The following is a 56,545-nucleotide window of genomic DNA, read 5'->3' as shown; positions in this document are numbered from 1 at the left end:
CGGTCAGGATCGCGTTCGCCAGCGGCACCGTCAGCCACGCCAGCGCGGCGGCGTAGAGCAGTTCCACCGCGGCGCGCACCGGCGGGCGCAGCAGCGCCCAGGCACAGGCCAGGACAAACACCGTGAAATACGTGTAGCTCACCGCGCGTTCCGGCCACAGCAGCGCCGCCGGGAAGCACAGCGCCACGCCGATGCAGCAGCCGATGCACACGCCGACCGTGCCCTGCGCCAGCAGCCGGTGCACGCGCGGCTGCTCGGCCAGGCGCAGCTTGCGCCGTGACTCGATCCACAGCAGGTTGCCCGAATAGAACAGGAAGGCGCCGGCGAGCCCGGCCAGCAGGTAGACCAGCCGCACCGGCAGCTCGCCGAAAGTGCCGAAATGCAGTGCGTACAGCGCGCTGTAGAGCCCGTGGTTGCTGTCGCGCGTGCCGGCGGTCTGGTTGGCGGTCAGCTGGCCCGCGTTGGGCTCGCCGCTGGCGGCATGGATGCCGACCGAGCCCAGGTTGCCGAGTGCCTGCGTGCTGGTGCCGCGCACCTCCACCACGGCGTTGGCGTCGCCATAGCGCTGGAAGCGGAACGACTCGGGCGTGAATCGCTCGCCGCCGTGCTCGCGCGCGATCTGCATCAGCGTTGCCGTGGGCATGGTCGGCACCGCGCGGTTGGCCGCGGCCACTTCCGGCACGGCGGTGGTGGCGCGGGGCACCGCCTCGAACAGGCGGCCATCGAAGGTCAGTGTGTTGAACGCCATCATCAGCACCAGCGACAGGCAGAACAGCGCGCCGGTGATGGCAAAGACCAGGTGGAAAGGCAGGCTGAACAGGCCCAGCACATTGTGGGTGTCCATCCAGAAGCGCTTCAGGTTGCGCCCGGGGCGCACTGCAAACAGGTCCTTCTTCAGCCGTGGCAGGTGCAGCAGCACGCCCGATACCAGTGCCAGCCCGTACAGCACCGAGATCGCGCCCATGAAATAGATGCCGCCGACCGGGATCCCCAGCGAGTAGTGCAGGCTGTTCAGGAATGCCGACAGTTCGCCGATCACCTGGTCGCGCGAGGTGTCGCGCTGCATCGCGGCGCCGCCGGCCAGGCGGGCGTCGGTGGTCATCTGCCACTCGCCGGCCTGGTCCTGCCAGTAGGCCGCGATATTGGGCTCTCCCTCCGACGGCATGATCACGTATGAGCTGGCCGCGGCCTCGGGGTGGATCGCGACCAGCTTCTGCATGAAGCGGTCGACCGCGGCCGGGTCGGTACTGGCCTCGAACTGCGCATTGCCTTTCAGCCGCGACGGCGACTGCCAAACGTGCAGCTCATGGTGGAACACGGTGACCGCCCCGGCAAAGAAGGCGATAAACAGGGCCCAGCCGGCCATCAGGCCGACCCAGGTATGCAGCGTCTGGTACAGGCGCAGGGTTGCGGTTTTCATGATGGCGTTCTCAGGAGGCGGCCAGTGCCGTCGGCGCCAGCCTGGCCAGGCGCAGCAGCCAGAGCGCGCCGAAGCAGAGCAGGTTGGCGCCGCCCAGCCAGACCCAGGCAGTGCGGCTGGAACGGAACAGCAGGCTGGCGCTGATGATGGCCACCCACACCGGCAGGCAGGCCACCACGGCCGCGACGATGCCGGTTTCCCAGCCGCCCGGCAGCCACAGGATCAACAGCGTGCACAGCGCCACCGCCAGCGGCAGCCCGAGCAGCGCACCGGCAAGCCATTTGGTGCCCATTGCGGAGCGGTCTGCGCTCATGCCCGTTGCTCCCGTGCTGCCCGGCGCTTGCGCGCGGCATAGGTGGCGATAAAGGGCCATACCGACAGCGCGCAGGGCACGGTCACCAGGCTGGCGGCAATGGCTGCGGGCCAGCCATCGGTGATGCTCCACAGCCAGGTGCTGACGACGACCAGGACCAGGCCCAGCCAGCCCAGCGTACGCGGTTGCGTGACCCTGCCGGGCGGCAGCAGGACCTGGTTGGGCGCGGCCAGGTACAGGCACGCAGCCGCAGCCAGGCCAAGAAGGACGGCCAGAACTTGCATGGAGAAATGACAGATAAACGAAACATTAATGGTAATGATTCGCATTTGAAGAGGCAAGCGCTAAGTAGACGTTGCGTCTCAGTGGGGATTCATCTGCACTTGGGGGAGGGACTTGCGCTGGCTGTGGCGACGAGTCGCAGGCGGCCCGCGCGGGTGGGGCCGGCCGGGCGCTTGCCGCCCGGCGCGCATTGCCGCGTTGTCCGCGGCCCGGGATCAGTGCGGGAACAGCGCCAGCAGGCCGTCCAGGCCGACGTGGTTGAACGCGACGCTGGCTTGCGTGCGCACCACCGGCTTGGCCCGGAATGCCACCGACAGGCCGGCCACGGCCATCATCTTCAGGTCGTTGGAGCCATCGCCCATGACGATGGCCTGGTCCGGCGTGGCTCCGATCCGGGCGCAGACTTCCTGCACGGTGCGGGCCTTGACGTCGGCGTTGACGATCTCGCCGACGACATTGCCGGTCAGCTTGCCGTCGACGATCTCCAGCGTATTGGCGCGGGTCACGTCGAGCTGGAGCCGTGCCTTGAGCTTCTCGGTGAAATGCACGAAGCCGCCCGACACCAGCAGCGTGCGCAGGCCCAGCGCCTGCACGGTCTGCAGCATGCGCTCGGCGCCCGGCGACAGCCGCAGGCGCTCTTCATAGACGCGGTCCAGCACGCTGGCGTCCAGGCCCTTGAGCAGGGCCACGCGGCGGCGCAGGCTTTCGTTGAAATCGGTGATCTCGCCGCGCATGGCGGCTTCGGTGATGGCCGAGACCTCGGCCTTGAGGCCGCAGAAATCTGCGATCTCGTCGATGCACTCGATCGTGATCAGGGTCGAGTCCATGTCCATCGCCACCAGGTGGAAGTCGGACAGCTTGCGCCCCGCGGGCACCACTGCCCAGTCGATCGCGCGCGGGCCGCAGAAATCGTCCAGCGCATCGCGCAGCGCCGGCGTCAGCGGCGCGCATTCCTCGGCGGCGGCGACGGTCTCGCTGCGCAGCACCAGTTCAGAGGCGCGGGCCAGGGTGCGGGCGGTGTCGAGGTCGGCTGGGGAAAGCGGGGCGGTGCTCTGGAGGATCAGGGGCATGGCGGATGAAGGTCGGGCGCTTGCCGCGCGGGGCTTCAACGCGGCAAAAGCGCTATTGTAGCCCCGCCGCAGCGCCCCGGGCGAGCCGCTCAGCGCTGCGCCATCACCATGTAGTCCACGGTCAGGCTGGACAGGGCGCGCACGCCGTTGATCAGCGCCGGCTCGTCCACATAGAACTCAGGCGAGTGGTTGGAAGGCGCCTTGGTCACATCCTGGCCCTTGGGCGTCACCCCGAGGTTGAAGAACAGGCCCGGGACCTTCTCCTGGTAGAACGAGAAGTCCTCCGACGCGGTCGCCTTGGGCGTGATCATCCAGTTGCCTTCGCCGGCCACGCGCTGCAGCGTGGGCGCCATCTTCTCGGTCAGGGCCGGCTGGTTGATGGTGGCGTTGTACAACTCCACCACGCGGAAGCTGGCCTCGGCGCCGGCGCTGGTGGCGATGGCCTCGGTGGTGCGCTTCATGCGGGCATGGATGTCCTTCTTCATGCCTTCGTCATAGGTGCGCACGGTGCCCATCATCTCGACCTTCTCCGGCACGATGTTCATGCGGTTGCCGCCGTGGATGGTGCCCACGGTAATCACCGACGGCTCCAGCATGGCGTTGACCTGGCGGCTCTGGATGGTCTGCAGGCCCATCACGATCTGTGACGCCACCACGATCGGGTCGATCCCGCCCCACGGCCGCGCGCCGTGGGTCTGGCGGCCCTTGACGTCGATCCAGAACTGGTCGGCCGCCGCCATCGAGGGGCCGCTGCGCCAGCCCAGCTTGCCCGATTCGATGCCGCTGCTCACGTGCAGGCCGAAGATCGCATCGACCTTGGGATTGTCCAGCACGCCCTCGGACACCATCTGCTTGGCGCCCCAGGTGTTGGAGCCATTCGGTTCGAAGTCGGCCGGGCTTTCCTCGGCCGGCTGGAAGATGAACTTGACCGTGCCGGGCAGCTGGTCCTTCATGCCGGCCAGCACCTCGGCGGTGGCCATCAGAATCGCCACGTGCGTGTCATGGCCGCAGGCGTGCATCACGTCCACTTCCTTGCCCAGGTACTGGCCCTTGGCCTTCGACGCGAACGGCACGTCCACGCGTTCCTTGACCGGCAGCGCATCCATGTCGGCGCGCAGCGCCACTACCGGGCCGGGCTTGCCGCCCTTGAGCACGCCGACCACGCCGGTCTTGGCCACGCCCGTCTTCACTTCCATGCCGAGCTTGCGCAGGTGGTCGGCCACGAGCTTGGCGGTGCGCGTCTCGTAGTTGCCCAGTTCCGGATGCTGGTGGATATCGCGGCGCCACGCGATGAGTTGTTTCTCGACGGCCTTGGCGCGGGTTTCGATCTGGGCGTGCAGGGTTTCGGCGCCTTGCGCCTGGGCCTGCGCGGTGTTGCAGAGCAGGCCGGTGGCGAGCGCCACGGTGGCGAGCGCGAAGCGGGTGGTGGGACGGGATGCGGAATCACGGACAGCCATGCAAGGTCTCCTTCGTTGTTGTTGGTGTGATGCAGGCGGTGTGGCGGCGCGCGGCAAGTGCAAAGCGCCGGGAAAAGCGGATTGGTTGCTCCCCTCTCCCGCAAGCGGGAGAGGGGAGCAAAGCTCTGGCATGCCCGGCAGTCAGCTCACGCGCAAGCTGTCGACCACCTTGTGCAGGAACGCCTCGCAAGCAGCCAACTGCTCCAGCGCAACAAACTCATCCGGCTTGTGCGCCTGCTGGATATCACCAGGCCCGCACACCACGGCCGGAATGCCGGCGCGCTGGAACAGGCCGGCCTCGGTGCCGTAGGCCACCTTGTTGGTGTCGCGGTCGGCGGTCAGCGCGCGCACCAGCTGCGTGATGGCTTCCTGTTCGGCCACGTCCAGCGACGGCGCGGCGGCGATCTTGCTCAGCGTCAGGCCGGCGTCGGCATGCTCGGCGCGCATCTTCGGCAGCAGCACGTCGTTGGCGTAGGCCTGGATGCGGGCGTAGATGGCTTCGGGATCCACGCCGGGCAGGTTGCGGAACTCGAACACGAACTCGCACAGTGCCGGGATGGTGTTCAGCGCGATGCCGCCCTGGATGGTGCCGGTCTGCGCGGTGGTGTAGGGCACGTCGAAGGCCTGGTCGTAGGGGCCGTTGGCCTTGAACTCATCGGCGATGTCGCGGATGAAGCAGATCAGGCGCGCGGCGTATTCGATCGCATTGACGCCGCGCGGCGTCAGCGACGAGTGCGCGGCCTGGCCCCTGACGCAGCAACGGTAGGCGTTGATGCCCTTGTGCGCCACGATCACGCGCATGCTGGTGGGTTCGCCGACGATGCAGCCGCCGGGCGTCACGCCGCGGTCGCGCAGTTCGGCCAGCAGGTAGGGCGCGCCCATGCAGCCGATCTCCTCGTCGAAGGACAGCGCGTAGTGGACCGGCTCGCGCAGCCTGGCCTGCAGGATGGCCGGCAGCAGCGACAGGCTGGTGCCGATAAAGCCTTTCATGTCGCAGGTGCCGCGGCCGTAGAGCTTGCCGTCGCGCACCACCGGCTTGAACGGGTCGGTGGTCCAGTCCTGGCCGTCCACCGGCACCACGTCGGTATGGCCGGAGAGCACGATGCCGCCGTTGGTATTGCCGTCGGCGGCGGGCACGGTGACGAACAGGTTGGCCTTGTCCTGCTGCGGGTTGTAGCTCAGATGCGGCTTCAGCCCCTTGGCCAGGAAATGGTCGCGCACCGACTCGATCAGGCCCAGGTTGGAGTTGCGGCTGGTGGTGTCGTACGCGACCAGCCGCTGGGTCCATTCAAGCGCGCTGCCGCGCGCGGCGGTTTCGGTGACGGGCTGACGGGAAGAAGCGGCTTGGGCGGGCATGGGGGCGTTATCGCTAACTTGTTAAGGAATCGATGCTACACCCGGCCGCGCGCCGCGTCCATGCAGGATACGCATGACCCCTACGCCAGTTGCCGCAACGTATGCTTGATGGTCTGCGCGCGGATCGCCACGTCCGGCATTTTGGCCTCGATGCGCAGCTTGTCCTGCCCGGCCAGCTTGATATGGCGGTTCTTCTGCACCAGGTCGATGATGCGCATCGCGTCGATCGGCGGGTTGGGCACGAACTGCACGCTGATGGTGGCCTCGCCCGCGTCGATCTTGCGCACGCCCAGCGGTGCCGCGGCGATGCGCAGCCGGTGGGTCTCGACCAGCGCCTGCGCCTGCGCCGGCAGTCGGCCGAAGCGGTCGATCAGCTCTTCCTGGATATCGTCCACGCGCTCGGCGGTCTCGCAGTTGGCCAGTCGCTTGTACAGCGACAGCCGCTCGTGCACGTCGGCGCAGTAGTCGTTGGGCAGCAGCGCCGGCGTGCCCAGGTTGATCTCGGTGGTCGCGGCCAGCGGCGCCATCAGGTCGGGTTCCTTGCCGGCCTTGAGCGCCTTGACCGCGGCGTTGAGCATGTCAGTGTAGAGCTGGAAGCCGATCTCGTGGATCTCGCCCGACTGCTTGTCGCCCAGCACCTCGCCCGCGCCGCGGATTTCCAGGTCATGCATGGCCAGGTAGAAGCCCGAGCCCAGTTCCTCCATCTGCTGGATCGCTTCGAGCCGGCGCTGCGCCTGCTTGGTCAGGCCCTCGACATCATGCACCAGCAGGTAGGCATAGGCCTGGTGGTGCGAGCGCCCGACCCGGCCGCGCAGCTGGTGCAGCTGCGCCAGGCCGAACTTGTCCGAGCGGTGGATCAGGATGGTGTTGGCGGTCGGCACGTCGATGCCGGTCTCGATGATGGTGGTGCACAGCAGGATGTTGTCGCGGCGCGCGACGAAGTCGCGCATCACGCGCTCCAGCTCGCGCTCATGCATCTGGCCGTGCGCGACGGCAATGCGCGCTTCGGGCACCAGCTCGGCCAGCCGCGCGCGCTTGTTCTCGATGGTCTCGACCTCGTTGTGCAGGAAGTAGACCTGGCCGCCGCGCTTGAGCTCGCGCAGGATGGCCTCGCGGATCACGCCGTCTTCCTCGCGCCGCACGAAGGTCTTGATCGCCAGCCGCTTCTGCGGCGCGGTCGCGATCACCGAGAAGTCGCGCAGGCCTTCCAGCGCCATGCCCAGCGTGCGCGGGATCGGCGTGGCGGTCAGGGTCAGCACGTCGACCTCGGCGCGCAGGGTCTTCAGCGCCTCCTTCTGGCGCACGCCGAAGCGGTGTTCCTCGTCGATGATGACCAGCCCCAGGCGCTCGAACCTGACCTGGTCGGACAGGATCTTGTGGGTGCCGATGACGATGTCGACGGTGCCTTCGTTGATCTGCCTGATGGCCGCGTCGATTTCCTTCTTGGTCTTGAAGCGCGACAGCTCGACGATGCGCACCGGCCATTCGGCGAAGCGGTCGGACAGCGTCTGGAAGTGCTGCTCGGCCAGCAGCGTGGTCGGCGCCAGCATCGCCACCTGCTTGCCGCCCAGCACCGCGACAAAGGCCGCGCGCAGCGCCACCTCGGTCTTGCCGAAGCCCACGTCGCCGCACACCAGCCGGTCCATCGGCTTGCCCGAGGTCATGTCGGCGATCACCGCGGCAATCGCGGCGGCCTGGTCCGGCGTTTCCTCGAAGCCGAAGCTTTCGGCGAAGGTCTCGTAGTCCTTGGGCGAGAGCGGGAAGGCAAAGCCCTCGCGCGCGGCGCGGCGCGCGTACAGGTTGAGCAGCTCGGCGGCGGTGTCGCGGATCTGCTGGGCTGCCTTGCGCTTGGCCTTGTCCCACTGGCCCGAGCCCAGGTGGTGCAGCGGCGCGGTATCGGGATCGGCGCCGGAATAGCGCGAGATTACATGCAACTGGTGCACCGGCACATACAGCTTGCTGCCCTTGTCGTAGTCCAGGTGCAGGAATTCCTCGTCGCCCTGGCCCATGTCGAGCGTGACCAGGCCCTGATAGCGGCCGATGCCGTGCTCGCTGTGCACCACCGGGTCGCCGATCTTCAACTCGGCCAGGTCGCGCACCATCGAGTCGACGGCGGAGGCCTGCTCCTGCTTGCGGCGGCCGGTGCGGCGCGCGGTGCCGGCGTACAGCTCGGCCTCGGTGACAAAGGCGATCCGCCCCTGCGGCAGCGCAAAGCCGCTCTGCAGCGGCGCCACCGCGATCGAGAAATGCGCTTCGCCGGCCAGGAACGCGGCAAAGTCGTCCACCGGCTGCGGGCGCAGGCCGCTTTCGGCAAAGAGCTGCAGCAGGGTCTCGCGCCGCCCGGCCGAGTCGGCGCACATCAGCACGCGGGTCTGCTGGTCGAGCAGCAGCGCTTCCAGATTGACCAGCGGATCATCGGCGCGGCGGTTCACCGCGACGTCGGGCAGGATGGCCGAGAACGCGGCCTGGTCCGCGTTCGCTTCGGCCTGCAGCACCAGGCGCGCCATCGGCTTGGCGGCGACGAAGAACTGCTCCTCGGACAGGAACAGGTCCGCTGGCGGCAGCAGCGGGCGCTCGCGGTCGTGCCGCATGAAGTTGTAGCGCTGCGTGGTGTCGGCCCAGAAGCGGCGGATGGCCTCGTCGACATTGCCGGCGAACGCGAGCTGCGTATCGGCGGGCAGGTAGTCGAACACGGTCGCGCTCTGCTCGAAGAACAGCGGCAGGTAGTACTCGATGCCGGCCGACGGCACGCCGTTGCCGATGTCCTTGTAGATCGGCGACTTGGTTGGGTCGCCTTCGAACAGCTCGCGCCAGCGGCCGCGGAAGGCGGTGCGCGCGGCTTCGTCGAGCGGGAACTCGCGCCCGGGCAGCAGCCGCACCTCCTTGACCGGGTACAGGCTGCGCTGGGTGTCGGGGTCGAAGGCGCGGATGGTCTCGATCTCGTCGCCGAACAGGTCGATCCGGTACGGCAGCGCCGAGCCCATCGGGTACAGGTCGATCAGGCCGCCGCGCACGCTGTATTCGCCGGGGCGCATCACCGCGCTGACGTGCTCGTAGCCGGCCAGCGTGAACTGGGCCTTGAGCGCCGCTTCATCCAGCCGCTCGCCCTGCTTGAAGAAGAAGGTGTAGGCGGCCAGGAACGCGGGCGGCGCCAGCCGGTACAGCGCGGTGGTGGCCGGCACCAGCATCACGTCGCATTGCCCGGTCTGGATGTCGTGCAGCGTGGCCAGGCGCTCTGATACCAGGTCCTGGTGCGGCGAGAAGCTGTCGTAGGGCAGGGTTTCCCAGTCGGGCAGCAGGCGCACGCGCAGTTCGGGCGCGAACCAGGGGATTTCCTCGGCCAGGCGCTGGGCATCGACCGCGTGGGAGCAGACTACGGCCAGCATCGGCGCGCGCTCGCGGTGCTGCCGAGCGTACGCGGCCACAGCCAGCGCATCGGCCGAGCCGCGCAGGCCCGCCACGCTGTGGCGCAGCCCCGGCTTGACCAGCGGCAGGTTGACAAAGGGGAAGGCGGGCTTGGCGTCAGGCATGTCGGCAGCGGGGCGTTCAAAACGACGACACCCCGCCGGCATTGCGGGCGGGGGTCGGGGCAGGGGACCTCAACGGCCCGTGGCGCCTGCCGGGCACGCGTCAATGCGGAATGGCGCGGCATGGCGACGGGCAAGGGCCGTATTATAGAATGCGCACCGGTTGTCCCGCTGGCCATGCCGGCCAGCAGGCGCCCGCGCCTCTTTCACTCAACGCCGATCCTGTGCCCGCTCGCCGCTTTGCCCTGATTCCCTGTGCCGGTACCGGCAGCCGCGCCGGCGGCGCCGTTCCCAAGCAATACCAGACCGTGGCCGGCCGGCCGATGATCTGGTACGCGCTGGCGGCGTTCTCGGCGTGCGACGCCATCAACGCCACCGCGCTGGTGCTGGCGCCCGACGACATGCCGCTGGAATCGCGCTTCGGCGCGGCCGCCTTTGCCGGGCTGCGCTTCGATACCGCCTTTGTCGGCGGCGAGACCCGCCATGCCTCGGTGCTGGCCGGGCTGCACCACCTGGCGCAGCTGGGCGCGACCGACAGCGACTGGGTGCTGGTGCACGATGCCGCGCGCCCGGGCCTGACCCCGGCAATGATCCATGCGCTGGTGCGCGCGGTGGAAAGCGACGGCGACGACGACCCGGACGCCGCCATCGGCGGCATCCTGGCGGTGCCGGTGCCCGACACGCTCAAGCGCGCCCAGGACGACGCCCGTATCGGCGCCACGGTGCCGCGCGAGGGCCTGTGGCAGGCGCAGACGCCGCAGATGTTCCGCCTGGGCGTGCTGCGCCAGGCGCTGCAGGACGCCATGGCGGCCGGCGCGGTGGTGACCGACGAGGCCAGCGCGATCGAGCGTCTGGGGCTGCATCCGCGGCTGGTCAACGGCTCGCTGCGCAATTTCAAGGTGACCTACCCGGAGGACTTCGCACTGGCCGAAGTGCTGCTGGGCAACGATGGCAAAGGAGCCTGACCGCATGATGCCTTTCGATATCCGGGTGGGACAGGGCTATGACGTCCACGCGCTGGTGCCCGGCCGCAAGCTGATCCTGGGCGGGGTCGAGATTCCGCACGACCGCGGCCTGCTGGGCCATTCCGATGCGGATGCGCTGCTGCACGCGGTCACCGACGCGCTCTTCGGCGCGGCCGCGCTGGGCGATATCGGCCGCCATTTCCCCGACACCGACGCGCAGTTCGCCGGCGCCGACAGCCGCGTGCTGCTGCGCGAGGCCGCGCGCCGCGTGCGCGAGGCGGGCTATGAAATCGGCAATGTCGATGCCACCGTGATCGCGCAGGCGCCCAAGCTGGCGCCGCATATCGGGGCGATGGTGGCGAACCTGGCGGAGGACCTGGGGATTGCGCGCGGGCGTTGCAACGTCAAGGCCAAGACCAACGAGAAGCTGGGCTTCGAAGGGCGCCAGGAGGGCATCGTGGCGCAGGCCGCGGTGCTGCTCTGGCGCGCCTCGGTGGGCGACGCGCAGGACTGATCAGGGGCGCGCCGCGTCTGGCGCCGTGGCGTTTTCCGGCGGGATGGCGTAGGTATAGTCGATCAGGCGGGCCATTGCGCCGGTGCGCGCACCGGCTTCGGTGCGCTTGGTGAAGCCCATCTGCTGGCACAGCCGGATGGCCGATGCCATTTCCGGCATGGTGCGCACCACCAGCGTTGACGCGCCGATATCGCGCGCGCGCTGGATGCAGATCTGCATCAGCGTGCGGCCCAGGCCCAGGCCGCGCGCCTGCGGGCTGACCGACAGCAGCCGGGCTTCCGGCTGGGTCAGGGTGATGGTGCTGCCGTCCAGTGCCGGCAGCGTGGCGCCCGGATGGCAGAACAGCACGGCGCCCATGATGCCGTGATCGGTCTCCGCCACCCACCATTCCATATCCGGATGGCTGGTCGCCAGCACTGCCTGCATGCCGCGCTGGAACGACGCGCGGCAGTCTTCCATGATGGCCAGCTCATATTGCCCGTAGGCTTGTTGCGTGACGGCGGCGATGTCGCCCCAGTCATGCACCGCCGCGAGGCGGTAGTGGAAACGGGGGGAAGTCGGCGAAGGCAGGGTCATGGCAGCCTGAAAGTGCGTGTCCTGCCTGGATTGTAGGCCGATCGCCGCACCTGTGCAGCCCTGGCGCGGGGCGGTTGCAGGATGGGAACAGCCGGCAACTCCTGATGGGAAGCTGCCGGCTGCTGTGCTACGGCGCCCGTGGCAGGGCGCCGCGGAGGGCGCGGGGGCGCGCTGTGGCGGGGCTTATTGCGCGGCGATCACGTTGGCGGCGGCCACGATCACGGCGGCAATGCGGCCGACATCGCGCAGTTGCTGCGCGGTCATGCCCTGTTCATTCTTCAGCAGCTGGTAGTGCGACTTCACGCAGAAGTGGCACTTGCCCACGATCGAGGCGGCCAGTGCGTACATCTCGAAACGGCGCTTGTCCACGCCGCCATGGGTGGCAAAGGCGTTCATGCGCAGGCCGGCCGGCTGGCTGGCCAGGTCGGGATCGTCGGCCATTTCGACGTACGGGTACCAGGTGTTGTTCATGCCCATCAGCGCGGCCGCGGTCAGCGCGCCGTTGGTTTCCTCGGGCGACAGCACGCCGGCGTTGCGGATGGCATCCACCAGCACCTTGCTCTGCGCCGCAAATGCCGCCGCCAGTGCCACACCGACCGCATCGTTGCCTTCCAGCGAAGAGCGCGCGATGGTGCCGTCCACGTTCAGGCGGATGTCCTTGGCGTAATCGGGGATGAGATTCTTAATCGTGCTGAGGAATTCCATTTATTTCTCCTATCGATACGGGCCCAAAAAACCCGCGCAAGCGGGTTTTGATGCGGAGGGCAGCGCCCTCCGCGAATCGCCAAGGTGTGTCTGGCGACTGATAGCAAATTACAGCGTGGCGCCACCAACGGCACGGTTGCACGGGCACAGCTCGTCCGTTTGCAGACCGTCCAGGATACGCAGGACTTCTTCCGGGTTGCGGCCCACGTTCAGGTTGTTCACCGACACATGCTGGATCACGTTGTCCGGGTCGACGATGAAGGTCGCGCGCAGGGCAACGCCGGCAGCGTGGTCACGCACGCCCAGCTGGTCGATCAGCGAACCGGTCACGTCGGCGAACTGCCACTGGTTCAGCTTGTTCAGGTCCTTGTGTTCGCGGCGCCATGCCAGCTTGACGAATTCGTTGTCGGTCGAGCCGCCCAGCACGATCGCGTCGCGGTCGGCGAAGTCGCCGTTCAGCTTGGCGAAGGCAACGATTTCGGTCGGGCAGACGAAGGTGAAGTCCTTCGGGTAGAAGTAGATGATCTTCCACTTGCCTTCGAACGACTTTTCGGTGATGTCTTCGAAAGCCGACTGGCCGTTCTCTTCGTGATTGTTGAAACCCGGCTTGACACCGACGACGTGGAAGGCTTCGAGCTTGTCACCAACGGTCTTCATAGACTATCTCCTGATACGGTTGCAATGAGAGCGGTGCTGCTGCCGCGCGGCTGGCGTGGGCCGGCTACGCGGCTTACCGCGACAAAACGTGATTATGCGTCATCACCAGGTGCCGGGCTAATTGATATTCTCAAAGAGCCCGATAGGCAAGCCATGTGACGCCTGGAGCGAATCCCGGCATGGGAAGCCGCGGCATCAGCCAGGCGGCTTCGATGCGGAAGGGCAAGTATGCCATGCGCGCTGGGCCCGCTTATGGCAAGTTGGTGACGATTGCGGCGAGTTCAACCCGCCGGGTTCAGGCCGGATGCATGACGGGCTCCACTCGTTGCGCCCGGAAGATCACCAGCGTGGCAACCAGTCCGCACAGCGCGGCGAACATCAGCCACAGCCCCGGCGCCGCCTTGTTGCCGGTGGCGTGGATCAGCCAGGTCGAGATTGCCGGAGTGAAGCCGCCGAACAGCGCCGTGGCCAGGCTGTAGGCCAGCGAGAAGCCGGTGGTGCGCACCGCGGGCGGCATGATCTCGGTCAGCGCCACCACCATGGCGCCGTTATAACTGCCGTACAGGAACGACAGCCACAGCTCCACCATCAGCAGCCGCGAGAACGACGGCTCGGCCACCAGCCATGACACGGCGGGGTACGCGGTCAGCAGCGTTGCCACGGTGAAGAACACCAGCAGTGGCTTGCGTCCGATGCGGTCCGACAGCGCGCCCATCAGCGGCAGCCAGATGAAGTTGGACAGGCCCACGCACATGGTGACGATCAGGTTGTCGGTGTCGTCCAGCTTCAGCACGGTCTTGCCGAAGGTCGGCGTGTATGCGGTGATCATGTAGAACGACACCGTGGTCATCACCACCATCATGCAGCCGGCCAGGATGATGCGCCAGTTGTCCAGCATCGAGCGGTAGATCTCGTCGATGGCGGGGCGGTGCTTGCGCGCCTTGAAGGCCTCGGTCTCTTCCAGCGAACGGCGGATCAGGAACAGGAACGGCACGATCAGGCAGCCCACCAGGAAGGGAATGCGCCAGCCCCATTCATCCATTTGCGCCGGAGCCAGCGTGGCGTGCAGGATCACGCCCAGCAGGCCGGCGAAGATCACCGCCACCTGCTGGCTGCCCGATTGCCACGCGACATAGAAGCCCTTGCGGCCAGGCCTGGCGATTTCCGACAGGTAGACCGAGACGCCGCCCAGCTCAACACCCGCGGAGAAGCCCTGCAGCAGGCGCCCGGCCAATACCAGCAGCGGCGCGGCCACGCCAATGGTGGCGTAGCCCGGCACGCAGGCAATCAGCAACGTGCCCATGGCCATCAGCGCCAGCGTCATGATCAGGCCCTTGCGGCGGCCATGGCGGTCGATGTAGGCGCCCAGCACGATCGCACCCAGCGGCCGCATCAGGAAGCCCGCGCCAAAGGTGGCGAGCGAAAGCATCAGCGAGGCGAACTCGTTGCCGCTGGGAAAGAAGGTCCTGGCGATGGCGGCCGCGTAGAAGCCGTACACCATGAAGTCATACATTTCCAGGAAGTTGCCGCTGACGACGCGGAACACGGTGCGGAACCCGTGCTGCCCGGCGGGGGTAGCTGCGGAGGTATCTGACATGGCTGTCTCTCAGGCACCGCCGGCGGTCCCGGCGGCATGATGGTTCGGAGAAGTCAGCCAGGCGTGCGCGGGTCACGCCGTGTGGGAAGGATTTCGCCGCGCGCCTGATGACGGGCGCCAGTGTGCGCCGCGACCCTGTCATTGCCCTGACGAATGCCTTTCAGAAGGCTATCAAATGCTGTCGAAAACCTGTCAATGCGCCGCGGATGGCGCTCAGGCCGCGCTCAGCTGACGCTCAGGCGCGCCGGAAGCAGGCGCTGACCACCAGCCCCGTGGCCGGGGCGGGGCGGTTGGCCAGCAGCAGCCGGCCGCCGTTGCGCTGCATGATGCGGTTGACGATGGACATGCCCAGCCCGGCGCCCTTGGCCTCGCTGCGCGCGGCGTCGAGCCGGTAGAAGGGCCGCGTCAGCAGCGACAGCTGGCCGTCGGGCACGCCGTTGCCGTGGTCGGCCACGGTCAGCACGGCTTCCTTGTCGTCCACGCGCGTCGAGATCTCGACCACGGCCATGCCGCTTTGCTCGTCCTTGGCATAGCGGCGCGCGTTCTCGACCAGGTTGTCCAGGATGCGCTGCACTTCCATGCGGTTTGCCACGGCCATCACCGGCTCATTGGCGCGCACGTGCACGCGCACGTCGTCGTGCGCGGCGTAGACGCCCACGGCATCGTGCACCAGCGCCGACAGGTCAACCGGTTCCACGGTTTCCAGCGGCGGGCGCGCGTAGTTGAGGAACTGTCCGATGATAGCGTCCATCTGCTCGATGTCGGCGATCATGGCGTCGCGCGTGGGGGTGTCCATCGGCGACATCTCGGTTTCCAGGCGCAGGCGCGTCAGCGGCGTGCGCAGGTCGTGCGAGATGCCGGCCAGCATCACCACGCGGTCGTCGTCGAGCTGGCGCAGGTCGCGCACCATCTGGTTGAAGCTGTGGTTGGCCAGCGCCACCTCACTGGCGCCGTGCTCTGGCAGCGGCGGCGGGTCGCCGCCGGCGCCGATCGCGCGGGCGGCGTTGGCCAGCCGCTTGAGCGGGTAGTTGACGCGCGCGGTGATAAAGGCCGCGCCGATGATCGACAGCAGCAGCGCGGCAATACTCCACCACAGCCACTGGATGCCGGGCACGCGCTCGAAGCGCTCGGGGCTGATCGCCACCCAGTAGTCGTCGCCCTCGATCTCGAAGCTGACCCACACGCCGGGAATGTCGTTGACGGTGGTGGCCAGCACCGTGTCCTCGCCCAGGCGGCTGCGGATCTCCTGCTGCACCAGGGTGGTCAGGAACGGGTTGGCGGTGGGCGCGGCGAAGTCGTCGTCCTTCTCGCGCGGATAGACCTTGATGCCTTCGTTCTGCACCAGGTCGAGCAGCAGGAAGCGCCGCCGCGCGGGGTCGGAATAGAGCAGCGCGGCGCGCGTGAGCTTGACCACGCTGACCACCTGCATGGCGATCTGCTGCGCGCGCGGGGCGCGTTCGAACAGCCGGTAGCTCTGGAACCAGATGCCCAGCGAAATCGCCAGCAGCAGGGCGATAAGCATGAAGGTTCGCCAGAACAGCGAACCAAAGAACCGCGTTGCGGTTCTGCCGATAACGGTCGCCACGATGGGAACAGCGGCCGTAATCGGTTACTTCACGCCATCGGGGATGAAGACGTAGCCCAGGCCCCACACCGTCTGGATAAAACGGGGGTTGCTCGGGTCCGGCTCGATCAGCTTGCGCAGGCGCGAGATCTGCACGTCCAGGCTGCGGTCGAAGACTTCATATTCACGGCCGCGCGCCATTTCCATCAGCTTCTCGCGCGACAGCGGCTGGCGCGGATGGCGGGCGAACACCTTGAGGACCGAGAACTCGCCGGTGGTCAGCGTGATTTCCTCGTCGTTCTTGGTCAGCGTGCGCGTGGCCAGGTTCAGCACGAAGTCGCCGAAGGCGAAGGTCTCGGGCGTTTCCGACGGGGCGCCGGGCACTTCGGCCGGGCCCTTGCGGCGCAGCACCGCGTGGATGCGCGCAATCAGTTCGCGCGGGTTGAAGGGTTTGGGCAGGTAGTCGTCGGCGCCCATCTCCAGGCCGACGATGCGGTCCACGTCCTCGCCCTTGGCGGTGAGCATGATGATCGGGGTCTGGTCATTGGCCCCGCGCAGCCGGCGGCAGATCGACAGGCCGTCTTCACCCGGCATCATCAGGTCCAGCACCAGCAGGTCGAAACGCTCGCGCAGCCAGAGCTTGTTCATCGCGGTGGCGTTTTCCGCCACCAGCACGGTGAAACCCTGTTCGCCCAGATAGCGGCGCAGCAAATCGCGCAGACGCGGGTCATCGTCGACGACAAGAATCTTGTGGCTGGTATTTTCCATGGCGGTATCTTAGCGACTATCGCTTTCGCTCAAAATGGCTTAACAAAACGTTACATACTTTACCCCGTGGTATGGCAGTGTGCACCAATCGTGCGATTACACTGCGCAATCCGTCTTTTTGGGCGCCATGCGCGGCAGATTTCCACGCATTTGCACCAGACGAACCACTGCCTCGCCCAGCCTGCCTCGCCCGCGCTGGCGCGATGCTTGCAGAGGGTGCGGCGCCGGACGGGGTACCGGAATTCCCGGCTTCAGGGCAGTCCGTCCAGTCTGTCCAAAGACTGCTTTTTCCCGAAGCCAAAGATCGCCATTATCAATGAAAGTGAACCGAACCCGGCACGGGCATCCGCAGCATGGTATCGCCGGCGCCTGCCTTGCGCTGGCGCTGGCCGTGCTGGCGCTGTGCATTCCGGCCGGGACGGTGCAGGCGCAATCGGCCGGCATGGCCAACCTGCTCAAGCGCCACCCGTCGACCCAGGCCAGCGATCCCGGCAACAGCCAGCGCGAGGCGCGGGCCCGTGCCGAGCGCCATCGCGCCGAGCAGCGCGACGCCGAGCGCCGGCGCGGTGACGAACGCGGCGGCTCGCGCCTGTCGCCGGACGAGCGCCGCAAGCTGCGCAAGAACCTTTACGACTTCGGGCGCGATATCTACCAGGGCGGCTGATCCGTTCTTATCGTGCCGCGCCCTCCATGGTACGCCACTGTGGCGCTTAGCCGCGCGGCTGGAAGTGCCGCAGGAAATCCACGAAGACCTCCGCCGCCAGCTGGGCATCCTCCGCCGTGATGGTTTCCAGCGGGTTGTGGCTGATGCCGCCGTTGCCGCAACGCACGAACAGCATGGCCACGTCGGTGATGCGCTGCATCATCATGGCGTCGTGGCCGGCGCCGGAGGGCAGCTCGAAGGCCTGCAGCCCGCGCTTCTTCAGCACCGCCCCGAACTGGTCCATCAGCCAGCGCGCGCACGGCGCGTTGTTGACCGGCGGCACGCGCTCCACCTGGGCGGCCAGCCCGCGCCGTTCCGCGATCTGGCCGATGCCGGCCACGATGTCGGCGATGGCGGCCTCGCGGATGCTATCCTCGCCGGCGCGAATATCCATCGAGAAGGTGCAGGCCGCCGGGATGACATTGCTCGACCCGTTGGGCACCTGCAGCTGACCCACCGTACCGACCAGCGTCGGCGCCGCCGTGCAGCGCTGCTCCACCAGCAGGATCATCTCCGCCGCGCCCGCGGCGGCGTCGCGGCGCATGCCCATCGGCGTGGTGCCGGCGTGGCTGGCCAGGCCTTCGACCCGCACCGCAAAGCGGCTGCTGCCCGCGATCTGGGTGACCACGCCCAGCGGCAGGCCGTGGTGCAGCAGCACCGGGCCCTGCTCGATATGCACTTCGACAAAGCCCAGCAGCGACGCCGGATCGACCGCGGCGGCGCGCAGGGCCTGCAGATCGCCCGCGCCGGGCAGGTCCGATGCCGCCAGCGCCTCGCGCAGCGTGATGCCGTCCGCGTCCTGGCGCTCCAGCAGGGTGGGATCGAAGCGGCCCGCCAACACGCTGCTGGCCAGGAAGCTGGTCTTGAAGCGCAGGCCTTCCTCTTCGGCGAACCCCACCACTTCAAAGTGATAGGGCAGGCGGATGCCGGCCTGGTTGAGCGCGCCGACCACGGCGATCGGCAGCACGATGCCAAGCCGTCCGTCATAGCGCCCGCCATTGCGCACGGTGTCGAAGTGCGAGCCGGTCATCAGCACGCGCGCGTCGGGCACGGCCGGGTCGGCCGCATAGCGGCCGATGACGTTGCCGATGGCGTCGATCCGCACCTGCATGCCGGCCGCCTCCATCCACTGCGCAAGCCGGGCCTGCGCGGCGCGGTGGGCCGGGGTCAGGTAGGCGCAGGTGAGGCCGCCTTCCATGTCGGAGAAACTGGCGAGCTGGTCGGCGTGGGCAAGGATGGTGTCGCCGAGGGAGGCGGATGTCTGCGTCATGGCGGTACGGCTTGGCGGGTCGGACAGAAAAGAGAGCAGGACGCTAGCTGTTGCGCACCCAGGTCTTCCAGGCAATCCACAGCTTGCGCAGCGGGGTCAGCGCGATGCGCTGGTTCAGCACCTGGAACTGGCTGGCTTCCAGTTCGTCGAGCAGCGCGTGGTAGATCGCGCCCATCAGCAGGCCGGCACGCTGGGCGCGGCGGTCCTGCTTCGGCAGCAGCGCCAGTGCCTCATGGTACAGCGCGCGGGCACGGCCGGCGTGGTACTGCATCAGCGCGACAAAGCGCTCGGAATGCTGACCCTTCAGGATCTCGGATGCAGGCACCTGGAACTGCTGCAGGGTATTGACCGGCAGGTAGATGCGCCCGCGCCGCGCGTCCTCGCCGACGTCGCGCAGGATATTGACCAGTTGCAGCGACTGGCCAAGCCTCTCGGCAAACACCAGCGTCTGCGGGTCGGTATAGCCGAACAGCCGCGCGCTGAGCGTGCCGACCACGCCGGCCACGCAATGGCAGTAGCGGGCCAGCCCGGGCTCGTCCAGGTAGCGGGTCTGGGTCAGGTCCATTTCCATGCCTTCCAGCACTTCGGACATCTCGCCCTGGGGCAGGCCGGCGCTGCGCACATGCGGCTGCAGGGCCTTGGTGGTCGGGTGGGTCGGCTCGCCCTCGAACAGGCGGCGCAGTTCGGCGCGCCACCAGTCCAGCTGCTGGTGGGCCAGGCCTGCGTCATGGCTGTCGTCGACCACGTCGTCGACTTCGCGGCACCAGGCGTACAGCGCGGTGATGGCGCGGCGGCGCTCGGCCGGCAGGAACAGGAAGCTGTAATAGAAGCTCGAGCCGCTCTGGGCGACTTTCTCTTGGCAATACTGATCGGGCGTCACGCCGGTCTCGGGTCGAAGATGTGGGGGGAAGCGCCAGCGGCGCGGCGGATTGTAGCATCGCGCCGGGCAGGGTATGGTCGCGCATGCCGAAGCCTGTCGGCGCAGTTCACCAGCCCGGAACGGCAACTGAGTCTTCATTCCAGCGGTTTCGTCGCCTGCCGTTTGACGCACCCGGGGGTCGTCGTTATATTACTGACCGGAAAGTTATTTATTGCCGATGCCGGCTGCGCGCGGCCATTCCGCGCGCCCCGACGACTTCCCGGGCGCAGGGGATTTGCGGTCACCGGCCAGTCTTGTCAGTTGTTCCATCCGACTCGTTGCCTACCGATGCCAGTGCTTTGCCAAGTGCCGGAAGTTGCGGCTGCAGATTCTCCTGTTGTTACGATGCCGCCGCGCCACCTCGGTCGAGGCGTGACCGTAGCCGCACTTTTGATGGCCAGCCTGCTGGCCCTGACCGGCTGCGGCAAGAAGGCCGAGCCGGCGCCGGAGGTGCGCCCGGTGCGCCTGATGCAGCTGAGCCCGCACAACGGCAAGACCGCCTTCGAGTTCTCCGGCGACGTGCGCCCGCGCGTGGAGTCGCGGCTGGGCTTCCGCGTCGGGGGCAAGATCGCCGCCAGGCTGGTGGATGTGGGCGCGGTGGTCAGCAAGGGCCAGCCGCTGGCGCGCCTGGATCCCACCGACCTGTCGCTGGCCGAGGCCGGCTCGCGCGCCCAGTTCGAGGCCGCGAAGACTGACCGTGACCTGGCCGCCGCCGACCTGAAGCGCTACAACGACCTGTTCGCCAAGGGCTTCATCAGCGCTGCCGAGCAGCACCGGCGCCAGGCCAACTATGACGCCGCCGAATCGCGGCTGCGCCAGGCCCAGGCCGGGCTGCGCAGCCAGTCCAACCAGACCGGCTACTCGGTCCTGCATGCCGATGCCGACGGCGTGGTCACGGCGATCGATGCCGAGGTGGGCCAGGTGGTGACGCCCGGCCAGCCGGTGGTGCGCGTGGCGCAGACGGCAGAGAAGGAAGTCGCGATCGGCCTGCCCGAAGACCAGGTCGACCTGCTGCGCGGCATTACCGACGTGACCATCCATACCTGGGCCGAGCCGCAGCGCACGCTGCCTGGCCGCGTGCGCGAGATTGCCGCGGCGGCCGACCCGGTCACCCGCACCTATGCCACCCGCGTGACGGTGCCGAACCCGCCCGCCGACCTCAAGCTCGGCATGACCGCGGTGGTGACCTTCATGCGCAGCGGCGCCACCGCGGCCATCCGGGTGCCGCTGACCGCGCTGCTGCAGGAGCAGGGCCGCAACCAGGTCTGGATCTATGACGCCGCCGCCGGCACGGTCAAGCCGGTGCCGGTGACGCTGGGCGAGGCCATCGGCAACGAGGTGGAGGTGCGCCAGGGCCTGGCCCCGGGCCAGACCATCGTCACCGCCGGGGTGCACCTGTTGCGCGCGGGCCAGAAGGTGCGCCCGCTGCAGACGGTTGCGCCTGCGGGAGGGCCTGCATCGGCCCCGGCATCGGCACCGGCCGCCACCCCGAAGCAGGGGTGAGCGGATGGATCATTCCCGCTTCAACCTGTCGCGCTGGGCACTCGAGCACCAGCCGCTGACCCGCTACCTGCTGGTGGTGCTGCTGCTTGGCGGCATGCTGGCATTCTTCCAGCTGGGCCAGGACGAGGATCCGCCCTTTACCTTCCGCGTGATGGTGGTGCAGGCCTTCTGGCCCGGCGCCACCGCCGAGCAGATCGCCGTCCAGGTGACCGACAAGATCGAGCGCCAGCTGCAGGAAGTGCCCTATGCGGACAAGATCCGCAGCTTCTCCAAGCCGGGCGAGACCACGGTGATCTTCCAGCTCAAGGACACCTCGCCGGCAAAGGAGACCGCGCAGGTCTGGTACACCGCGCGCAAGAAGATCGGCGATATCCAGCAGACGCTGCCCGCGGGCGTGCGCGGGCCGTTCTTCAATGATGAGTTTGGCGACGTGTACGGCACCATCTACGCGCTCTCGGCCGACGGCTTCAACTACAAGGAGCTGCGCGAGTACGCCGACCTGGTGCGCCAGGAACTGCTGCGCGTGCCGTCGGTGGCCAAGGTGTCGCTGATCGGCCTGCAGGACGAGAAGGTCTTCATCGAGTTCAACCAGGCGCGCTTCGCCCAGCTGGGGCTGGATATCAACGCCATCGCCGACCAGATCTCGCAGCAGAACAACCTGACCGGCAGCGGCGTGCTGGTCACCCCGACCGACAACCTGCAGGTGCGCCTGTCCGGCCAGTTCGCCAGCGTGGAGGACCTGGAGAACCTGGTGCTGCGCGGGCCCAACGGCATCGCCAATATCCGCCTGGGCGACATCGCGCACGTCTACCGCGGCTATGTCGACCCGACCCAGACGCGCATGCGCTTCAACGGCAAGGACGTGATCGGGCTGGGCATTTCGATGCAGAAGGGCGGCGACATCATCGAACTGGGCAAGAACCTGCGCGCCGCGTTCGACAGGCTGCGCACGCAGTTGCCGGTGGGAATCGAGATGGACCAGGTGCAGGACCAGCCGAAGGCGGTCCAGCGTTCGGTGGGCGAGTTCGTGCACGTGCTGATCGAGGCGGTGGTGATCGTGCTGGCGGTCAGTTTCGTCTCGCTGGGGCTGCACACCAAACCGCTGCGGCTGGACGCGCGCCCGGGCCTGGTGGTGGCGCTGACGATCCCGCTGGTGCTGGCGGTGACCTTCCTGTTCATGAATATCTTCGGCATCGGGCTGCACAAGATATCGCTCGGCGCGCTGATCGTGGCGCTTGGGCTGCTGGTGGACGACGCCATCATTGCGGTCGAGATGATGGTGCGCAAGCTGGAAGAGGGCTTTTCCAAGATGGAGGCGGCCACCTTCGCCTATACCTCCACCGCGATGCCGATGCTGACCGGCACGCTGATCACCGCGGCCGGCTTCCTGCCGGTGGGCCTGGCGCGCTCGACGGTGGGCGAATACACCTTCGCGATCTTTGCGGTGACGGCGCTGGCGCTGGTGCTGTCGTGGCTGGCCGCGGTCTATTTCACGCCCTACCTGGGCTACCTGCTGCTCAAGACCCGCGGCCCCGGCGCGGGCGAGGCCCACGAGGTCTTCGACACGCCGTTCTATGCGCGCTTCCGCCGGCTGGTGGACTGGTGCGTGAGCTGGCGCAAGGTGGTGATCGCGATCACGCTGGTGGCCTTCGGGCTGGGCATCTACGCCTTCAAGTTTGTCGAGAAGCAGTTCTTCCCGGATTCCAGCCGCCCCGAGCTGATGGTGGAGCTGTGGATGCCCGAGGGCACCAGCTTTGCCCAGATGGAAACCGAGGCCAAGCGCTTCGAGCAGCTGGTCGGCAAGGACAAGGAAGTCGAGAGCCTGACCACCTTCGTCGGCACCGGCGCGCCGCGCTTCTACCTGCCGCTGGACCAGATCTTCCCGCAGACCAATGTGGCGCAGGTGATCGTGATGCCGGTCAGCACCGAGGTGCGCGATGCGCTGCGCCGCCGCATCATCAAGCTGATGGATGCCGAATTCCCGTACCTGCGAGGCCGCGTCAAGCTGTTGCCCAACGGGCCTCCGGTGGCCTATCCTGTGCAGTTCCGCGTGATCGGGCCGGACGCAGCCGGGGTACGCCAGCTGGCCGACCAGGTCAAGGCCGAGATGCGCGCCAACCCCAATACCGTCGGGGTCAACGACAACTGGAATGAGAACGTCAAGATGCTGCGCCTGGAGATCGACCAGGACAAGGCGCGCGCACTGGGCGTGACCACCAATGCCATCGCCCGCGTCACGCAGACCGTGCTCAGCGGCGTGCCGGTGGGCCAGTACCGCGACGGCGACAAGCTGATCGACATCCTGATGCGCACCCCGCGCAATGAGCGCGATGCGATCTCGGACCTGAACAACTTGCTGGTGCCGACCAACACCGGGCGCATGGTGCCGCTGACGCAGGTGGCGCGCGTGACGCTGCGCTCGGAGCCGGGCGTGGTGTGGCGCGAGAACCGCGACTTCGGCGTGACCGTGCAGGCCGATGTGGTCGACGGCATCCAGGGCCCGACGGTGACCGCGCAGATCAACCCGAAGCTGGACCAGCTGCGCGCGCAGCTGCCGCCGGGCTACCGCATCACCGTGGCCGGCGCGGAGGAAGAGAGCGGCAAGGCGGGCGCCTCCATCGCGGCGCAGTTGCCGCTGTGCATCTTCATCATCTTCACGCTGCTGATGCTGCAGCTGCACAGCTTCTCGCGCGCGACCATGGTGTTCCTGACCGGCCCGCTGGGCCTGATCGGCGCCGCCGCCACGCTGTTGCTGCTGCGCGCGCCGATGGGGTTTGTGGCGCAGCTGGGCATCACCGCGCTGCTGGGCATGATCATCCGCAACTCGGTGATCCTGGTCGACCAGATCGAGCAGGACATCAGCGCCGGCGTGCCGCAGTGGACCGCCATCGTCGAGGCCGCGGTGCGCCGCTTCCGCCCGATCATCCTGACCGCCGCCGCGGCGGTGCTGGCGATGATCCCGCTGTCGCGCTCGATGTTCTGGGGGCCGATGGCGGTGGCGATCATGGGCGGGCTGATCATTGCCACGGTGCTGACGCTGCTGTTCCTGCCGGCGCTGTATGCGGCGTGGTTCCGCGTCAAGCGGCCGGAGAACGGGGTGTCGGCGCTGGCGAGTTGAGGTGCGGCGCGGTTCAGGCTGTGGCTTCGCGGAAGCCGCGGGCCGGTCCTGGCGAAACGATGCCGGCATCGACCTCGCCGTCGGCATGCCGCGTGCCCCTTGCCTTACTGGTTCACGCCTTGTGCGCCATGATCCGCTCCGCCAGTGCCACCAGGCTGCGGTCACTGCCCGCCGGCCCCAGCAGCGAGATGCCGAGCGGTGCGCCGTCGCGGCCGGCCAGCGGCAGGTTCAGCTGCGGGAAGCCGCTCAGCGGCGTCAGGCACAACGTCTGGGCGGCGAGGTTGCGGTAGGTCTCCAGGGACTCGATCGGTTCGGCGCGCAGCGGCGCGATATCGGGCATGGTCGGCAGCACCAGCACGCCGTCCGGCCCCAGCAGGCGGCCCAGGTGCGCGGTGAAGTCGCGGCGTACGGCACTGGCTTCGTCGAACTGGCTGCGGGTGACGGCCTTCGAGAAGGCGAAGCGTGCCGCGACATCGGCACCCAGCTCCAGCCCGTGTTGCTCGATCAGTTCGCCGTCGCTGCGCCACGCCTCCCAGCCCTGCACGTAGCGGAACGCCCACCACAGGTCGGACAGCGGCCGGTCGGCCACGGTGGCAGGCGCGGCCCGGCCCAGCGCGGTTTCGATCCGGGCGACAGCCGGCGCCAGCGCGTCGCGGGCCTCCGGGGTCGGCTGGGCGAACAGGTCGGAGGCAAACAGCAGCCGCGGCGCGGCCGGCAGCGGCGCCGGGTCCGCGCCGAACAGCACCTCGGCCACGCGCGCGAAGGTGCCGATGTCGCGCGCAAAGAAGCCGCAGGTGTCCAGGCTTTCGGACAGCGGCAGGCAGCGTTCCAGCGAAATGCGCCCATGCGTGGGCCGGATGCCGAACAGGCCGCAATGGCTGGCCGGCGCGCGCACCGAGCCGCCGGTGTCGGAGCCCAGCGCAAAGTCGCACAAGCCGTTCGATACCGCCGAGGCCGAGCCCGACGACGAGCCGCCGGTGATGCGCTCCGGTGCCGCGCCGTTGACCGGGCGCCCGTAGTGGGCGTTCTGGCCGTTCATGGAGAAGGCCAGCTCGTCAGTGTGGGTCTTGCCGACGAAGGCGGCGCCGGCGTCCAGCAGCCGCTGCACCGCCGGTGCGGTCGCGGCCTTGATGCCCGAGCGCGCCAGCACGTGCGGATTGCCGCCGCCGGTCGGATAGCCAGCTACGTCGAACAGGTCCTTCACGGCAAAGCTCAGGCCCCGCAGCGGGCCGCTGGCGGCGTGCGGGACGGCGATCTGTGGGTACGGCATGAAGGCACGGGCAGGATGGGTGGCAAGCGTCATGGGTGGCCTGGAATACGTTGGGGTTCTGGGATGGGGGTCATGCCGCGGTGGCGACCGCGGGCTCGGCGGCCAGCACGCAGCTGACGCGGTGCCCGGTGCCGACGGTGACCGCCTGCGGCACCTCGGCCAGGCATTGCGGGCGCGCATGCGGGCAGCGCGGTGCAAAGGTGCAGCCTGGCGGCAGCGCGGCCAGGTCGGGCGGGGCGCCGCCGATGGCCTGCAGCCGCTGGCCGCGGTCCATGCCATGCTGGCGGCTCTGCAGCAGGGCGATGGTGTAGGGGTGGCGCGCCGCGCGCAGCAGGGTGCGGATCGGGCCTTCTTCGACAATGCGCCCGCCGTACATCACCGCGACGCGGTCGGCGATCTCCACCGCGGCGCCGATATCGTGGGTGACGAAGACGATGGACAGCCCCAGTTCGCGCTGCAGCTCGCGCAGCAGGATCAGCACCTGGATCTGCACGGTGGCGTCCAGCGCGGTGGTAGGCTCGTCGGCCAGCAGGATCCTGGGCCGCGCCGACAGTGCCAGCGCGATCATCGCGCGCTGGCGCATGCCGCCCGACAACTCGTGCGGATACGCTGCCATCCGCCGCTCCGGGCTGGGAATGCGCACGGACTCGAGCGCCTGCAGCGCGCGCGAGCGCGCCTCGGCGGCCGAGACCTTGTCGTGGGTGCGGATGCATTCGACGATCTGCTGGCCCACGGTGTAGACCGGGTCCAGCGCCAGCAGCGGCTCCTGGAACACCATCGCCATGGTGCCGCCGCGCAGCCGGGCCAGCGCGCGCTGGTCGAGCGCCATCACCTCGGCGCCGTCGACGCGGATCTGGCCTGCCATGCGGGTGCGGCGCGGCGGGTGCAGACGCATCAGCGCGCGCAGCGTGACGCTCTTGCCGGAGCCGGATTCGCCGATCAGGGCCACGGCCTCGCCGGCGCCCACGTCGAGCGAAACGCCGTTGACGGCGCGGATGGTCTTGCCGCCGCCGGAGAAGGTGACGTGCAGGTCCCGCACCGAGATCATCGGCGCGCCGGGTGTGCCTTGCGGGTTGGTGGACATGGTGGGCTCCTCAGGGTGCGGCGGCCAGCAGGCAGGCGACCGGATGCCCGGCCACCAGGTCGGTCAGCTGCGGCTCGCGCCGCGCGCACACGTCCTGCGCCATGGCGCAGCGCGGATGGAAGCTGCAGCCGGACGGCGGGTTGATCGGGTTGGGCGGGTCGCCCGCCAGCGGCGCGACCGCGGTGCGGCGGTCGGGGTCCATCGACGGCATCGACGCCAGCAGCGCGCGCGTGTACGGGTGCGCCGGGTGCCGATAAAGGGTCTCGGTATCCGCGATCTCCACCACCTTGCCCAGGTACATCACCATCACGCGGTCGCACAGGTAGCGGATCACGTTGAGGTCGTGGCTGATGAAGACGTAGGTCAGGTCGAACTCGGCCTTCAGGTCCAGCAGCAGGTTCAGCACCTGCGCCTCCACCGACTTGTCCAGTGCCGAGACCGCCTCGTCCAGGATCACCAGCCGCGGGCGCAGCGCCAGCGCGCGGGCAATGTTGACGCGCTGGCGCTGCCCGCCCGACAGCTCGTGCGGGTAGCGCCCGGCAAAGCGTGCCGGATCGAGCCCGACGCGCTGCAGCAGGTAGCGGGCGCGCTCGGTGGCTTCGCGCGCCGGCACGCCATGGACGCGTGGCGTGAAAGCGATCGACTCCTCGATGGTCAGGCGCGGGTTCAGCGACGAATAGCTGTCCTGGAACACCATCTGCACCTGGCTGCGGAACTGCTTCATCGGCAGCTGGGCCGAGCCCACGCCCTGCGCGTCGAAGATCAGCTCGCCGCGGTCCTGCTGCGTCAGCTGCATCAGCAGCCGCGCGGTGGTGGACTTGCCGCAGCCGGACTCGCCGACCACGCCCAGGGTCTCGCCCTTGAGCACGTCGAAGCTGACGCCATCGACCGCGCGCACGGACGCGGCGCGCGCGCGCAGGCCGGGCAGGCCGGACAGGCCGGACTTGATGGGAAAGTGCTTGACCAGCTGGTGGGCGATCACCAGCGGCTGCGCCGGGCCGCCGACATCGCGGCCGGCCTGTGGCGAAGGGGCCTGCATCAGTGCTGGCATGGTTCAGTCCTTGATTTCCATGGCCGAGCGGATGCCGTCGGCCAGCAGGTTGAACGAGACCGAGGTCAGGAAGATCATGGCGCCGGGCAGGGCGGCAACCCACGGCTGGGTGTAGATGGCCGTGCGCAGCGTGTTGAGCATCAGGCCCCACTCCGGCTCCGGCGGCTTGACGCCCAGGCCCAGGAAGGACAGCCCGGAGGCCAGGATCATCGACACCGAGATCAGGCTGGTGGCATAGACGAAGATCGGTCCAAGCACGTTGTTGAGCACATGGGCGCGCACGATGGTCAGCGACGATGCCCCGGAAGCACGCGCCGCATCGACAAACTCGCGGTTGCGCACCTGGGTGGTCACGCTCTCGGCCACGCGCACGATCTGCGGGATAAAGACGATGGTCAGCGACAGCAGCGCATTGCCCACGCCCGCGCCCAGCGTGCCCGACAGCGCGATCGCCAGCAGCACCGACGGGAAGGCGTACAGGATGTCGGTGAGCCGCATGATCACGGTGTTGGTCCAGCCGCCGGCATAGCCTGCGACGATGCCGAGTGCGCTGCCGATGACAAAGGCCAGCAGCACCGGCGTGATGCCCATGAACAGCGACAGCCGCGCGCCCAGCATCAGCCGCGACAGCATGTCGCGTCCCAGCTCGTCGGTGCCGAGCGGGAAGTGCTCGGTGCCGATCGGCTTGAGGCGCTTGAGGATCGATGCCGCGTACGGGTCGGCCGGCATCAGCACCGGGGCGAACAGCGCCATCAGCACCAGCCCCAGCAGCACCAGCGCGGCCAGCATGGCCAGCCGGTTGCGCAGCAGGCGCCGGCCCACCGTGGTCCAGTAGCCGGGCGAGCGCTGAACCGCGGCGGCGGCCGGTGATTGATCGACAGTCATGTCCATGGCGGTCTCCTCAGTTGCGCTGGATGCGCGGGTCGAACAGCGTCTGCAGCGCATCGACCAGCAGGTTGAGCAGCACGAAGAACACCGCCAGCACCAGGATGGTCCCCTGCAGCAGCGGGAAGTCGCGCTGGAAGATGGCGGAGTTGAGCAGGAAGCCGGTGCCGGGCCACGAGAACACGGTCTCGATCAGGATCGAGCCGCCCAGCAGGTAGCCCAGCTGCAGGCCCATCACCGACAGCGCGGTCGGCGCCACGTTCTTGAGCACATGGCGGAACACTGCCAGGTCGGACAGGCCGCGCGCGCGCAGGCCGACGATGAACTCGTTGGCCAGGATCTCGGCCACCAGCGCGCGCACCGTGCGTGCCACGATGCCCATCGGGATCACCGACATGGTCACCGCCGGCAGCAGCATGTACTGCATGTGCTCCCAGTCCCATGCCCAGTCGCCCGAACCGCCCGGCCCGGCGCCGGTAGCCGGCAGCCAGCCCAGCAGCACCGAGAATGCGATCACCAGCACCATGCCGAGCCAGTAGTGCGGGATGCTGACGCCCAGCACCGAAAGCAGCGAAGCGGTGCGGTCGGCCACGGAGTCGCGCAGGTAGCCGGCGACAAAGCCGAACAGGCAGCCGAAGCTGAACCCGATCAGCGTGGCCACGGTGGCCAGGCGCAGGGAATTGACCACGGCGGCGCCGACTTCGGCCATCACCGGGCGGCTGGTGGCGATGGACGTGCCCAGGTCGCCTTGCAGCGCGCGGCCCAGCCAGTGCACGAATTGCTCCAGGAAGGGCTTGTCGAAGCCATAGAGTGCGGTCAGCTGGCGGCGCAGCTCTTCCGAGGCGTCGGGCGGCAGCACCGACACCAGCGGATCGCCGGGGGCGATATGGACCAGCGAGAAGCACAGCAGCGCCACCCCGAGCAGGATGGGGATGGCATAGAGGATGCGGCGGAACAGGTATTGCATGGGAGGATCCGGCAAGTTGGGGCGTGCGTGCGCCGTGCGCGGCACGCGGGGAAGACCGGGCGGGATTGCCGGGCCGCGCGGCGGCGGGGCTGCCGCGCGGCGTCCGTCGGGCGCGGCCGGGATCAGTCCATCGACATCGTCGCGATATCGATAAACCAGCTCTGCGGCTGCACCACGCCCTTGACCTTCTTCGAAATCGCGCGCGGGCCGACGTCGTGCGCGATCAGCACGAACGGCGACTCCTCGACGATGCGGGCATGCAGCCTGGCCAGCGCCGCGTCGCGCGATTTCTCGTCAAACGAGGTGCGCGCGTTCTCGATCAGCTTGTCGAACTCGGCATTGCCGAAGTAGCCCCAGTTGTTCGAGACCGGCGGCTGGGTCTTGGTGCTGACAAAGCGCACCATGGCGAAGAACGGGTCCATTGCCGCAAAGCTGACGTTGATGGCATTGGCGCCGTGCGCGCTGGCGTCCTTGGCGCCGACGCGCCAGTTGGTGAAGAGGGTGTTCCACTCGACCACGTCGAAGTCGACGTCGATAAAGCACTCCTTCAGGTTCTGCTGCACGTATTCGTTCATCGGCAGCGGCTGCATCTGGCCGGAACCCGACGCCGACACCTGCACCTTCACCTTGACCGGTTTGGCGGCGGAGTAGCCGGCCTCCTGCATCAGCTTTTTGGCAGCGGCCGGGTCGTACTTGATATCGAACTTGGGATTGCCCCACCACGGGTTGCCGGCTTCGACGATGCCCTTGGCCTCGGCCATGTAGCCGCCCAGCAGCGTCTTCAGCCCGCTGCGGTTGACGCACAGGTTGGCGGCCTGGCGCACGCGCTTGTCCAGCCATGGCGAGCCGGGCGCGAACGACAGCTGCCACGGCCACATATGCGGCTGCGCATTGGCATAGACCTGGAAGCCGCGGCTCTTGATCTGGGCGATGGCGTCGGGTGCCGGGGCTTCGATCCAGTCGACCTGGCCCGACAGCAGCGCGGCGGTGCGCGCGTTGGCCTCGGGCATCGGCACCATCACCACCTTGTCGATCTTTGGCACGCGCTTCGTGTCCCAGTATTGCGCATTGCGCACCACTTCCAGGCGCTCGCGCGGCACGAAGCGGCTCATCCTGAACGGCCCGGTGCCGGCGGCATCGGCGGCAAACGCGACCCAGGCCTGCTTGGAGCGCTCGACCGGATCGGTGACCGAGGCCGGCACCGCGGCGAATTTCTTCTCCCACTGCGTGGGCGAGGCCATGAACAGGTTGGTCAGGTTGTAGGGCAGGAACGAATCCGGCTCGGAGGTGACCAGCTCCACGGTGAAGTCGTCAATCTTCTTGGCCGTGCGCAGCGTCGGCATGCGCGAGGCGGTCACGCCGACCTGGCTGGGATCGAACTGCCTGGCGGTCTTGTCCAGCACTTTGCCGACGTTCCAGACCACGGCATCGGCGTTGAACGGGGTGCCGTCGTGGAACTTGACGCCGGGGCGCAGCTTGAACACCCATCTGGTCTTGTCGGCGGCGTCGACCTTCCATTCGGTGGCCAGGCCCGGGATCAGCAGGCTGGGGCCGTTGCCCCGGGACAGGTCCCATTGGGTGAGGCCGTCGTACATCGGGATGCCGGAGAAGCGGTTGCCCTCGAAGCCCTGGTCGGGCTGGCCGAGCGTGCGCGGGATGTCGGCGGCGGTCATGCCGATGCGCAGCACCTTGTCGGCATGGGCGGCACCGGGCAGCGCGAGCAGCGACAGCACGGCGGCGCTCATGACCGAGGCAGCTGACTTGAGACCTTTCGCGAGAAGGGAGGGATCGTGGTGCACAGGCTTGCTCCTGGGTTGGCTTGAGGGGACGGATGTCTGCAAAGCAAGTCATGTGCCACGGTGGCAGGGCCGGGAATGCGGGCCGAAGTGCCGGCTACGGTGGTCTGCTTCTTGCTGAACCTGCTGCCGTTTCCTCTCCCTCACCCCACCCGCAACCAGACATGGACCAGCTACACCTTCCCCGCATCAATGGCGCCCGCCTGTGGCAATCGCTGATGGACCTCGCCGCGATCGGCGCCACGCCCAGGGGCGGCGTGTGCCGCATCGCGCTGACCGAAGCCGACCGCAAGGGGCGCGACCTGGTGGTGCAGTGGTGCCGCGAGGCCGGGCTCGACGTGCGCGTCGACGAGATCGGCAACGTCTTCGCGCGCCGCGCCGGCAGCGACCCCGACGCGCGCGCCGTGGCCACCGGCAGCCATATCGACACCCAGCCCTCGGGCGGCAAGTTCGACGGCAACTTCGGCGTGCTGGCCGGCCTGGAAGTCATGCGCACGCTCGACGACCTGGGCATCGTCACGCGCGCGCCGCTGGAGGTCGCGTTCTGGACCAACGAGGAGGGCACGCGCTTCACGCCGGTGATGATGGGCTCGGGCGTATTTGCCGGAGAGTTCGACGCGGCTTTTGCGCGCGCCCAGACCGATGTGGATGGCGTCAGCGTGGGCGACGCGCTGGCGGCGATCGGCTACCGCGGCGCGCAGCCGGCGGGCGCGGTGCCGGGCGGCATGTTCGCGGCCTACTTCGAGGCGCATATCGAGCAGGGGCCGGTGCTGGAGGCGGCCGGCCTGCCGATCGGCGTGGTCTCGGGCGCGCTGGGCCAGCAGTGGTACGACGTGACCGTGACCGGCATGGACGCGCACGCCGGCCCGACGCCGCTGGCGCTGCGCCACGACGCGATGCTGGCGGCCGCGCGCATGGTCGAGGCGGTCAACCGGATCGCGCGCGACGAGGCGCCGCACGGGCGCGGCACGGTCGGCTATCTGCAGGTCACGCCGAACTCGCGCAACGTGATTCCGGGCCGGGTCGATTTCTCGGTCGACTTCCGCAACCTGTCGCAGGCCGGGCTGGACCGCATGCACGCGGCCATGCAGGCGGCATTCGAAGGCATTGCTGTGGCCGCCGGCGTGGAGGTCGAGATCCGCCAGGTGGTGAAGTTCGAGCCGTGCGTGTTCGCGCCCGAATGCGTTGACAGCGTGCGGCGCGCGGCCACGGCGCTGGGCCTGCCGCATATGGACGTGGTCAGCGGCGCCGGCCACGACGCGGTCTACGTCGCGCGGCGCGCGCCCACCGGCATGATCTTCGTGCCGTGCAAGGACGGCATCAGCCATAACGAGCTGGAAGACGCGCTGCCCGAGCATGTCGAGGCGGGCGCCAACGTGCTGCTGCAGGCCATGCTGGCGCACGCGCGCTAGGCGCCCGCGCCAGATCCAGAGGCTAGTTGCAGATCGTGCCGGGAACCGGCTTGCCCGAGGCGGTCAGCCCCTGGCACGCATCGCCGCTCGCCAGGCTGGTATCCGAGGCCGCGGCCGGTGACAGCTTGAGCTTGCCTGCCACGGTGCAGCACCCGCGGGCTGGCGGCGGCGCTGGCGTGCGCTTGGTCGCCGGCAGCGGCGCCGGCCCACCGGCTTCCGCGGTTTCTTCCGCGTCAGGAAAGACGCACTGCCCTTGCTGGCAGATCCGCTCTCCTTTGCACTGCATGTCGTACTGGCATCCGGCAGCATAGGCGAGCGATGACCAGCCAGCGGCCATCGACGCTGCCAACAGCAAGGCAGGGAATTTCATATGCCCTCCGATCAGGGCTGAGGTGAAGATGCCGGAACGGCTCGGTGCCGCTCCGACACCTTCAGCATAGATCGCGGCAAGGGTCCGCGAAAGGCACTGGCACTCAGGTGTTCTACCACCCCTGCGCGAGTTGGCCGGCCTTCGCCGTGCCGGGCCTCAGTGTGCGATCGAACGCGAGATCGCCCGCGCGCATTCCATCACCAGTGGCGCCAGCTTTTTCTGCGCCTCGGCCATGCTCCAGCGGCTGGCCGGCGGCGACACGTGCACCGCGCCGACCGCAACGCCCTGGCTGTTGACGATGGGCGCGGCCAGGCCCATGTCGCCGATGAACAGTTCCTCTTCATTGCTGGCGTAGCCCAGCCGGCGGCACGCCGCCACGCGCTCGAAGATCGCATCCACGCCGGTCAGCGTCGCGGGCGTGCGCGCCACGCGTGCCGACTGCTCCAGCATCGCCAGGACCTGCTCGTCGGGCAGCGTGCTGAGGTAGGCCCGGCCGGAGCTGGTGCAATACATCGGGATGCGCATGCCCACCGGCGTCAGCACCGGCATGTGCTTGGCGGCCATCAGCTGGGCCACGTAGACCATGTCCAGCCCGACCGGCTCGGTCAGGTTGGCGGTCTCGCCGCTGGCCGCGGCCAGCTGCGACAGGTAGGGGCTGGCCACCGGGATCAGCGCATCGGCCGCCAGATAGTTGTAGCCGATCTCCATCACCCGCGGCGTCAACCGGAAGCGCCGCGTCTGCGGGTGCTTGTCGACATAGCCCAGCGCTTCCAGGGTATGGATGGTGCGCTGCGCCGAGCTCTTGTTCATGCCGGTCAGCGCGGCCAGTTCCGACAGGGTCAGCGTACGGTGGACGCCGTTGAAGGCGCGCAGGACTTCGAGGCCTTTTTCGAGCGACTGGTTGAACAGCGGGTTGTCGCGGTCGGGCGCGGGTGGCGGGACGGGTTTTGACGGCATAGTTGCGTCGCGGGCGAAGGGACCGGGCGGCACCATCCACGGGATGGCTGCACCACGATGAGTGAGTATTGCACCAATATACATATGTATCGATTATCGATACGATGGCGAAATGATACCGTCACTGGCGCAGGCTGGAAAGTGCCGCGGCGCGGGGGTGCCTGCCGGAAAAAGCGTGCCGAAGGGGATTGGGAAACGGAAGTTGTCAGCCCGCCACTAGAAGGGCGGGTGGTGCGAGGGAGGGGACTCGAACCCCTACACCATTGCTGGCGTCAGGACCTAAACCTGGTGCGTCTACCAATTTCGCCACCCTCGCGGTCCTTGCGGCGCTGCCCGGGCGGGCGGCCGCGATGCTCGCTGGCTTGCGCCGGACAGGAAAGCAAAAAAGGCGGCTGGAACTGCCCGCCTTTCTTCTGTCCGCTCTGCCGGCTCTGGCCGCCGAACCGTGGTGTCGGCATGGCTTGCGCCTGTAGTGCAACGAGGCTGCGGATTGTAGCGCAAGGCGCGGGGGGAATCCAGCCCCGCCGGGGGCTCCGGTGCCTGCGGCAGGCGGCAGGGATATATTGTCGGCTTTCCAGATGACGCACACATGCCGATGATTGCCGTCCCGACCCTGACCCCGCTGCGCTGGCGCCTGCTGTTCTGGGGCTGCGCGGCCGCGGTGCTGGCGCTGTCGCTGATGCCGCCGACGCAGCCCCTGCCGACCACCGGCTGGGACAAGGCCAACCATATGCTGGCGTTCGCGGTGCTGGGCGTGCTGGGCCGGCGCGCCTACAGCGGCCGTGGCTGGGCCGTCTTGCTGGGGCTGGTGGCGTACGGCGCGCTGATCGAACTGCTGCAGGGGCAGACCGGCTACCGCGAGGCCGACTGGCTCGACCTGCTGGCCGACAGCGTCGGCCTGGCCGCGGGCATGGCGCTGGACTGGCTGGTGCGCCGCCTCAGTTCTCCTCGGCTTCGAGCGTGAACCTTGCGCCATCGTCCTGGCCGAGCAGGTCGGTCAGCACCGGCATGGCCTGCTGCAGCGATTCCTTCAGCCGCCACGGCGGATTGACGATGAACATGCCGCTGCCATGCAGGCCCAGGCCGCCCTCGACCGGATGCCTGACGGTCAGGGTCACGTGCAGCCAGCTTTTGAGCGGCAGGCCCTTGAGCTGCACCGGCAGCTGCGCCGATTCGCGCCGCTGCACCTGCGGGTACCAGACCGCATAGACGCCGGTGGCAAAACGCTCCAGCCCGTCGCGGATGGTCTGCACGGTGCGGGCGTAGTCCTGCTTGTCCTCGTAGGACGGGTCGACCAGCACCAGCGCGCGGCGCGGCGGCGGAGGCAGGATGGCCTTGATGCCGCCGAAGCCGTCGCCGTCGTACAGCATGACGCGGCGCCCGGCGCCGCGGAAGTTGTCGCGCAGCACCTGGATCTCGGTGCTGTGCAGTTCGAACAGCCGCAGCCGGTCGTGCTCGCGCAGCATCTGCCAGGCCAGCCAGGGCGAGCCGGGGTAGTGGCGCAGGTTGCCGTCCGGGTTGAGCGCGCGCACCTGGTCCAGGTATTCGTCCAGCATCGCCGGCAGCTGGGTGCCGCTGGCGGCGGCACGCCACAGCGGTGCGATCCCGGTTTCGAATTCGGCCTTCTTCTGCGCGTAGGCGTGATCCAGCGCGTAAAGGCCGGCACCGGCATGGGTGTCGATATACCAGAACGCCTTGTCCTTCTGCGCCAGGTGCTCAAGCAGTTGCACCACGACGGCGTGTTTGAGGACATCGGCATGGTTGCCGGCGTGGAAGGCGTGACGGTAGCTGAGCATGTGGAGCGGGGCGCCTGGACGGCGCAAATCAAGGGGCAGGGCGATGCGGTCTGCGGGAAGGCCGCTATGCTACCATCCGGCGCGAATTACCAAGCCCGCTCCCACGCCCCGGCGAATCCGCCCGGGCATTTTGCTTTTCGCCGAATTTCCTGTCCCATGCCGCGCGCACTAGAGCCCGCCGAGCCGATCCTTTCTGCCGAAGGCATCCCGTATTCGCCCCGCTACGACGACGTCTACCACAGCACCGAAGGCGGGCTGGCGCAGGCCGCCCATGTCTTCCTGGGTGGCAACGGCCTGCCGCAGGCGTGGGCCGGTCAGCGCCAGTTCGTCATCGTCGAGACCGGCTTCGGCCTGGGGCTGAATTTCCTGGCTACCTGGCAGGCGTGGCGCGCTGATCCCCAGCGCTGCGGCACGCTGCATTTCGTCTCGATCGAAAAGCACCCGTTCACCCGCGAAGGGCTGGCGCAGTTGCACGCCGGGCTGGACGGGCTGCAGCCGCTGGCGCAGGCGCTGCAGGCGCAATGGCCGCTGGCGCTGCCGGGCCTGCACCGCCTGGCCTTCGACGGCGGGCGCGTGGTGCTGACGCTGGCACTGGGCGATATCGAGCAGATGCTGCCGCGGCTGGCGGCCGGGGCGGATGCCTTTTACCTGGACGGTTTCGCGCCGGCGCGCAATACGGAGATGTGGTCGCCGCAAGTGTTCCGCGGACTGGCGCGGCTGGCCCGGCCAGGCGCCAGGCTGGCCACGTGGGCGGCCGCGGGCTTTGTGCGGCGCGGGCTCAAGGAGGTCGGTTTCGAAGTCAGCAGGGCGCCCGGCTTTGGCGGCAAGTGGCAAATGACCGTCGCGAGCTTCCGCCCGCAATGGAAAGCGCGCCGCCATGCGCCGCCACTGCCGGCCCAATGGGCCGAGCGCCATGCCATCGTGATCGGCGCCGGCCTGGCCGGCTGCGCCGTGACCGAACGGCTGGCCGCGCGCGGCTGGCGCGTGACGCTGTTCGATGGCCACGACGGGCCGGCGCGGCAGACCTCGGCGCATCGCGCGGCGGCCATGCACGCACATTTGTCCGCCGACGACAGCCTGCTGTCGCGGCTGTCGCGCACCGGCAACCAGTACGCGCTGCGTGCCTGGGCGGAGTTGGCCGAGGCCGGCCATGCGGTCGGCTGGCATGGCTGCGGCGTGCTGCAGATCGGCGAGGACGAAGCCGAGGGCGAGGCCCAGCGCGCCGCGCTGGCGGCGATGCGCTTGCCGGAAGGGTTCGTGCGCTGGATGAGCGCTGAAGAGGCGGCAGCGGCCCACCATGCCGGCGTGCCGCGTGGCGGCCTGTGGTTCCCGCAAGGCGGCTGGGTGGCGCCGCCTGACATCTGCTCGGCGCAGCTGGCGCAAGCGGGCGCTGCGGTGACGGCACGTTTCGGCTGCCGGGTTGCTGCAATCGCGCGCGTCGACGGGCAATGGCAGGCGCTCGGGCAGGACGGCGAAGTGCTGGCATCGGCGCCGGTGCTGGTACTGGCCAACGCGCATGAGGCGCAGCAACTGCTGCCGCAGCAGCACTGGACCATGCGGCGCGTGCGCGGGCAGCTGACCACGCTGGCATCCGCGCAGGTGGATGCGCTCGGCGGCTGGCCGGATTGCGTGGTGACTGGTGCCGGCTACCTGCTGCCGCGCACCGCGGACGGCGCTGGCCGGGTCGGCTCCAGCTACGACGCCGACGAGGGCCCGCTGGTGGAGCAGCCGGCGGTCCACGCGGCCAACCTGGCGCGCCTGGCCGGCATGCTGCCGCGCCAGGCCGATGCCGTGGCCGCCATCGATCCCGCGACGCTCTCCGGCTATGTCGGCGTGCGCACGGTCACGCACAACCGGCTGCCGCTGGTCGGCCAGGTGCCTGACGAGGCCGCCGCGCTGGCGCAGGCCGCATCGCTGCGCGGCGCGCACTTGCGGGACCTGCCGCGCATGCCCGGACTCTACGCCGCCCTTGCATATGGCTCGCGCGGCCTCACCTGGGCAGCGCTGGGCGCGGAACTGCTGGCCAGCCAGATCGAGGGCGAGCCGCTGCCGCTGGAGTCGGACCTGGCCGATGCGATGGATCCGGCACGCCTGCTGCTGCGCGCGCTGCGTCACGGGCACACGGGATAGCGCCGCGGGTCCGGCGGGCGGTTCCAGGCCCGTTCCGGGCAAAATCTGCCGGAAGCGAATGAAAACCGTGCGATAATCCCCGTTTTCCGTTTGCGCGGAGCTTCCCGTTCGCCGGTGCGCCGCCCCGGCCGTCCTGTCGTGACGGCGCCGTGGCGGTAAAGCGGGCGGTACATGCGCAAGCGGTAGCACCTACGAACACAACTACATTTTCTGGATTGGATCTACGACCATGTCGAACGTGATTGAGAACCTCGGCAAGCTGGACCGCAAGGTGACCCTGGCCATCCCCAAGGCCGAAGTGGAGAAGGAAAAGCAGGAGCGCCTGGTTCGCCTGTCGAAGACCGTGAAGATGTCGGGCTTCCGTCCGGGCAAGGTGCCGATGAAGATGGTCGAGAAGCAGTACGGCCAGCAGGTCGAGTTCGAAGTGCGCTTCGACAAGGCCGCGCGCAAGTTCTTCGACATCACCAAGGAACAGGACGTCAAGGTTGCCGGCCAGCCCAAGTTCGAGATCAAGAACGACGGCGTGGGCGAGGACGAAGTCGCCTTCGACGCCACCTTCGAGGTGTACCCGGAAGTGACCATCGGCGACCTGTCGGCTGCCGAAGTCACCCGCACCGGCACTGAAATCACCGATGCCGAAGTCGACAAGACCATCGACATCCTGCGCAAGCAGCGCGTGCACTACCACGCCCGCGGCGAAGCCGGCGAGCATGGCGACGGCGGTGCCGACGTCGCCGCCCAGAACGGCGACCGCGTGACGCTGGACTTCGTCGGCAAGATCGACGGTGAAGAGTTCGCCGGCGGCAAGGCCGAGGACTTCCCGTTCGTGCTGGGCGAAGGCCGCATGCTGCCCGAGTTCGAGCAGGCCGCGCTGGGCCTGAAGGTCGGCGAAAGCAAGACCTTCCCGCTGGCCTTCCCGGAGGACTACCACGGCAAGGAAGTGGCCGGCAAGACCGCCGAGTTCACCGTGACGCTGAAGAAGATCGAGTGGGCGCACCTGCCGGAAGTCAATGATGCCTTCGCCAAGTCGCTGGGCATCGCCGACGGCAGCGTCGAGAAGATGCGCGCCGACATCCGCGAGAACCTCGAGCGCGAAGTGAAGCGCCGCACGCACTCCATGCTGAAGGACCAGGTCATGGAAGCGCTGCTGAAGGCCAGCGAGCTGGACGTGCCCAAGGCCCTGATCGAGCAGGACCAGGAACGCCTGGTGGAAATGGCCCGCCGCGACCTGGAGCAGCGTGGCATGCCCAACGCCAAGGACATGCCGATCCCGGCCGAGATGTTCGCGCAGCAGGCCGAGCGCCGCGTCAAGCTGGGCCTGATCCTGGCCGAGATCGTCAAGGCCAACGGCCTGGAAGCCAAGGCTGACCAGATCAAGGCCGAGATCGAGGACTTCGCCAAGAGCTACGAAGACCCGAAGGAAGTCATGCGCTGGTACTACGGCGACCAGCAGCGCCTGGCCGAAATGGAAGCCTACGTGCTCGAAAACAACGTGGTAAATTTCGTATGCGGCAAGGCCAAGGTCACCGACAAGAAGGTGTCCTTCGAGGAACTCACCGCCGAAGGCAACCAGCAGCAAGCCTGAGGCCGGAAGTGACCCGCAGCCCCGCGCCACGGCGTGGGGCGGGGGCAGCTTCCCGAGTTACCCCGGATTGCCTTGCGATCCGACGAATCCATGGAGAACATGCATGACCCGCAATGATTTGCTTGACCGTCTCGCCACCACGCAGGCTTCGGCACTGGAAACCCAGGGCCTGGGGCTGGTGCCGATGGTCGTCGAGCAGTCCGGCCGGGGCGAGCGCGCCTATGACATCTACTCGCGCCTGCTGAAGGAGCGCGTGGTGTTCATGGTGGGCGAGGTCAACGACCAGACCGCCAACCTGGTGGTGGCCCAGCTGCTGTTCCTCGAGAGCGAGAACCCCGACAAGGACGTGTCGCTGTACATCAACTCGCCGGGCGGTTCCGTATCGGCGGGGCTGGCGATCTACGACACCATGCAGTTCATCAAGCCGGACGTGTCCACGCTGTGCATGGGCATGGCGGCAAGCATGGGCGCGTTCCTGCTGGCGGCTGGCGCCAAGGGCAAGCGTTCGGCGCTGCCCAACTCGCGCATCATGATCCACCAGCCGCTGGGCGGCGCGCGTGGCCAGGCCTCTGACATCGAGATCCAGGCGCGCGAGATCCTGTACCTGCGCGAGCGGCTCAACACCATCCTGTCCGAGGTGACGGGCCAGCCGGTCGAGAAGATTGCGCGCGATACCGATCGCGACAACTTCATGAGCGGCGACCAGGCAGTTGACTACGGCCTGATCGACAAGGTCCTCGCCCGCCGCGGCTGATGCAGCGGGCCGCCGTGGCGCAATCCGCAGCGGCGGCTGGCCAGGCTGGCACGGGCTCAAATGGCGAAGGCTACACCGGAACGAGGCCCCGTGCCTCGTTTTTTGCTTTTGCCCCACAGCCGGGGGGAACCGCCGGTGGTGCCAATTGTTTTGGCGTATGATGCGTTTGAAGCGTATCGCTGGGGAGCCTGTCGCCCCGCGGTGTGCGCCCTGCATAAGTGACTGATTCCTATGGCGGACAAAAAAGGTTCATCCAGCGAAAAGCTTCTGTACTGCTCCTTCTGCGGCAAGAGCCAGCATGAGGTCAAGAAGCTGATTGCCGGCCCGTCGGTGTTCATTTGCGACGAATGCATCGACCTGTGCAATGAGATCATTCGCGACGAGGCCACGGCATCCGAGAAAGACGCCGCCGCGGCCGCGCGCTCGGACCTCCCCACGCCCCACGAGATCCGCGAAAGCCTGGACCAGTATGTGATCGGCCAGGAACAGGCCAAGAAGATCCTGGCCGTGGCGGTCTACAACCACTACAAGCGCCTCAAGCACCTCGGCAAGAAGGACGATGTCGAGCTGTCCAAGAGCAACATCCTGCTGATCGGGCCGACCGGCTCGGGCAAGACGCTGCTCGCGCAGACGCTGGCGCGCCTGCTCAACGTGCCGTTCGTGATCGCCGACGCGACTACGCTGACCGAAGCCGGCTACGTGGGCGAGGACGTCGAGAACATCATCCAGAAGCTGCTGCAGAACTGCAACTACGAAGTCGAGAAGGCGCAGCGCGGCATCGTCTACATCGATGAGATCGACAAGATCTCGCGCAAGTCCGACAACCCGTCGATCACCCGCGACGTGTCGGGCGAGGGCGTGCAGCAGGCACTGCTCAAGCTGATCGAAGGCACCATGGCATCGGTGCCGCCGCAAGGTGGCCGCAAGCATCCGAACCAGGACTTCCTGCAGGTGGACACGACCAATATCCTGTTCATCTGCGGCGGCGCCTTCGATGGCCTGGAGAAGGTCATCATGCAGCGCTCGGACAAGACCGGCATCGGCTTTGCCGCGCAGGTCAAGAGCAAGGAAGAGCGCGACGCCAGCGAAGTGCTGCCGCAGACCGAGCCGGAAGACCTGATCAAGTTCGGCCTGATCCCCGAACTGATCGGCCGCCTGCCGGTGGTCGCCACGCTGTCCAAGCTGGACGAGGCCGCGCTGATGCAGATCCTGGTCGAGCCCAAGAACGCGCTGGTCAAGCAATACCAGAAGCTGCTGGCTATGGAAGGCGTCGAGCTGGAAATCCGCCCGGGTGCGCTGAGCGCCATCGCCCGCAAGGCGATCCGCCGCAAGACCGGCGCCCGTGGCCTGCGTTCGATCCTGGAGCAGTCGCTGATGGACGTCATGTACGACCTGCCCAACTACAAGGGCGTGCAGAAGGTGGTGATCGATGAAAATACGATCAACGGCGATGCACCTCCGCTGCTGATGTACGAAGAGCAGCAGCCCAAGGTGGCGGGGTCCAACTGACGCGAGGGCTGCCAGACGTGGTAAGTGGTCGGGACCACACCGGCAGCCGGGCGAAAAGGCCGTTCGCGTAGAAGCGAGCGGCTTTTTTTGTTTATTTCTACCGACGAGAGGGAGGAAACGCGGGTATGCTGTTTCAGAGGGGCCAGCAAGTGCAGGGAGCGGCATCTGCCTGCCTTGATGAATCGATTGGCACGTATCTTGTAATCGATTCGGGCGGCCCAATTTACGCCTTAAATGACTGACTTGGGGAAAATGATGTCCGGAACACAACTCCTCCCGGCCGAGCCGATTCGCCTCCCACTGTTGCCGCTGCGCGACGTGGTGGTGTTTCCGCACATGGTGATCCCGCTGTTCGTGGGACGCCCGAAGTCCATCAAGGCGCTTGAGACTGCGATGGAGGCGGGCAAGAGCATCATGCTCGTGGCCCAGAAGACGGCGGCCAAGGACGAGCCGACCGCCGACGACCTGTATGAGGTCGGCTGCATCGCCAATATCCTGCAAATGCTGAAACTGCCCGACGGTACCGTGAAGGTGCTGGTCGAGGGTACCCAGCGCGCGAATATCCGCGAGGTGAGCGAGGACGATGCGCACTTTATGTGCGAAGCCGTGCCCGTGCCGCCCGCACCTGGCGAAAGCGCCGAGACCGAGGCCCTGCGCCGCGCGATCGTGTCGCAGTTCGACCAGTACGTGAAGCTCAACAAGAAGATCCCGCCCGAGATCCTGACCTCGCTGTCGGGCATCGACGAGGCAGGCCGCCTGGCGGACACCATCGCCGCGCACCTGCCGATCAAGCTCGAGCAGAAGCAGAAGATCCTGGAGATGGTCAATGTGACCGAACGCCTGGAAAGCCTGCTGTCGCAGCTCGAGGGCGAGATCGACATCCTCCAGGTTGAAAAGCGCATCCGTGGCCGCGTCAAGCGCCAGATGGAGAAGAGCCAGCGCGAGTACTACCTGAACGAGCAGGTCAAGGCCATCCAGAAGGAACTCGGCGAGGGCGAAGAAGGCGCCGACCTGGAAGAACTCGACAAGCGCATCAAGGCTGCGCGGATGCCGAAGGAAGCCAAGAAGAAGGCCGACGCCGAATTCAAGAAGCTCAAGCTGATGTCGCCGATGTCGGCCGAAGCCACCGTCGTGCGCAACTACATCGACACGCTGGTGAACCTGCCGTGGCGCAAGAAGAGCAAGGTCAACAACGACCTCGCCAACGCCGAGCGCGTGCTGGATGAAGACCACTACGGCCTGGAGAAGGTCAAGGAACGCATTCTCGAGTACCTCGCGGTGCAACAGCGCGTGGACAAGGTGAAGGCACCTATCCTCTGCCTGGTCGGGCCTCCCGGCGTGGGCAAGACCTCCCTCGGCCAGTCGGTGGCGCGCGCGACGAACCGCAAGTTCGTGCGCATGGCACTGGGCGGCGTGCGTGACGAGGCCGAAATCCGCGGCCACCGCAGGACCTATATCGGCTCGATGCCGGGCAAGATCCTGCAGAGCCTGTCCAAGGTCGGCGTGCGCAATCCGCTCTTCCTGCTCGACGAGATCGACAAGATGGGCATGGATTTCCGCGGCGATCCGTCGTCGGCGCTGCTCGAGGTGCTGGACCCGGAACAGAACCACACGTTCCAGGACCACTACATCGAAGTGGACTTCGACCTGTCCGACGTGATGTTCGTGGCGACGTCGAACTCGCTCAACATCCCGCCGCCGCTGCTCGACCGTATGGAAGTGATCCGCCTGTCGGGTTACACCGAGGACGAGAAGGTCAATATCGCGCAGCGCTACCTGTTGCCCAAGCAGATCAAGAACAACGGTCTGAAGGCAGGCGAGATCGAGGTTGCCGAAAGCGCGATCCGCGACATCATCCGCTACTACACGCGTGAAGCGGGGGTGCGTTCGCTGGAACGCGAGGTCTCCAAGATCGCGCGCAAGGTGGTCAAGCTGCTGCTGCTGAAGAAGGAGTCGGGCACGATCAAGGTCGATTCCGAGAACCTGGACAAATTCCTCGGCGTGCGCAAGTACGATTTCGGCCTGGCCGGCAAGGAAAACCAGGTTGGCCAGGTCACCGGTCTGGCGTGGACCGAGGTGGGCGGCGATCTGCTGACCATCGAAGCCGCGATCATGCCGGGCAAGGGCAACATCACGCGTACCGGTTCGCTGGGCGATGTGATGAAGGAGTCGGTCGAGGCCGCACGTTCGGTGGTGCGTTCGCGGGCACGCCGCCTGGGTATCACGGATGAGATGTTCGAGAAGCGCGACATCCACATCCACGTGCCTGAAGGCGCCACGCCCAAGGACGGCCCGTCCGCAGGCGGTGCCATGACCACGGCGCTGGTGTCGGTGCTGACCGGCATCCCGGTGCGCGCGGATGTCGCCATGACCGGCGAGATCACGCTGCGCGGCGAGGTGCTGCCGATCGGGGGCCTCAAGGAGAAGCTGCTGGCGGCCCACCGGGGCGGCATCAAGCTGGTGCTGATCCCGGAGGAAAACGTCAAGGATCTGGCCGAGATCCCCGACAACGTGAAGAACGCCATCGAGATCGTGCCGGTCCGCTGGATCGACAAGGTGCTGGAACTGGCGCTCGAGCGCAAGCCCGAGGCGTTGCCTGAAGAAGATGCCAAGCCCGCCGAAGTGGCGGACAAGGCCACGGCCAAGGTTGAGCGTCTGCATCACTGACACAGCTTTGGCCGCATGAACGAAACGCCGCGGGGCAGCGATGCCCGGCGGCGTTTTTTTGCGCGCACAGGTCTTGGCAAACTGAAATCACCTGTATTACACTTGCGCCCTCGCAACGCAAACCACGGCAACTGCCGCGAGGTGTGGAGCGATCAGCAAGTTGCAGGCAGCCAGCCTGTGATGGTCGAGCGGGTGCTTAGCTCAGTTGGTAGAGCGGCGCCCTTACAAGGCGTAGGTCGGGGGTTCGAACCCCTCAGCACCCACCACGCTTGACTAACAAAATCAAGGACTTAGAGCGATCTAAGTCCTTTTTTGTTGGTATTTCCATCTCCCTCCGGCCGAGCCGCGCGCTAAATTGCTGTTCCGCCGTTGCTCGGCATGGCGCTCCCGGCCGGTGTTTTCCGGCGTCCCACAGATAAGCGCTATTCGCTCCCGATGTTGCGAGCGCTCTGCGCAGTTTTTTCAGGCCTGGCCCGGCACTGCACGTACGATTTCCCCGCATTCCCGCGCGAATGAGCGCATATGGGACGTGCACGGCAGCACGGCCCAGTGTCGTGAGCCTGGCGCGGAACTTGCGGAACCAGTCAGAAAATCGACTGCGGACGCCGACATGGACAGCGTGGAAGTGATCGTCGATGCGATGCGCAAGCTCGTGGGCGAAGGTGACGACCTGGCGTGGTGGCAAGGCGCCGTGCGTGCCGCCATCATCTTCGTCGGCACCTGGGCGATGCTGCGGTTGGCCGGCAGGCGGGCCTTCGCGCAAAAGACATCGTTCGACCTGTGCATCATGTTGCTGCTGGGCGCGGTGTTGTCGCGCGCCGTGGTCGGGGCCACTTCGTTCGCGGTGGCGTTTTCCGCCGGGCTGGCATTGGTGCTTCTGCACCGGGTGGTGGGCTGGCTGTCGAGCCGTTCTCCGGCATTCGACCACGCCACTGGCGGCCACGCGCTGGACCTGCTGCGCGAGGGGGAACTGGACCGGGAGCGCGTGAGCCACGCAATGCTGACCGAGGAAGACCTCAAGGCCAACCTGCGTGCGACACTTCAGACCGACAGCTTCGACGACCTTACCCGGGTGGTGCTGGAGCGCGACGGCAAGGTGACGTTCGTGAAGGGCCGCGGCGGCGACGGCCGCGTACCCGCAGCACCGGCCACGCATGCTGTCTCGCGCAGCAACGGAGTGTCTGTGCAGGCGTCGGAGGCGCAGCGATGACGCTTGGGGAAAACGGCAGCGACAACGGCAGCATTGCGCGCTATTTGCTGCGCCACCATTTGCATGTGGTCACGGCGGAGTCCTGTACCGCGGGCCTGATCGCCTCGCGCATCGCCGAGGTGCCGGGTTGCGGAGATGTCTTGCACTGCGCCATCGTGGCGTATTCGCCCTCGGCCAAGGAACAGTTGCTGCACGTGCCGCCTGAGACCATCAGGCAACACGGACTGACCAGCGAGGCGGTCTCGCTGGCGATGGCGCTGGGCGCCATGGAGATGACCGGCGCCGACCTCGCGATCGCCAACACCGGCGTCGCCGATGATGGCGGCGATGGTGATATCCCGGCGGGTACGCAGTGCTTTGCCTGGGTGTTCCGCCGCCACGGCCATGCGGCGCGTGATGTGCTGCGGAGCACCGGGGGTATTGCCGCGTTCACGGAAACGCGGCGCTTTCCGGGGACGCGTAACGCCGTACGCGAAGCCGCTGCCGACTGGGCGCTGGCTCGCATTTGCCATTACCACGAACAGGCGCAGCGCGGGCAAGGCCACTGTGGCCCGCGCGCATGAAGCGCCTGAAGACCCGGACGGCGCGCTGGCAGCCCCGGAAAGAGACCCAGCCTTGGATAGTGCCCTCCCGACTAATGGTGCCGACAAAGCGTTGCGTACGGTATTGCGCGAGGCCGGGTTGCGTTATGTCGATGACAGTATGCCGGGCATCGGGCGCCGCCGTCAGGGCGGCGGCTTTGCCTACATCGACGCCAACGGCAAGCGCGTGGACGATGCCGCCACGCTGGCACGCATTGCTGCGCTGGCGATTCCTCCTGCCTACGAGGAAGTGTGGATCTGTGCGAACCCTGCGGGCCACCTGCAGGCGACCGGGCGCGATGCGCGCGGCCGCAAGCAGTATGTCTACCACCCTGAGTGGAGCGCGCAGCGCGATTCGGACAAATACGCGCGGTTGCCGGCCTTCGGCAGCGTACTGCCCCGCTTGCGGGCGCGCGTCGCGCGCGACCTGCGCCGCAACGGCATGCCGCGCGAAAAAGTGGTCGCGGCGGTGGTGCAACTGCTCGACGCCACGCTTGTGCGCGTGGGTAGTCCGCAATATGCGCGGCAGAACCGCACCTACGGCCTCACCACGCTGCGCCGCCGCCATGTCACCGTGCGCGGCAGCCGGCTGCGTTTCCAGTTCACTGGCAAGAGCGGCATCACCCACGACGTATCGGTCAACGATCCGCGCCTGGCCCGCATCGTGCGCAATTGTGCCGACCTGCCAGGCCAGTGCCTGTTCAAGTATCGCGACAGCGACGGCGAGATCCGCGAGGTCGGATCCGCCGACGTCAACGCCTACCTGCAACAGGCGACCGGCGGCGACTTCACTGCCAAGGACTTCCGCACCTGGGCGGGCAGCGTGCATGCGCTCGCGCTGCTGCGCGCGGCCGGCGCGGACGGCGAAGCAGCGCGCAGGAAGTGCGTGGCCGGGGTCATCAAGTCAGTGGCCCAGCGCCTGCGCAACACCGTGGCGGTGTGCCGCAAGTGCTATGTCCATCCGGCGGTGATCGAGGCCTTCATCGACGACGGATTGCAGGACTGCGCGCGCGTCGCCATCGTCAGCCGCCTGCGTGCCGACGAAGCACGGCTGCTGAAGCTGCTTGCAGAACGGGCCAGGACTGCATAGGGCGTCCCGCGGTGAGCCTCGAGCGTCGAAAGGCTGACGGAAGAACCAGGGCTGGACGTCCGGCCGGAGGATGGCGACCCAGTATGAGAACGGCCCAGCAGCCACAGGACAGGGCGCTCCGATTCAGCGCTGCGAAGGAATGTTGCCGCCGTCGACGATGAGCTCGGTGCCGGTGACGTAGCTGGCCTCGTCCGACAGAAGGAAACGGACCACTCGCCCGATCTCCGCGGGGGTGCCGAGGCGGCCCAGCTGGATGCGTCGTTCGAAGGTGCCTTCGGGCAGGGCATCGATGGCAGGTTGAAGCATCGGTGTGTGGATCTGTCCGGGAGAGACGGCGTTGATGCGGATGCCGTCGCGGCCCAGGCTGTCCGCGAGCGAGCGCACCAGCGAGAGCAGGCCGCCCTTGGAGGCGGAGTAAGCCGGAATCAGGGCGTTGCCCAGCGTGGCATTGATCGACGCGATGCCGACGACTGCCGCGCCAGGTTGCGCGCGCAGGTCAGGCAGCATGGCTTGCACCAGCAGGGCCATGGCGCGCAGGTTGACATCAAGCACCGCGTCCCAGCGCGCCTGTGTAAGGCCGTCGATCCCGCTCTGGTCCACCACGCCGGCAGCATGCACCATGCCGCCCAGCACCGGCAGGGCGGCGCGGGTGCGGACCAGCGCGTCTTCCAGGCCGGCGGGGGCGCGCAGGTCGATGCCGAGCCCGAAGGTGGGCACGTCATAACGTTCGGCGAGCGCCGCGGCGACGGCACGCGCCTTGTCCTCCTGGATATCCCAGATGGCGACCGGCCGGTTTGCCGCGGCCAAGGCCGCCGCGCAAGCCTCGCCAATGCCGGACGCGCCACCGGTAACCACGACCGCACTGGCCGGCGTGTTGAGGGCCACGCGAAAATCGCCGGTGGCAGGGTGTTGGATCGTCACTGGATGTCTCTCCCGGATGTCATGTTGTTGGCGCAGCCGCGGTAGACGCGGCTGATATGCGCATTGTTTCCTGTCACGCAGGATGCGACATAGTCCAAATGGACCAAAACAACCGCGCCCGAGACGATTTTCCGCCATGGCACCCTGCGGCCGGGGCGACGCGTCTGCTCATCGTGCCGTCAGCTCGCTGAGTGGCGTCGGCACGTCGTATTCACCTCAATCGAGCGGAATGATGCTGTGCAGGACGGTTTGTACCAGCGCCGCCTGGCGGGTCACCCCAGTCTTGGAGAACACGGCACGCAAATGCGCGCGCGCGGTATTGCGGCGGATGTCGAGTTCCTGCGCCGCTTCGTCCAGTGACAGGCCCTGGGTCAGCAACAGTACGAGCGACGCCTCCGTCCGGGTGAAATCGAACATATTGCGCAGTAGTTCGGCCGACCCCAGTGCCTTTTGATCGGGGTCGCGGATAAAGACCGCCACCGCGGGCTGGCGCGGACGCTCGGACCACTTCTGCGAGGCGATGGAACGCACCAGCAGTCCCAGCCGGGCGCGGTCGCCCTTGCGCGGCACCGACAGCCCGAGCGGGATGCCGGGCTGCTCCGAGTCTCGCAAGGCGATGGCCTGGCGGACCAGGGCCTGCAGCTTGCGGTTTTCCTGCGCCGAGTCGGCCATCAACTGGCCGTTGCAAACCACCAGACCATCCTTTTCCGCCAGCAAGGCGTCGGCCATGCCATTTGTGGTAAGGACCTGGCCGGTGTCGTCCAGGATCACCGAGCCGATCAGCAACCTGTCTACCGTGCCGGCGTAGAAGCGCCGCTCCGACTCGGTCGTGTTGAGGTTGGCGTGGATACGTACCGCGCGCTCCAGGTGCGGCACGATGCGCCGGCACAGCGCCTTGTCGGCCTCGGAGAAGCGGTCGCTGCCATGTGGGCGGCAGATTCGCAAGCGGCACTCCACACCATGCTCGGCGCGGATGTCTACGCCCATGATTTCAAGCACGTCGTAGGGCTTGTTGAAGAATCGATAGATCTCGCTCTCTAACCACCTGGCCTCGCCAATCAATTCATGCACGGTCAGGACTTGTGCGTTGGGCAGGTTGACGAAAGGGTCGATGGCATAGAAGTGCTGCGCGTAGGCGCCCGTTCCGACGGTGGTATCCACCGCGCTGGAAGTGATCATCAGCCCCGGCGACGTATTGGACGGCGGGCGTAGCACCAGGGTCACGTAGTTGGCGGCCAGCAGGTGTCGCAGCGCATCCAGCAGCGACTGCCATGGGATATCAAGCAGCGGGCCGTCGTACACCAGCCCGATCAGATCGCTGATCTCGTCAATGCCGAGTGCGGGCCGGCCAGGTAGCTGTGCGTCGATCCATTGAAGGCTTGTCATCGGTGCTCTCTCAAATCTGCGGCGCAATGCGGCCGGGGCATTGCGCCAGTCCGGCCGTCGGCGACCGGCGATCGGCTGGAGATAGTATCTGCTTCTCCATGCGCTGGTAGTGGGTGTTTTCCCCGGGCGCCGTGCGGGGGACGCCTGTCGTGCGGAGGGAAATAGTCCCAACAGACTAGATTCGCGCACGGACGCTCCATGTCGCTCCAGAAACGGTTGAATCTAGTCCGTCAGGACCATGCCCGTGAAGTGGCCCGGCCAGAAGAATAAGGCCATGAGCAAACAGTCACCACGGAGGAGACATGGAAGCGCAGCAGTTCCTGCAGACAGCCCCGCAGCCCACCCGCTACGCCCGCGGTTGGCATTGCCTTGGGCAAGCTTCGGACTACAAGGACGGCAAGCCACATCGGCTCGACATCTTCGGTACGCGCCTGGTCGCGTTCACCGGCGAGGACGGGGGCATCCGCATCCTCGATGCGTGGTGCCCGCACATGGGCGCGGACCTGGCTCTCGGCGAAGTGAAGGGCAACGCCATCGTGTGCCGCTTTCATGGCTGGCACTGGAATGGCGACGGCGCGTGCGAGCATGTGCCGTGCGCCAGCCGCATTCCGCCCAAGGCGCGCACACGTGCGTGGTCTGTCTGCGAGCAGAACCACCTGCTGTTCATCTGGCACGATCCCGAGAGCGCGCCGCCGCCGCCCGCGGTGGCGGTACCGCGCATCAGCGCGTGCTTCACCGGTGAGTGGACCGGGTGGACGATCCGCAAGATGGTGATCGGCACCCATTGCCGGGAGCTTGTCGATAACCTGGCGGACGTCGCCCATTTCGGGCCGGTGCACGGCTCACCAGCCGTCTATTTCTGCAATACGTTCGACCGCCACATCGGCTACCAGATGTTCCGCGGCGAGGAGAGCGAGTTACTTGGCCGGGGTCTGGTTGCGGACAGCGCGTACTTCGGGCCCGCCTACCACGTAACGCGCATGACGGCGGAGGTGGACGGCAAGCCCCTTGACACCATCCTGCTCAATTGCCACGTGCCGATCGACTCGCAGAGCTTTGAGCTGCGCTACGGCGTCATGGTCAAGAAGGTGCCGGGGCAGTCGGAGGAACAGAACCAGGAGATGGCGCAGGCGTATGTAGAGCAGGCGCAAGCCTCCTTCTTCCAGGACGTGGAGATCTGGCACAACAAGATCCGCGTCGACCGGCCCGTGCTCAGCGACGCCGATGGTCCGGTCTATCAGCTACGCGAGTGGTACCGCCAGTTCTACACCGATGTAGCCGACCTGCCCGCTGACCTTGACCGCAAGAAGGTCTTCGAGCGGCGCGACGGCGCCTGGCGCACGCTCGATGCCGTGCCGCCGGAGGCGGCGAGCAAGCTGCACCTGATCTGATGAAGGAGAGCGTCATGCGACTGGAAGGAAAAGTGGCACTGGTCACCGGCGCCGGGTCCGGCATGGGGCGGGCCATGGCCGAGCGCTTTGCGGCCGAGGGTGCGGCGGTGGTCGTGGTGGACCGCGACGACGGCGCCGCGCAAGCGACGCTCGACACGATCGGCGGCGAGGCGCACGGCATGGCGCGTGGCTGCGACGTCGCGGACAGTGCGGCGGTGGGGCGGCTGCACGAGGAGGTCGCGATGCGCTGGGGGCGGCTCGACATCCTGGTCAACAACGCAGGCATCGGCCAGGTGCCGGGAGACGGCTTCGAGCACTACCAGGTGCGCGCGGCCGAGCGCGGGCGGCAGCTGGCAGCCGGCGAGACGCCCACGGTCTATACCGACATGATCGTCGACCTCAACGATGCCGGCTGGCAGCGCGTGGTGGATGTAAATCTCAACGGCACGTTTTACTGCTCGCGCGAGGCGGTGCGGCTGATGACGCGCGCGGGGGTGGGCGGCGCCATTGTCAATATCGCCAGCGTCTCGGCGCTGAGCGGCGAAGGGCCTCTCAGCTATTGCGCGTCAAAGGCGGCCGTGCTCGGCCTCACCCGCTGCCTGGCGCGCGACCTGGGCCCGCGTGGCATCCGCGTCAACGCGATCTGCCCGGGGCCCACGCGCACGCCGATGATGCAGTCCATCAGCGAGGAATGGGCACGCAGCCTGGAGCGCGCGATCCCGCTGGGGCGCATGGCCGAGCCGGAAGAGATCGCGGCGGCGGCACTGTTCCTGGTGAGCGGAGACGGCATGCAGATGACGGGCCAGACGCTGTCAGTCAGCGGCGGCATGGCAATGATTTAACGGCGCAGGCGCGACGGCGACGCGTTCGGGTCGTTGTCCTGCCTCGATGGAAGGACAAGAGGGAGAGCAGCATGCGAGTAACGGGACGTTTGCAAGACAAGGTGGCGCTGATCAGTGGCGCTGGCACGGGGATCGGCGCTGCCACGGCTGCGCGCTTCGCGGCCGAAGGGGCGAGGGTGATGCTGTGCGGGCGGCGCGAGGCGCCGCTGCGCGCCGTGGCCGAGGAGATCCGGTCGCGCGGCGGCGAGGCCGCGTGGATTCAGGCCGATGTCACCAACGAGGCGGATGTGGAGCGGGCGGTGGCCCAGACCGTCGCACAGTTCGGCGGTCTGCATGTCATGGTCAATAACGCGGTCAACTATACCTGGGGCGTGCTCGACGAGGTCAGCACGCAAGCCTGGCGGCAATGCCTGACCGGTAGCCTGGACGTCGCCTTCTTCGGCACGCGCGCGGCGCTGCGCGTGATGAAGGCGGCCGGCGGCGGCGCCATCGTCAACCTGGGTTCGGTGGCGGGCCTGCTTGGCAGTCCGGGGCTGTCGGCCTATGGCGCGGCCAAGGCGGGCGTGCTCAACTTCAGCCGCGCCGTGGCGCTCGAGGGCGCAGCCCGCAACGTGCGCGTCAACGTGGTGATTCCCGGTGTGGTCTGGAGCGAGGGCACGCGCGAAGCGCTTGCCAGCGAGGAGGTCGCCCGCGGTACCGCACGCGCGGTGCCGCTGGGGCGCGTGGGCGAACCGCACGAGGTGGCTGGCGCCATCCTGTTCCTGGCGTCGGACGAGGCTTCGTATATCACCGGGCAGAGCCTGGTAGTCGATGGCGGCAAGACCTGCCGGCTCGACGTGGGCGCAACCGACTACGTGTCGGAGACGTCAGCCGAGCGGCGCGCCGCGCCGCAGGCAAGCTGAGCGCACCCTACTGAATGAGCAAGGAGAGGCAAATGACAGCAGACATGGAATCGATGCAGGCCCGACTCGATCGACTCGAGTCGGTCAACGAAATCCGCATGCTGCCGGCCAAGTATGCGCTGGCGCTCGACATGCGCGACCTCGATGCCTGGACCAGCCTGTTTCCCGAGGACGTGGCGGTGGGCAAGGACCAGGTGGGCCGCGAGCACTTGCGGCGCTGGATAGACGAGACCCTGCGCAACCAGTTCACGGTGACCTCGCACCATATCGGCGGACACATCATCGAGTTCCAGGATGCGGACCATGCGAGCGGCGTGGTGTATTCGAAGAACGAGCATGAGACCGGCCCCGAATGGGTCATCATGCAAATGCTCTACTGGGACGACTACGAGCGCATTGACGGCCGCTGGTATTTCCGGCGCCGCCTTCCATGTTATCTGTATGCGAGCGACCTGAACAAGCCGCCTATCGGCGACAAGAAGATGCGCTGGCCGGGCCGTGAGCCCTACGAGGGTTCCTGGCATGCACTGTGGCCCTCGTGGAAAGCGTTCTGGAACGCCAAGCCGAATGAGGCGCTGCCCGGCGTCGCCGAGCCGGTACCGCTGGATCGCTTTCTCGAGACGATGCGTCGCGGTTCGGCACTTCCCAAGGTCCGCACGCGCTGACGCCATGCCGAAACCGATCAAGGGATCATCAAGATGAGCGCAAGCCTGTTTGAGCCACTGCAGCTCGGCGACATTGCACTCGCCAATCGCATCGTGATGGCGCCGATGACGCGCAGCCGCGCCGGCGCGGGCGACCTGCCCACCGGCCTGCACCAGGCGTACTACGCGCAGCGCGCGGGCGCCGGGCTGATTATCGCGGAGGGCACTTACCCTAGCCGGCATGGCAAAGGGTACTGCCGCACGCCGGGCATCGAGACCACCGCGCAGATCGACGCCTGGCGCGACGTGTCAGGTTCCGTGCGCAGCCAGGGCGCGGCGATGGTGCTGCAGCTGATGCACGTCGGGCGCGTGGCGACGCGCCATAACAAGGCGCCAGACGCCCGGACGGTGGCCCCGTCGGCGATCCGCGCGCGCGGCACCATCTATGCCGACGGCCACGGCCTGGTCGGGATGGAGGTGCCCCGCGCGCTGGCCGCACATGAAGTCACGGCCGTGATCGAGGAGTACCGCCAGGCCGCCGTCAATGCGCTGGCCGCCGGATTTGACGGCGTCGAGCTGCATTGCAGCAGCGGCTACCTGCCGATGCAATTCCTGCTTCCTTGCACCAATCAGCGCACCGACGGCTATGGCGGCTCGCTGATGGCGCGGCTGCGCTTCGTCGTGGAGACGCTCGAGGCCATCGCTGAAGCGATCGGGACCGGGCGCGTGGGCCTGCGTATCTGTCCCGGCAACCCGTATAACGACATGCACGATGACGATCCCACCGCCACGTACAGCGCGCTGCTCGATGCCGTGGCGCCGATCGGGCTGGCCTACCTGCACGTGAGCCGCTCGCCGGATCCTGCGCTCGATGCATTTGCGCTGGCCCGTCGGCATTTCGGCGGTGCGGTCATCGTCAATGACGGTTTCGACGGCGCGAGCGCCGTGCGTGCAGTGGCGGGCGGCGTCGGCGAGGCGGTCTCGTTCGCCCGCCATTTCATCGCCAATCCCGACCTGCCTGCGCGCCTGCGGCACGGTGCGCCGCTGGCCGCGTTCGACCGCACGCTGCTGTATACGCCGGGAGCGCGTGGCTACACCGACTACCCGGCCGCCGCGGAGCTTGCCGCGAGTGGCCAGATCGTTCCCCAGGGAGGCTTGCAACCGTGAGCGACTGCCTCGCACCGATTTCGACCATACCCAATGCCGTGGCACACGCGGCGCGGCTGCGCGCGGATGCGGTGGCCATCCAGGAAGACGGCTTGTCCTTGCGCTATGGCGCGCTGCACGAGACGGCGCGAGTCGCAGGGCGTGCGTTGATGGCGCTGGGCGTAGCGCCCGGCGAGCGAGTTGCCGTCTGGGCGCCTAACCTGCACGAGTGGATCGTCGCTGCGCTCGGCATCCAGATGGCCGGCGGCGTGCTGGTACCGCTTAACACCCGGCTCAAGGGCGGGGAGGCCGCAGACATTCTCGGGCGTAGCGGTGCGCGGGCGCTGATCTGCATCGGCGAATTCCTTGGCGTCGACTATCCCGAGATGCTGCGTGGGCTTGCGCTGCCGGCCTTGCGCCACCGCGTCATTCTGCGCGGCGAACGCGAAGGCGCTTTGTCTTGGGAGGCTTTCCTCGCCCGCGCCGAAGACACACCCGAGGCCATGCTTGACGCGCGCATCGGCGCGCTGACACCGGACAGTCCGTCCGACCTGCTTTACACCTCCGGCACCACGGGGCGGCCCAAGGGCGTGATCACCACGCACGGGCAGAATCTGCGTGCCTTCTCCGACTGGTCGGACATCGTCGGCTTGCGCGCCGGCGACCGTTACCTGATCATCAATCCCTTCTTCCATGCCTTCGGCTACAAGGCCGGCTGGCTCGCGGCCCTGCTTCGCGGCGCCACCATCCTGCCGCTGGCGCAGTTCGACGCCGAAACCGTGCTCGCTCGCATCGAGCGGTACCGCGTCAGCTTCCTGCCGGGCTCGCCCACGCTCTACCTGAGCTTGCTTGCCCATCCGCGGCTGGATGCATACGACTTGTCATCGCTGCGCGTGGCGGTCACGGGGGCGGCGTCGATCGCGCCAGAGCTGATCCGGCGCATGCGCAAGGTGCTCGGTTTTGACGTGGTGCTCACTGCTTACGGACTGACCGAGTGCTGCGGCCTGGCGACGGTCTGCCGGCTCAGCGACGCGCTGCAGACTATCGCCAACACGAGCGGGCGTGCGCTCGCCGGCGTGGAGATTCGCTGCGTAGACGCTGAAGGAAACGACGTCGCCGCCGGTGAGCCAGGCGAAGTGTGGATCCGCGGCTACAACGTCATGCGTGGGTACTTCGACGACGAGGCCGCCACACGCGAGGCCATCGACGACGCGGGGTGGCTGCATACAGGCGACATCGGCAGCCTCGACGCCGCCGGAAACCTGTGTATCACCGGCCGGCTCAAGGAAATGTTCATCGTCGGCGGCTTCAACTGCTATCCCGCGGAAATCGAGCACCTGATTGGCACGCATCCAGCGGTGGCGCAGGTCGCGGTGGTCGGCGTACCCGATGCGCGCCTGGGCGAGGTTGGCCGCGCCTTCGTGGTGTTGCGCGACGGCGAGAGCATGAGCGGGGAGGCATTGCTGGAATGGTGCAAAGCCCGCCTGGCAAACTATAAGGTGCCGCGTTCCGTGGCCTTCATGGCGGCCCTGCCGACCAATGCCACGGGCAAGGTCGTCAAGCACGAACTGATGGCGCTCCAGGCGCGCATGTGCGCCTGAGCGTGCAGGCGGAATTGGCAGCCGAGGGTACAAGATTGAGTCATCCGGGTATTGCGCAGATGATGAACACAAGCTATAGTTCGGCCTCTTGCAGCAGGGCACGGTCGGCAAGGGAAGGTTGGCAGGCGTTGTAGGCTTATGATTTGTAAGGAAATTTGATTCCCTTGCAAGGCGTCCTCAGCACCCACCACTCTCCATCGCAAGGACATGTGCATTGCCGGCAGCAAGCACCGACACAGGAGTGGTAGTTCAGTCGGTTAGAATACCGGCCTGTCACGCCGGGGGTCGCGGGTTCGAGTCCCGTCCACTCCGCC

At 67.5% G+C, this 56,545-nt stretch carries 47 protein-coding genes and 3 tRNA genes (1 of these 50 cut by a window edge); 23 read left to right on the top strand and 27 right to left on the bottom strand.

Annotation, left to right across the window (positions count from 1 at the left end):
• The 7 genes from AC3WQZ_RS16170 to mfd form a co-directional block, all read right to left on the bottom strand.
• On the bottom strand, positions 1–1,420 hold the 5' portion of the coding sequence (locus AC3WQZ_RS16170) for a PepSY-associated TM helix domain-containing protein (protein WP_010810121.1). 239 nt of this gene lie to the left of the window's left edge; the window shows 1,420 of its 1,659 coding nt (coding positions 1–1,420); it begins with the start codon at positions 1,418–1,420; its stop codon lies beyond the left edge, outside the window.
• Between the two features lie 10 nt (positions 1,421–1,430).
• Positions 1,431–1,733 (bottom strand): hypothetical protein, encoded by a 303-nt coding sequence (locus AC3WQZ_RS16165; RefSeq protein ID WP_011615092.1) that lies wholly within the window; start codon positions 1,731–1,733, stop codon positions 1,431–1,433.
• Positions 1,730–2,017, bottom strand: coding sequence for a hypothetical protein (locus AC3WQZ_RS16160; protein ID WP_010810119.1), 288 nt, complete (start codon positions 2,015–2,017; stop codon positions 1,730–1,732). Before AC3WQZ_RS16160 ends, AC3WQZ_RS16165 begins: the two co-directional genes overlap by 4 nt.
• A gap of 213 nt (positions 2,018–2,230) precedes the next feature.
• Positions 2,231–3,085: a phosphoserine phosphatase SerB gene (gene serB / locus AC3WQZ_RS16155; protein WP_010810118.1), complete on the bottom strand. Its 855-nt coding sequence runs from the start codon at positions 3,083–3,085 to the stop codon at positions 2,231–2,233.
• 89 nt (positions 3,086–3,174) lie between these two features.
• Positions 3,175–4,542 (bottom strand): amidohydrolase, encoded by a 1,368-nt coding sequence (locus tag AC3WQZ_RS16150; protein WP_010810117.1) that lies wholly within the window; start codon positions 4,540–4,542, stop codon positions 3,175–3,177.
• 141 nt (positions 4,543–4,683) lie between these two features.
• Positions 4,684–5,898 (bottom strand): acetylornithine deacetylase, encoded by a 1,215-nt coding sequence (gene argE / locus AC3WQZ_RS16145; RefSeq protein ID WP_010810116.1) that lies wholly within the window; start codon positions 5,896–5,898, stop codon positions 4,684–4,686.
• 80 nt (positions 5,899–5,978) lie between these two features.
• The gene (mfd, locus tag AC3WQZ_RS16140; RefSeq protein WP_439671590.1) at positions 5,979–9,428 is read right to left on the bottom strand and encodes a transcription-repair coupling factor; all 3,450 of its coding nucleotides are present in this window, start codon (positions 9,426–9,428) and stop codon (positions 5,979–5,981) included.
• 149 nt (positions 9,429–9,577) lie between these two features.
• Between mfd and ispD the strand changes: the two genes are divergently transcribed.
• Positions 9,578–10,390, top strand: coding sequence for a 2-C-methyl-D-erythritol 4-phosphate cytidylyltransferase (gene ispD / locus AC3WQZ_RS16135; RefSeq protein WP_010810114.1), 813 nt, complete (start codon positions 9,578–9,580; stop codon positions 10,388–10,390).
• A 4-nt stretch (positions 10,391–10,394) separates the two neighbouring features.
• Positions 10,395–10,904, top strand: a complete 510-nt coding sequence (gene ispF / locus AC3WQZ_RS16130; protein WP_010810113.1) for a 2-C-methyl-D-erythritol 2,4-cyclodiphosphate synthase — start codon at positions 10,395–10,397, stop codon at positions 10,902–10,904.
• On the opposite strand, the gene AC3WQZ_RS16125 is transcribed toward ispF, so the two are convergent.
• The 6 genes from AC3WQZ_RS16125 to ompR form a co-directional block, all read right to left on the bottom strand.
• On the bottom strand, positions 10,905–11,480 hold the full coding sequence (locus tag AC3WQZ_RS16125) for a GNAT family N-acetyltransferase (protein ID WP_010810112.1): 576 nt from the start codon (positions 11,478–11,480) through the stop codon (positions 10,905–10,907).
• A gap of 183 nt (positions 11,481–11,663) precedes the next feature.
• The gene (locus AC3WQZ_RS16120) at positions 11,664–12,185 is read right to left on the bottom strand and encodes a carboxymuconolactone decarboxylase family protein (protein WP_492300869.1); all 522 of its coding nucleotides are present in this window, start codon (positions 12,183–12,185) and stop codon (positions 11,664–11,666) included.
• 108 nt (positions 12,186–12,293) lie between these two features.
• Complete coding sequence (locus AC3WQZ_RS16115) at positions 12,294–12,842, bottom strand: peroxiredoxin (protein WP_010810110.1); 549 nt, start codon at positions 12,840–12,842, stop codon at positions 12,294–12,296.
• Positions 12,843–13,137: 295 nt separating this feature from the next.
• Complete coding sequence (locus tag AC3WQZ_RS16110) at positions 13,138–14,439, bottom strand: MFS transporter (RefSeq protein ID WP_010810109.1); 1,302 nt, start codon at positions 14,437–14,439, stop codon at positions 13,138–13,140.
• 235 nt (positions 14,440–14,674) lie between these two features.
• Entirely contained in the window at positions 14,675–16,024 is a 1,350-nt protein-coding gene (locus AC3WQZ_RS16105) for an ATP-binding protein (RefSeq protein ID WP_011615097.1), read from the bottom strand.
• A gap of 24 nt (positions 16,025–16,048) precedes the next feature.
• Positions 16,049–16,771, bottom strand: coding sequence for an osmolarity response regulator transcription factor OmpR (gene ompR, locus AC3WQZ_RS16100; protein WP_010810107.1), 723 nt, complete (start codon positions 16,769–16,771; stop codon positions 16,049–16,051).
• A gap of 316 nt (positions 16,772–17,087) precedes the next feature.
• Here ompR and AC3WQZ_RS16095 point away from each other — a divergent pair, with 316 nt between their 5' ends.
• Entirely contained in the window at positions 17,088–17,435 is a 348-nt protein-coding gene (locus AC3WQZ_RS16095; RefSeq protein WP_010810106.1) for a hypothetical protein, read from the top strand.
• A gap of 46 nt (positions 17,436–17,481) precedes the next feature.
• Here AC3WQZ_RS16095 and AC3WQZ_RS16090 read toward each other — a convergent pair whose 3' ends face one another.
• Positions 17,482–18,744 carry a Zn-dependent hydrolase gene (locus AC3WQZ_RS16090; protein WP_011615098.1) on the bottom strand — a complete coding sequence of 421 codons (1,263 nt, stop codon included), beginning with the start codon at positions 18,742–18,744 and terminating at the stop codon, positions 17,482–17,484.
• A 43-nt stretch (positions 18,745–18,787) separates the two neighbouring features.
• The gene (gene hpnD, locus AC3WQZ_RS16085; RefSeq protein ID WP_041687285.1) at positions 18,788–19,624 is read right to left on the bottom strand and encodes a presqualene diphosphate synthase HpnD; all 837 of its coding nucleotides are present in this window, start codon (positions 19,622–19,624) and stop codon (positions 18,788–18,790) included.
• A gap of 327 nt (positions 19,625–19,951) precedes the next feature.
• Here hpnD and AC3WQZ_RS16080 point away from each other — a divergent pair, with 327 nt between their 5' ends.
• Together AC3WQZ_RS16080 and AC3WQZ_RS16075 are read left to right on the top strand one after the other, a co-directional pair.
• Positions 19,952–21,166 carry an efflux RND transporter periplasmic adaptor subunit gene (locus tag AC3WQZ_RS16080; protein ID WP_037023310.1) on the top strand — a complete coding sequence of 405 codons (1,215 nt, stop codon included), beginning with the start codon at positions 19,952–19,954 and terminating at the stop codon, positions 21,164–21,166.
• A gap of 4 nt (positions 21,167–21,170) precedes the next feature.
• A complete protein-coding gene (locus AC3WQZ_RS16075) occupies positions 21,171–24,284 on the top strand; it encodes an efflux RND transporter permease subunit (protein ID WP_492300868.1) in 3,114 nt (1,037 codons plus the stop codon).
• Between the two features lie 112 nt (positions 24,285–24,396).
• Here the strand turns inward: AC3WQZ_RS16075 and AC3WQZ_RS16070 are convergent, their stop codons facing one another.
• From AC3WQZ_RS16070 to AC3WQZ_RS16045, 6 genes are all read right to left on the bottom strand, one after another.
• The gene (locus tag AC3WQZ_RS16070) at positions 24,397–25,587 is read right to left on the bottom strand and encodes an amidase (protein WP_492300867.1); all 1,191 of its coding nucleotides are present in this window, start codon (positions 25,585–25,587) and stop codon (positions 24,397–24,399) included.
• A gap of 37 nt (positions 25,588–25,624) precedes the next feature.
• Complete coding sequence (locus tag AC3WQZ_RS16065; protein ID WP_010810100.1) at positions 25,625–26,638, bottom strand: ABC transporter ATP-binding protein; 1,014 nt, start codon at positions 26,636–26,638, stop codon at positions 25,625–25,627.
• A gap of 10 nt (positions 26,639–26,648) precedes the next feature.
• Positions 26,649–27,689: an ABC transporter ATP-binding protein gene (locus AC3WQZ_RS16060; RefSeq protein WP_492298268.1), complete on the bottom strand. Its 1,041-nt coding sequence runs from the start codon at positions 27,687–27,689 to the stop codon at positions 26,649–26,651.
• 3 nt (positions 27,690–27,692) lie between these two features.
• Complete coding sequence (locus tag AC3WQZ_RS16055; protein ID WP_010810098.1) at positions 27,693–28,580, bottom strand: ABC transporter permease; 888 nt, start codon at positions 28,578–28,580, stop codon at positions 27,693–27,695.
• A 10-nt stretch (positions 28,581–28,590) separates the two neighbouring features.
• Positions 28,591–29,541: an ABC transporter permease gene (locus AC3WQZ_RS16050; RefSeq protein ID WP_010810097.1), complete on the bottom strand. Its 951-nt coding sequence runs from the start codon at positions 29,539–29,541 to the stop codon at positions 28,591–28,593.
• 122 nt (positions 29,542–29,663) lie between these two features.
• On the bottom strand, positions 29,664–31,286 hold the full coding sequence (locus AC3WQZ_RS16045; protein ID WP_010810096.1) for an ABC transporter substrate-binding protein: 1,623 nt from the start codon (positions 31,284–31,286) through the stop codon (positions 29,664–29,666).
• 215 nt (positions 31,287–31,501) lie between these two features.
• Here AC3WQZ_RS16045 and AC3WQZ_RS16040 point away from each other — a divergent pair, with 215 nt between their 5' ends.
• Positions 31,502–32,749 (top strand): Zn-dependent hydrolase, encoded by a 1,248-nt coding sequence (locus AC3WQZ_RS16040; protein WP_010810095.1) that lies wholly within the window; start codon positions 31,502–31,504, stop codon positions 32,747–32,749.
• A 22-nt stretch (positions 32,750–32,771) separates the two neighbouring features.
• On the opposite strand, the gene AC3WQZ_RS16035 is transcribed toward AC3WQZ_RS16040, so the two are convergent.
• The 3 genes from AC3WQZ_RS16035 to AC3WQZ_RS16025 all read right to left on the bottom strand — a co-directional run bounded on the left by AC3WQZ_RS16035 (position 32,772) and on the right by AC3WQZ_RS16025 (position 34,392).
• Positions 32,772–33,119 carry a hypothetical protein gene (locus AC3WQZ_RS16035; protein ID WP_011615103.1) on the bottom strand — a complete coding sequence of 116 codons (348 nt, stop codon included), beginning with the start codon at positions 33,117–33,119 and terminating at the stop codon, positions 32,772–32,774.
• 156 nt (positions 33,120–33,275) lie between these two features.
• Entirely contained in the window at positions 33,276–34,076 is an 801-nt protein-coding gene (locus AC3WQZ_RS16030; RefSeq protein ID WP_439668764.1) for an IclR family transcriptional regulator, read from the bottom strand.
• A 229-nt stretch (positions 34,077–34,305) separates the two neighbouring features.
• Positions 34,306–34,392, bottom strand: a tRNA-Leu gene (locus AC3WQZ_RS16025).
• 273 nt (positions 34,393–34,665) lie between these two features.
• Between AC3WQZ_RS16025 and AC3WQZ_RS16020 the strand changes: the two genes are divergently transcribed.
• Entirely contained in the window at positions 34,666–35,040 is a 375-nt protein-coding gene (locus AC3WQZ_RS16020; RefSeq protein ID WP_010810092.1) for a VanZ family protein, read from the top strand.
• On the opposite strand, the gene AC3WQZ_RS16015 is transcribed toward AC3WQZ_RS16020, so the two are convergent.
• Positions 35,015–35,872: a 23S rRNA (adenine(2030)-N(6))-methyltransferase RlmJ gene (locus tag AC3WQZ_RS16015; protein WP_010810091.1), complete on the bottom strand. Its 858-nt coding sequence runs from the start codon at positions 35,870–35,872 to the stop codon at positions 35,015–35,017. The two genes, AC3WQZ_RS16020 and AC3WQZ_RS16015, sit on opposite strands and share 26 nt — an antisense overlap.
• A gap of 156 nt (positions 35,873–36,028) precedes the next feature.
• Between AC3WQZ_RS16015 and mnmC the strand changes: the two genes are divergently transcribed.
• The 9 genes from mnmC to AC3WQZ_RS15970 all read left to right on the top strand — a co-directional run bounded on the left by mnmC (position 36,029) and on the right by AC3WQZ_RS15970 (position 47,398).
• Complete coding sequence (mnmC, locus tag AC3WQZ_RS16010) at positions 36,029–38,002, top strand: bifunctional tRNA (5-methylaminomethyl-2-thiouridine)(34)-methyltransferase MnmC2/FAD-dependent 5-carboxymethylaminomethyl-2-thiouridine(34) oxidoreductase MnmC1 (RefSeq protein WP_010810090.1); 1,974 nt, start codon at positions 36,029–36,031, stop codon at positions 38,000–38,002.
• 229 nt (positions 38,003–38,231) lie between these two features.
• Positions 38,232–39,587, top strand: a complete 1,356-nt coding sequence (tig, locus tag AC3WQZ_RS16005; protein ID WP_010810089.1) for a trigger factor — start codon at positions 38,232–38,234, stop codon at positions 39,585–39,587.
• Between the two features lie 103 nt (positions 39,588–39,690).
• Positions 39,691–40,341: an ATP-dependent Clp endopeptidase proteolytic subunit ClpP gene (gene clpP, locus AC3WQZ_RS16000; protein WP_011615108.1), complete on the top strand. Its 651-nt coding sequence runs from the start codon at positions 39,691–39,693 to the stop codon at positions 40,339–40,341.
• Between the two features lie 231 nt (positions 40,342–40,572).
• Positions 40,573–41,850 (top strand): ATP-dependent Clp protease ATP-binding subunit ClpX, encoded by a 1,278-nt coding sequence (clpX, locus tag AC3WQZ_RS15995; protein WP_010810087.1) that lies wholly within the window; start codon positions 40,573–40,575, stop codon positions 41,848–41,850.
• 255 nt (positions 41,851–42,105) lie between these two features.
• Positions 42,106–44,517 (top strand): endopeptidase La, encoded by a 2,412-nt coding sequence (gene lon, locus AC3WQZ_RS15990; RefSeq protein WP_010810086.1) that lies wholly within the window; start codon positions 42,106–42,108, stop codon positions 44,515–44,517.
• 190 nt (positions 44,518–44,707) lie between these two features.
• Positions 44,708–44,783 (top strand) — tRNA-Val (locus AC3WQZ_RS15985).
• A 344-nt stretch (positions 44,784–45,127) separates the two neighbouring features.
• A complete protein-coding gene (locus AC3WQZ_RS15980) occupies positions 45,128–45,727 on the top strand; it encodes a DUF421 domain-containing protein (RefSeq protein ID WP_492300865.1) in 600 nt (199 codons plus the stop codon).
• Entirely contained in the window at positions 45,724–46,290 is a 567-nt protein-coding gene (locus tag AC3WQZ_RS15975; RefSeq protein ID WP_492300864.1) for a CinA family protein, read from the top strand. Before AC3WQZ_RS15980 ends, AC3WQZ_RS15975 begins: the two co-directional genes overlap by 4 nt.
• A 52-nt stretch (positions 46,291–46,342) precedes the next feature.
• Complete coding sequence (locus tag AC3WQZ_RS15970; RefSeq protein WP_052181574.1) at positions 46,343–47,398, top strand: DNA topoisomerase IB; 1,056 nt, start codon at positions 46,343–46,345, stop codon at positions 47,396–47,398.
• A gap of 123 nt (positions 47,399–47,521) precedes the next feature.
• Here AC3WQZ_RS15970 and AC3WQZ_RS15965 read toward each other — a convergent pair whose 3' ends face one another.
• Together AC3WQZ_RS15965 and AC3WQZ_RS15960 are read right to left on the bottom strand one after the other, a co-directional pair.
• Positions 47,522–48,283, bottom strand: coding sequence for an SDR family NAD(P)-dependent oxidoreductase (locus AC3WQZ_RS15965; protein ID WP_492300863.1), 762 nt, complete (start codon positions 48,281–48,283; stop codon positions 47,522–47,524).
• A gap of 252 nt (positions 48,284–48,535) precedes the next feature.
• The gene (locus tag AC3WQZ_RS15960) at positions 48,536–49,705 is read right to left on the bottom strand and encodes a helix-turn-helix transcriptional regulator (RefSeq protein ID WP_492300861.1); all 1,170 of its coding nucleotides are present in this window, start codon (positions 49,703–49,705) and stop codon (positions 48,536–48,538) included.
• 302 nt (positions 49,706–50,007) lie between these two features.
• Between AC3WQZ_RS15960 and AC3WQZ_RS15955 the strand changes: the two genes are divergently transcribed.
• From AC3WQZ_RS15955 to AC3WQZ_RS15925, 7 genes are all read left to right on the top strand, one after another.
• Positions 50,008–51,096 (top strand): 3-ketosteroid-9-alpha-monooxygenase, oxygenase component, encoded by a 1,089-nt coding sequence (locus tag AC3WQZ_RS15955; protein ID WP_439668776.1) that lies wholly within the window; start codon positions 50,008–50,010, stop codon positions 51,094–51,096.
• Positions 51,097–51,110: 14 nt separating this feature from the next.
• Positions 51,111–51,938: an SDR family NAD(P)-dependent oxidoreductase gene (locus AC3WQZ_RS15950; protein ID WP_010810079.1), complete on the top strand. Its 828-nt coding sequence runs from the start codon at positions 51,111–51,113 to the stop codon at positions 51,936–51,938.
• 71 nt (positions 51,939–52,009) lie between these two features.
• Positions 52,010–52,840 (top strand): SDR family NAD(P)-dependent oxidoreductase, encoded by an 831-nt coding sequence (locus AC3WQZ_RS15945; protein ID WP_439668781.1) that lies wholly within the window; start codon positions 52,010–52,012, stop codon positions 52,838–52,840.
• A gap of 32 nt (positions 52,841–52,872) precedes the next feature.
• Positions 52,873–53,505, top strand: coding sequence for a nuclear transport factor 2 family protein (locus AC3WQZ_RS15940; protein WP_439668783.1), 633 nt, complete (start codon positions 52,873–52,875; stop codon positions 53,503–53,505).
• A gap of 33 nt (positions 53,506–53,538) precedes the next feature.
• Complete coding sequence (locus AC3WQZ_RS15935; RefSeq protein WP_439668785.1) at positions 53,539–54,651, top strand: alkene reductase; 1,113 nt, start codon at positions 53,539–53,541, stop codon at positions 54,649–54,651.
• On the top strand, positions 54,648–56,231 hold the full coding sequence (locus tag AC3WQZ_RS15930) for a FadD3 family acyl-CoA ligase (protein ID WP_439668787.1): 1,584 nt from the start codon (positions 54,648–54,650) through the stop codon (positions 56,229–56,231). Before AC3WQZ_RS15935 ends, AC3WQZ_RS15930 begins: the two co-directional genes overlap by 4 nt.
• Before the next feature lie 238 nt (positions 56,232–56,469).
• Positions 56,470–56,543 (top strand) — tRNA-Asp (locus AC3WQZ_RS15925).
• Positions 56,544–56,545 lie beyond the last annotated feature (2 nt).

The sequence above is a fragment of the Cupriavidus sp. FW305-26 genome (assembly GCF_058787975.1).
The sequence above is the reverse complement of the archived record's forward strand: the minus strand, read 5'-3'. Positions and strand labels throughout refer to the sequence as shown.

What these genes read in the sequence shown, in the direction of transcription:
- AC3WQZ_RS16065 (WP_010810100.1), bottom strand. Translation starts at nt 26,638, where the DNA reads ATGTCCACCAACCCGCAAGGCACACCCGGCGCGCCGATGATCTCGGTG.
- AC3WQZ_RS15935 (WP_439668785.1), top strand. Translation starts at nt 53,539, where the DNA reads ATGAGCGCAAGCCTGTTTGAGCCACTGCAGCTCGGCGACATTGCACTC.
- clpX (WP_010810087.1), top strand. Translation starts at nt 40,573, where the DNA reads ATGGCGGACAAAAAAGGTTCATCCAGCGAAAAGCTTCTGTACTGCTCC.
- AC3WQZ_RS16035 (WP_011615103.1), bottom strand. Translation starts at nt 33,119, where the DNA reads ATGAAATTCCCTGCCTTGCTGTTGGCAGCGTCGATGGCCGCTGGCTGG.
- AC3WQZ_RS16070 (WP_492300867.1), bottom strand. Translation starts at nt 25,587, where the DNA reads ATGACGCTTGCCACCCATCCTGCCCGTGCCTTCATGCCGTACCCACAG.
- mnmC (WP_010810090.1), top strand. Translation starts at nt 36,029, where the DNA reads ATGCCGCGCGCACTAGAGCCCGCCGAGCCGATCCTTTCTGCCGAAGGC.
- AC3WQZ_RS15945 (WP_439668781.1), top strand. Translation starts at nt 52,010, where the DNA reads ATGCGAGTAACGGGACGTTTGCAAGACAAGGTGGCGCTGATCAGTGGC.
- AC3WQZ_RS16015 (WP_010810091.1), bottom strand. Translation starts at nt 35,872, where the DNA reads ATGCTCAGCTACCGTCACGCCTTCCACGCCGGCAACCATGCCGATGTC.
- mfd (WP_439671590.1), bottom strand. Translation starts at nt 9,428, where the DNA reads ATGCCTGACGCCAAGCCCGCCTTCCCCTTTGTCAACCTGCCGCTGGTC.
- ispD (WP_010810114.1), top strand. Translation starts at nt 9,578, where the DNA reads ATGCGCACCGGTTGTCCCGCTGGCCATGCCGGCCAGCAGGCGCCCGCG.
- AC3WQZ_RS15960 (WP_492300861.1), bottom strand. Translation starts at nt 49,705, where the DNA reads ATGACAAGCCTTCAATGGATCGACGCACAGCTACCTGGCCGGCCCGCA.
- AC3WQZ_RS16055 (WP_010810098.1), bottom strand. Translation starts at nt 28,580, where the DNA reads ATGGACATGACTGTCGATCAATCACCGGCCGCCGCCGCGGTTCAGCGC.
- argE (WP_010810116.1), bottom strand. Translation starts at nt 5,898, where the DNA reads ATGCCCGCCCAAGCCGCTTCTTCCCGTCAGCCCGTCACCGAAACCGCC.
- AC3WQZ_RS16115 (WP_010810110.1), bottom strand. Translation starts at nt 12,842, where the DNA reads ATGAAGACCGTTGGTGACAAGCTCGAAGCCTTCCACGTCGTCGGTGTC.
- AC3WQZ_RS16080 (WP_037023310.1), top strand. Translation starts at nt 19,952, where the DNA reads ATGCCAGTGCTTTGCCAAGTGCCGGAAGTTGCGGCTGCAGATTCTCCT.
- AC3WQZ_RS16060 (WP_492298268.1), bottom strand. Translation starts at nt 27,689, where the DNA reads ATGCCAGCACTGATGCAGGCCCCTTCGCCACAGGCCGGCCGCGATGTC.
- AC3WQZ_RS16075 (WP_492300868.1), top strand. Translation starts at nt 21,171, where the DNA reads ATGGATCATTCCCGCTTCAACCTGTCGCGCTGGGCACTCGAGCACCAG.
- AC3WQZ_RS16050 (WP_010810097.1), bottom strand. Translation starts at nt 29,541, where the DNA reads ATGCAATACCTGTTCCGCCGCATCCTCTATGCCATCCCCATCCTGCTC.
- AC3WQZ_RS15950 (WP_010810079.1), top strand. Translation starts at nt 51,111, where the DNA reads ATGCGACTGGAAGGAAAAGTGGCACTGGTCACCGGCGCCGGGTCCGGC.
- AC3WQZ_RS15975 (WP_492300864.1), top strand. Translation starts at nt 45,724, where the DNA reads ATGACGCTTGGGGAAAACGGCAGCGACAACGGCAGCATTGCGCGCTAT.
- lon (WP_010810086.1), top strand. Translation starts at nt 42,106, where the DNA reads ATGTCCGGAACACAACTCCTCCCGGCCGAGCCGATTCGCCTCCCACTG.
- serB (WP_010810118.1), bottom strand. Translation starts at nt 3,085, where the DNA reads ATGCCCCTGATCCTCCAGAGCACCGCCCCGCTTTCCCCAGCCGACCTC.
- AC3WQZ_RS15955 (WP_439668776.1), top strand. Translation starts at nt 50,008, where the DNA reads ATGGAAGCGCAGCAGTTCCTGCAGACAGCCCCGCAGCCCACCCGCTAC.
- AC3WQZ_RS16125 (WP_010810112.1), bottom strand. Translation starts at nt 11,480, where the DNA reads ATGACCCTGCCTTCGCCGACTTCCCCCCGTTTCCACTACCGCCTCGCG.
- AC3WQZ_RS16020 (WP_010810092.1), top strand. Translation starts at nt 34,666, where the DNA reads ATGCCGATGATTGCCGTCCCGACCCTGACCCCGCTGCGCTGGCGCCTG.
- ompR (WP_010810107.1), bottom strand. Translation starts at nt 16,771, where the DNA reads ATGGAAAATACCAGCCACAAGATTCTTGTCGTCGACGATGACCCGCGT.
- AC3WQZ_RS16165 (WP_011615092.1), bottom strand. Translation starts at nt 1,733, where the DNA reads ATGAGCGCAGACCGCTCCGCAATGGGCACCAAATGGCTTGCCGGTGCG.
- AC3WQZ_RS16120 (WP_492300869.1), bottom strand. Translation starts at nt 12,185, where the DNA reads ATGGAATTCCTCAGCACGATTAAGAATCTCATCCCCGATTACGCCAAG.
- AC3WQZ_RS16110 (WP_010810109.1), bottom strand. Translation starts at nt 14,439, where the DNA reads ATGTCAGATACCTCCGCAGCTACCCCCGCCGGGCAGCACGGGTTCCGC.
- AC3WQZ_RS16030 (WP_439668764.1), bottom strand. Translation starts at nt 34,076, where the DNA reads ATGCCGTCAAAACCCGTCCCGCCACCCGCGCCCGACCGCGACAACCCG.
- ispF (WP_010810113.1), top strand. Translation starts at nt 10,395, where the DNA reads ATGATGCCTTTCGATATCCGGGTGGGACAGGGCTATGACGTCCACGCG.
- AC3WQZ_RS15940 (WP_439668783.1), top strand. Translation starts at nt 52,873, where the DNA reads ATGACAGCAGACATGGAATCGATGCAGGCCCGACTCGATCGACTCGAG.
- AC3WQZ_RS16090 (WP_011615098.1), bottom strand. Translation starts at nt 18,744, where the DNA reads ATGACGCAGACATCCGCCTCCCTCGGCGACACCATCCTTGCCCACGCC.
- AC3WQZ_RS16150 (WP_010810117.1), bottom strand. Translation starts at nt 4,542, where the DNA reads ATGGCTGTCCGTGATTCCGCATCCCGTCCCACCACCCGCTTCGCGCTC.
- AC3WQZ_RS16095 (WP_010810106.1), top strand. Translation starts at nt 17,088, where the DNA reads ATGAAAGTGAACCGAACCCGGCACGGGCATCCGCAGCATGGTATCGCC.
- tig (WP_010810089.1), top strand. Translation starts at nt 38,232, where the DNA reads ATGTCGAACGTGATTGAGAACCTCGGCAAGCTGGACCGCAAGGTGACC.
- AC3WQZ_RS16160 (WP_010810119.1), bottom strand. Translation starts at nt 2,017, where the DNA reads ATGCAAGTTCTGGCCGTCCTTCTTGGCCTGGCTGCGGCTGCGTGCCTG.
- AC3WQZ_RS16040 (WP_010810095.1), top strand. Translation starts at nt 31,502, where the DNA reads ATGGACCAGCTACACCTTCCCCGCATCAATGGCGCCCGCCTGTGGCAA.
- AC3WQZ_RS16045 (WP_010810096.1), bottom strand. Translation starts at nt 31,286, where the DNA reads ATGAGCGCCGCCGTGCTGTCGCTGCTCGCGCTGCCCGGTGCCGCCCAT.
- AC3WQZ_RS15980 (WP_492300865.1), top strand. Translation starts at nt 45,128, where the DNA reads ATGGACAGCGTGGAAGTGATCGTCGATGCGATGCGCAAGCTCGTGGGC.
- clpP (WP_011615108.1), top strand. Translation starts at nt 39,691, where the DNA reads ATGACCCGCAATGATTTGCTTGACCGTCTCGCCACCACGCAGGCTTCG.